The sequence below is a fragment of the Parafrankia sp. FMc2 genome (genome assembly GCF_041008525.1).
Taxonomy (GTDB): Bacteria; Actinomycetota; Actinomycetes; order Frankiales; family Frankiaceae; genus Parafrankia.
On record NZ_JBFLUG010000055.1, the window covers coordinates 1 to 50,763 of the forward strand.

General features: G+C 74.0%; 48 protein-coding genes. 29 read left to right on the forward strand and 19 right to left on the reverse strand.

Annotated elements, in window-relative coordinates:
* Nucleotides 1–1,529 precede the first annotated feature (1,529 nt).
* Together AB1460_RS19340 and AB1460_RS19345 are read left to right on the forward strand one after the other, a co-directional pair.
* Nucleotides 1,530–2,570 (forward strand): hypothetical protein, encoded by a 1,041-nt coding sequence (locus tag AB1460_RS19340; protein WP_368963043.1) that lies wholly within the window; start codon nucleotides 1,530–1,532, stop codon nucleotides 2,568–2,570.
* Between the two features lie 7 nt (nucleotides 2,571–2,577).
* Nucleotides 2,578–3,633 (forward strand): hypothetical protein, encoded by a 1,056-nt coding sequence (locus tag AB1460_RS19345; protein WP_368963044.1) that lies wholly within the window; start codon nucleotides 2,578–2,580, stop codon nucleotides 3,631–3,633.
* Nucleotides 3,634–4,122: 489 nt separating this feature from the next.
* On the opposite strand, the gene AB1460_RS19350 is transcribed toward AB1460_RS19345, so the two are convergent.
* Both AB1460_RS19350 and AB1460_RS19355 read right to left on the reverse strand, forming a co-directional pair.
* Entirely contained in the window at nucleotides 4,123–4,758 is a 636-nt protein-coding gene (locus tag AB1460_RS19350) for a response regulator (RefSeq protein WP_368963045.1), read from the reverse strand.
* 285 nt (nucleotides 4,759–5,043) lie between these two features.
* Nucleotides 5,044–6,387, reverse strand: coding sequence for an aminotransferase class V-fold PLP-dependent enzyme (locus AB1460_RS19355; RefSeq protein WP_368963046.1), 1,344 nt, complete (start codon nucleotides 6,385–6,387; stop codon nucleotides 5,044–5,046).
* A gap of 127 nt (nucleotides 6,388–6,514) precedes the next feature.
* On the opposite strand from AB1460_RS19355, the gene AB1460_RS19360 reads away from it, so the two are divergent.
* Nucleotides 6,515–7,510 (forward strand): 2-dehydropantoate 2-reductase, encoded by a 996-nt coding sequence (locus AB1460_RS19360; RefSeq protein ID WP_368963047.1) that lies wholly within the window; start codon nucleotides 6,515–6,517, stop codon nucleotides 7,508–7,510.
* Nucleotides 7,511–7,574: 64 nt separating this feature from the next.
* Here AB1460_RS19360 and AB1460_RS19365 read toward each other — a convergent pair whose 3' ends face one another.
* Together AB1460_RS19365 and AB1460_RS19370 are read right to left on the reverse strand one after the other, a co-directional pair.
* A complete protein-coding gene (locus AB1460_RS19365; RefSeq protein WP_368963048.1) occupies nucleotides 7,575–8,858 on the reverse strand; it encodes an L-2-hydroxyglutarate oxidase in 1,284 nt (427 codons plus the stop codon).
* A gap of 79 nt (nucleotides 8,859–8,937) precedes the next feature.
* A complete protein-coding gene (locus AB1460_RS19370; RefSeq protein WP_368963050.1) occupies nucleotides 8,938–10,827 on the reverse strand; it encodes a glycoside hydrolase family 15 protein in 1,890 nt (629 codons plus the stop codon).
* 216 nt (nucleotides 10,828–11,043) lie between these two features.
* On the opposite strand from AB1460_RS19370, the gene AB1460_RS19375 reads away from it, so the two are divergent.
* Complete coding sequence (locus AB1460_RS19375) at nucleotides 11,044–11,445, forward strand: hypothetical protein (RefSeq protein WP_018635516.1); 402 nt, start codon at nucleotides 11,044–11,046, stop codon at nucleotides 11,443–11,445.
* A 30-nt stretch (nucleotides 11,446–11,475) separates the two neighbouring features.
* On the opposite strand, the gene AB1460_RS19380 is transcribed toward AB1460_RS19375, so the two are convergent.
* Nucleotides 11,476–11,988 (reverse strand): PGPGW domain-containing protein, encoded by a 513-nt coding sequence (locus AB1460_RS19380; RefSeq protein WP_368963051.1) that lies wholly within the window; start codon nucleotides 11,986–11,988, stop codon nucleotides 11,476–11,478.
* A gap of 485 nt (nucleotides 11,989–12,473) precedes the next feature.
* Between AB1460_RS19380 and AB1460_RS19385 the strand changes: the two genes are divergently transcribed.
* The 3 genes from AB1460_RS19385 to fabI all read left to right on the forward strand — a co-directional run bounded on the left by AB1460_RS19385 (nucleotide 12,474) and on the right by fabI (nucleotide 15,043).
* A complete protein-coding gene (locus AB1460_RS19385; RefSeq protein WP_368963052.1) occupies nucleotides 12,474–12,956 on the forward strand; it encodes a cation:proton antiporter regulatory subunit in 483 nt (160 codons plus the stop codon).
* A 31-nt stretch (nucleotides 12,957–12,987) separates the two neighbouring features.
* Nucleotides 12,988–14,202: a cation:proton antiporter gene (locus AB1460_RS19390; protein ID WP_368963053.1), complete on the forward strand. Its 1,215-nt coding sequence runs from the start codon at nucleotides 12,988–12,990 to the stop codon at nucleotides 14,200–14,202.
* A gap of 67 nt (nucleotides 14,203–14,269) precedes the next feature.
* Nucleotides 14,270–15,043, forward strand: coding sequence for an enoyl-ACP reductase FabI (fabI, locus tag AB1460_RS19395; protein ID WP_368963054.1), 774 nt, complete (start codon nucleotides 14,270–14,272; stop codon nucleotides 15,041–15,043).
* An 82-nt stretch (nucleotides 15,044–15,125) separates the two neighbouring features.
* Here the strand turns inward: fabI and AB1460_RS19400 are convergent, their stop codons facing one another.
* The 3 genes from AB1460_RS19400 to AB1460_RS19410 all read right to left on the reverse strand — a co-directional run bounded on the left by AB1460_RS19400 (nucleotide 15,126) and on the right by AB1460_RS19410 (nucleotide 19,556).
* Nucleotides 15,126–15,851 (reverse strand): DUF5701 family protein, encoded by a 726-nt coding sequence (locus AB1460_RS19400; protein ID WP_368963055.1) that lies wholly within the window; start codon nucleotides 15,849–15,851, stop codon nucleotides 15,126–15,128.
* A 396-nt stretch (nucleotides 15,852–16,247) separates the two neighbouring features.
* Nucleotides 16,248–19,235 carry a pyruvate dehydrogenase gene (locus AB1460_RS19405; RefSeq protein WP_420497317.1) on the reverse strand — a complete coding sequence of 996 codons (2,988 nt, stop codon included), beginning with the start codon at nucleotides 19,233–19,235 and terminating at the stop codon, nucleotides 16,248–16,250.
* Between the two features lie 12 nt (nucleotides 19,236–19,247).
* Nucleotides 19,248–19,556 carry a DUF167 domain-containing protein gene (locus tag AB1460_RS19410; protein ID WP_368963057.1) on the reverse strand — a complete coding sequence of 103 codons (309 nt, stop codon included), beginning with the start codon at nucleotides 19,554–19,556 and terminating at the stop codon, nucleotides 19,248–19,250.
* Between the two features lie 95 nt (nucleotides 19,557–19,651).
* Between AB1460_RS19410 and fabG the strand changes: the two genes are divergently transcribed.
* From fabG to AB1460_RS19430, 4 genes are all read left to right on the forward strand, one after another.
* Nucleotides 19,652–20,368 carry a 3-oxoacyl-ACP reductase FabG gene (gene fabG / locus AB1460_RS19415; protein ID WP_368963058.1) on the forward strand — a complete coding sequence of 239 codons (717 nt, stop codon included), beginning with the start codon at nucleotides 19,652–19,654 and terminating at the stop codon, nucleotides 20,366–20,368.
* A 125-nt stretch (nucleotides 20,369–20,493) separates the two neighbouring features.
* Nucleotides 20,494–20,799, forward strand: coding sequence for a hypothetical protein (locus AB1460_RS19420; protein WP_071081731.1), 306 nt, complete (start codon nucleotides 20,494–20,496; stop codon nucleotides 20,797–20,799).
* Nucleotides 20,800–20,936: 137 nt separating this feature from the next.
* Nucleotides 20,937–22,130 (forward strand): ferrochelatase, encoded by a 1,194-nt coding sequence (locus AB1460_RS19425; RefSeq protein WP_368963059.1) that lies wholly within the window; start codon nucleotides 20,937–20,939, stop codon nucleotides 22,128–22,130.
* A 158-nt stretch (nucleotides 22,131–22,288) separates the two neighbouring features.
* Nucleotides 22,289–22,804 carry a DUF3090 family protein gene (locus tag AB1460_RS19430; RefSeq protein WP_026310709.1) on the forward strand — a complete coding sequence of 172 codons (516 nt, stop codon included), beginning with the start codon at nucleotides 22,289–22,291 and terminating at the stop codon, nucleotides 22,802–22,804.
* Between the two features lie 111 nt (nucleotides 22,805–22,915).
* Here the strand turns inward: AB1460_RS19430 and AB1460_RS19435 are convergent, their stop codons facing one another.
* Genes AB1460_RS19435 through AB1460_RS19450 form a run of 4 tightly spaced genes read right to left on the reverse strand, consistent with a single transcriptional unit; the run spans nucleotide 22,916 to nucleotide 26,961 of the window.
* Complete coding sequence (locus AB1460_RS19435; protein ID WP_368963060.1) at nucleotides 22,916–23,683, reverse strand: hypothetical protein; 768 nt, start codon at nucleotides 23,681–23,683, stop codon at nucleotides 22,916–22,918.
* A 30-nt stretch (nucleotides 23,684–23,713) separates the two neighbouring features.
* Nucleotides 23,714–24,529 carry an SGNH/GDSL hydrolase family protein gene (locus AB1460_RS19440; RefSeq protein ID WP_368963061.1) on the reverse strand — a complete coding sequence of 272 codons (816 nt, stop codon included), beginning with the start codon at nucleotides 24,527–24,529 and terminating at the stop codon, nucleotides 23,714–23,716.
* A gap of 12 nt (nucleotides 24,530–24,541) precedes the next feature.
* Nucleotides 24,542–25,711 (reverse strand): glycosyltransferase, encoded by a 1,170-nt coding sequence (locus AB1460_RS19445; RefSeq protein WP_368963062.1) that lies wholly within the window; start codon nucleotides 25,709–25,711, stop codon nucleotides 24,542–24,544.
* Nucleotides 25,708–26,961: a glycosyltransferase family 4 protein gene (locus AB1460_RS19450; protein ID WP_368963063.1), complete on the reverse strand. Its 1,254-nt coding sequence runs from the start codon at nucleotides 26,959–26,961 to the stop codon at nucleotides 25,708–25,710. Before AB1460_RS19450 ends, AB1460_RS19445 begins: the two co-directional genes overlap by 4 nt.
* A gap of 245 nt (nucleotides 26,962–27,206) precedes the next feature.
* On the opposite strand from AB1460_RS19450, the gene AB1460_RS19455 reads away from it, so the two are divergent.
* Nucleotides 27,207–27,815 (forward strand): DUF3099 domain-containing protein, encoded by a 609-nt coding sequence (locus AB1460_RS19455; RefSeq protein WP_368963064.1) that lies wholly within the window; start codon nucleotides 27,207–27,209, stop codon nucleotides 27,813–27,815.
* Between the two features lie 33 nt (nucleotides 27,816–27,848).
* On the opposite strand, the gene AB1460_RS19460 is transcribed toward AB1460_RS19455, so the two are convergent.
* Nucleotides 27,849–28,505 (reverse strand): NADPH-dependent FMN reductase, encoded by a 657-nt coding sequence (locus AB1460_RS19460; protein WP_368963065.1) that lies wholly within the window; start codon nucleotides 28,503–28,505, stop codon nucleotides 27,849–27,851.
* 116 nt (nucleotides 28,506–28,621) lie between these two features.
* Between AB1460_RS19460 and AB1460_RS19465 the strand changes: the two genes are divergently transcribed.
* From AB1460_RS19465 to AB1460_RS19475, 3 genes are read left to right on the forward strand one after another with little or no spacing between them, the layout of a single operon-like run.
* A complete protein-coding gene (locus tag AB1460_RS19465) occupies nucleotides 28,622–29,134 on the forward strand; it encodes a MarR family winged helix-turn-helix transcriptional regulator (RefSeq protein WP_368963066.1) in 513 nt (170 codons plus the stop codon).
* A 60-nt stretch (nucleotides 29,135–29,194) separates the two neighbouring features.
* Complete coding sequence (locus AB1460_RS19470; RefSeq protein ID WP_368963067.1) at nucleotides 29,195–30,376, forward strand: CaiB/BaiF CoA transferase family protein; 1,182 nt, start codon at nucleotides 29,195–29,197, stop codon at nucleotides 30,374–30,376.
* A 16-nt stretch (nucleotides 30,377–30,392) separates the two neighbouring features.
* Entirely contained in the window at nucleotides 30,393–31,247 is an 855-nt protein-coding gene (locus AB1460_RS19475; RefSeq protein WP_368963069.1) for an SAM hydrolase/SAM-dependent halogenase family protein, read from the forward strand.
* Nucleotides 31,248–31,280: 33 nt separating this feature from the next.
* Here the strand turns inward: AB1460_RS19475 and pucL are convergent, their stop codons facing one another.
* Nucleotides 31,281–32,189: a factor-independent urate hydroxylase gene (gene pucL, locus AB1460_RS19480; protein ID WP_368963071.1), complete on the reverse strand. Its 909-nt coding sequence runs from the start codon at nucleotides 32,187–32,189 to the stop codon at nucleotides 31,281–31,283.
* 638 nt (nucleotides 32,190–32,827) lie between these two features.
* Here pucL and AB1460_RS19485 point away from each other — a divergent pair.
* From AB1460_RS19485 to AB1460_RS19520, 8 genes are all read left to right on the forward strand, one after another.
* Nucleotides 32,828–34,219 carry an Ig-like domain-containing protein gene (locus tag AB1460_RS19485; RefSeq protein ID WP_420497318.1) on the forward strand — a complete coding sequence of 464 codons (1,392 nt, stop codon included), beginning with the start codon at nucleotides 32,828–32,830 and terminating at the stop codon, nucleotides 34,217–34,219.
* Nucleotides 34,220–34,394: 175 nt separating this feature from the next.
* The gene (locus tag AB1460_RS19490; protein ID WP_368963072.1) at nucleotides 34,395–35,609 is read left to right on the forward strand and encodes a phosphatase PAP2 family protein; all 1,215 of its coding nucleotides are present in this window, start codon (nucleotides 34,395–34,397) and stop codon (nucleotides 35,607–35,609) included.
* Between the two features lie 211 nt (nucleotides 35,610–35,820).
* Entirely contained in the window at nucleotides 35,821–37,032 is a 1,212-nt protein-coding gene (locus AB1460_RS19495; protein ID WP_368963073.1) for an OmpA family protein, read from the forward strand.
* A 191-nt stretch (nucleotides 37,033–37,223) separates the two neighbouring features.
* Nucleotides 37,224–37,625: an encapsulin-associated ferritin-like protein gene (locus tag AB1460_RS19500; protein ID WP_368963074.1), complete on the forward strand. Its 402-nt coding sequence runs from the start codon at nucleotides 37,224–37,226 to the stop codon at nucleotides 37,623–37,625.
* The gene (locus tag AB1460_RS19505) at nucleotides 37,622–38,452 is read left to right on the forward strand and encodes a family 1 encapsulin nanocompartment shell protein (protein ID WP_368963075.1); all 831 of its coding nucleotides are present in this window, start codon (nucleotides 37,622–37,624) and stop codon (nucleotides 38,450–38,452) included. The genes AB1460_RS19500 and AB1460_RS19505 overlap by 4 nt, the downstream gene beginning before the upstream one ends.
* A gap of 342 nt (nucleotides 38,453–38,794) precedes the next feature.
* Nucleotides 38,795–38,989, forward strand: a complete 195-nt coding sequence (locus tag AB1460_RS19510) for a (2Fe-2S)-binding protein (protein ID WP_084131146.1) — start codon at nucleotides 38,795–38,797, stop codon at nucleotides 38,987–38,989.
* 203 nt (nucleotides 38,990–39,192) lie between these two features.
* A complete protein-coding gene (gene bfr / locus AB1460_RS19515) occupies nucleotides 39,193–39,663 on the forward strand; it encodes a bacterioferritin (RefSeq protein ID WP_368963076.1) in 471 nt (156 codons plus the stop codon).
* Between the two features lie 101 nt (nucleotides 39,664–39,764).
* Complete coding sequence (locus tag AB1460_RS19520; RefSeq protein ID WP_071081715.1) at nucleotides 39,765–40,010, forward strand: DUF2630 family protein; 246 nt, start codon at nucleotides 39,765–39,767, stop codon at nucleotides 40,008–40,010.
* A gap of 82 nt (nucleotides 40,011–40,092) precedes the next feature.
* Here the strand turns inward: AB1460_RS19520 and AB1460_RS19525 are convergent, their stop codons facing one another.
* Complete coding sequence (locus AB1460_RS19525) at nucleotides 40,093–41,640, reverse strand: alpha/beta hydrolase domain-containing protein (RefSeq protein WP_368963078.1); 1,548 nt, start codon at nucleotides 41,638–41,640, stop codon at nucleotides 40,093–40,095.
* A 290-nt stretch (nucleotides 41,641–41,930) separates the two neighbouring features.
* Entirely contained in the window at nucleotides 41,931–42,089 is a 159-nt protein-coding gene (locus AB1460_RS19530) for a hypothetical protein (RefSeq protein WP_368963079.1), read from the reverse strand.
* A gap of 234 nt (nucleotides 42,090–42,323) precedes the next feature.
* Here AB1460_RS19530 and AB1460_RS19535 point away from each other — a divergent pair, with 234 nt between their 5' ends.
* From AB1460_RS19535 to AB1460_RS19545, 3 genes are all read left to right on the forward strand, one after another.
* Nucleotides 42,324–42,932, forward strand: coding sequence for an RNA polymerase sigma factor (locus AB1460_RS19535; protein WP_368963088.1), 609 nt, complete (start codon nucleotides 42,324–42,326; stop codon nucleotides 42,930–42,932).
* 57 nt (nucleotides 42,933–42,989) lie between these two features.
* On the forward strand, nucleotides 42,990–43,865 hold the full coding sequence (locus tag AB1460_RS19540; RefSeq protein WP_368963081.1) for a hypothetical protein: 876 nt from the start codon (nucleotides 42,990–42,992) through the stop codon (nucleotides 43,863–43,865).
* A gap of 373 nt (nucleotides 43,866–44,238) precedes the next feature.
* Complete coding sequence (locus AB1460_RS19545) at nucleotides 44,239–44,439, forward strand: hypothetical protein (protein ID WP_368963083.1); 201 nt, start codon at nucleotides 44,239–44,241, stop codon at nucleotides 44,437–44,439.
* A gap of 245 nt (nucleotides 44,440–44,684) precedes the next feature.
* On the opposite strand, the gene AB1460_RS19550 is transcribed toward AB1460_RS19545, so the two are convergent.
* The 3 genes from AB1460_RS19550 to AB1460_RS19560 all read right to left on the reverse strand — a co-directional run bounded on the left by AB1460_RS19550 (nucleotide 44,685) and on the right by AB1460_RS19560 (nucleotide 48,757).
* Nucleotides 44,685–46,196, reverse strand: coding sequence for an ATP-binding protein (locus AB1460_RS19550; protein WP_368963090.1), 1,512 nt, complete (start codon nucleotides 46,194–46,196; stop codon nucleotides 44,685–44,687).
* Nucleotides 46,197–46,298: 102 nt separating this feature from the next.
* On the reverse strand, nucleotides 46,299–47,945 hold the full coding sequence (locus tag AB1460_RS19555; RefSeq protein ID WP_368963091.1) for an FAD-dependent oxidoreductase: 1,647 nt from the start codon (nucleotides 47,943–47,945) through the stop codon (nucleotides 46,299–46,301).
* A gap of 251 nt (nucleotides 47,946–48,196) precedes the next feature.
* A complete protein-coding gene (locus AB1460_RS19560; protein WP_368963084.1) occupies nucleotides 48,197–48,757 on the reverse strand; it encodes a hypothetical protein in 561 nt (186 codons plus the stop codon).
* Nucleotides 48,758–49,016: 259 nt separating this feature from the next.
* On the opposite strand from AB1460_RS19560, the gene AB1460_RS19565 reads away from it, so the two are divergent.
* From AB1460_RS19565 to AB1460_RS19575, 3 genes are all read left to right on the forward strand, one after another.
* The gene (locus AB1460_RS19565; protein WP_368963085.1) at nucleotides 49,017–49,439 is read left to right on the forward strand and encodes a MerR family transcriptional regulator; all 423 of its coding nucleotides are present in this window, start codon (nucleotides 49,017–49,019) and stop codon (nucleotides 49,437–49,439) included.
* A gap of 122 nt (nucleotides 49,440–49,561) precedes the next feature.
* Nucleotides 49,562–49,936, forward strand: a complete 375-nt coding sequence (locus AB1460_RS19570; protein ID WP_368963086.1) for a thioredoxin family protein — start codon at nucleotides 49,562–49,564, stop codon at nucleotides 49,934–49,936.
* 71 nt (nucleotides 49,937–50,007) lie between these two features.
* The gene (locus tag AB1460_RS19575) at nucleotides 50,008–50,718 is read left to right on the forward strand and encodes an MBL fold metallo-hydrolase (protein ID WP_071081713.1); all 711 of its coding nucleotides are present in this window, start codon (nucleotides 50,008–50,010) and stop codon (nucleotides 50,716–50,718) included.
* Nucleotides 50,719–50,763 lie beyond the last annotated feature (45 nt).

The window sequence follows — 50,763 nt, forward strand, 5'->3', positions numbered from 1 at the left end:
TTGTTTCAACCACAAGACTGCATACGCTATCCGCTCTGGCCTCGTTGGCTCGGACATGTGCATAAGAGACAGCCGCCACCCCGTCCGCCGCCACCCCGTCCGCCGCGCCGCCGCCACCGTCCGGTAAGGCGTCACCTGTCGGGTCATCCCGCCCGGCGTCATCGACACCCGGCACCACCGGCGGACCGGCGCCCTCCGGCGCGTCGAGCGCTCGCACTCCTGGGGCACCCGGCGCGCCGACCCGCCCGGCGGCCCCCGTCCGTCCGGCTTCACCGACACCGGGAAGGCCCGGGGCCGCGGCGCGGGCGCAACCGGCCGCTCCTGCCGCCCCCGCCGCTCCTGGGCGGGCGTCCACGGCCACTCCGTCGCCGGCCTCCGGCGCACCCGCCTCGCCGGCCGCGGGAACCGGAGGGTCCGCGGGGCCGACGCCGCCGGCCGCGCCCCGGCCCGCATCCGGCCCGGCGGCCCGCAGCGGCCCGCCCCGAGGCGGGCCCGGCACCGCGACGACGGGCACCGGGGACAAGGCCGGCGTGACATCACCGCCAGCCGCGAGCACCCGTGGCGCGGCCAGGGCCGAGCCGGAGCAGACGGCCGGCGCGGGGAGACCGGACGCCGCCACCGCCAAGCCGGGGAGCAGCACTGGGCAGCCGGGAGGCGGCAGTAGGCCGGGCGGTCAGGCGGCCTCCCCGGGCACGGTGCGGCCGGGGTCCACCGCGAAGCCGGATGGTCCGGCCAGGCCGGCGTCACGCGGCGAACCGGCGCCTGCCGCCCCCGCTGCCAAGGCGCCGGGCGCAACGCCACTGCGGCCCGCCGGCCCGTCGGATGCCTCCGCCCGGCGGGACCCGTCACCGTGGCCCTCACCGCTGCGACCGCAGCAGGGGCAGGCGCCCGCGCCGGCCGGTGGATCCGCGGCGCCGCCGGCATTCCCCCCGCGGCCGGGTTCCTCGTCCGCCGGGGGGCAGCCCGCCGGGACCGCCGGTCGGTCCGGCGAGCGCGGCGACACCCAGCGGCCGCCAACGCTGTTCAACCCGCGCGGCGCCGCCTCCGCTCCACCCCAGTCCTCCCGGCCCGAGCAGTCCGGACAGCCGGCACCGTCCGCCCGTCCTGGCGGCCCGGCCAATCCTGGCGGTCCGGCCCGTCCTGGCGGCCCGGCCAACCCTGGCGGCCCGGCCAGTCCCGGCAGCGCCGCGGGCTCACCCGCGCCACGGCCGGGCCGGCCGCCGGCCGCCGATCGGGCGACCTGGTTCGAGCGGACCGCCGACGGTGCCCCCGGACCTGGCGCCAGCAAGGGGACGGACGCCGTCACTGGCAACCCTCCGGCCGTCTCCCGCACCCCGGCGAGCCCGTTGGCGCCGCTCGCTCCCTACACGCCGCTCCCGCCGCTCCCGCCCTACAGGCCGGCCGCGGCGCCGGGTACGGGCAGGGAAACCGGCCAGCCTGGCCCGTCCGCACCGGCGGCGCCGGTGCCTCCCGCTCGTCCACCAGCACAGAGTCGAAGTGCGCCTCGGCCGGACGGTCCGCCGCGCGGCGTGCCGCCGGAGCCGTTCACACCGTCGGAGTCGTTCACACCCCCCGAGCCGTTCACACCGTCCGCCGCAGTGGACCCGCCGACCATGCAGGTGGACCTGCGCCGGGCTGCGGCCCGCCGGGCACCAGCCGCCGTGTCGCCGGCCGGCGACGACGGTGCGCTCCCGTTGCCCGAGCAGAGCAGCCATCGCCCGTTCGTCACCGGCACCAGAGGCGAAGGTGGCGCCAAGGGTCCAGGTGGCGCCACGGGCCCGGGCGGCGCCAGGGGTCCGGGCGGCAACACGACCGCGGGAGGCAACGCAGGCGGCCCGACCGCGGGCGGCGGAGGTGGAGCCGCGACGGACGCGCCACCGACCACGGGGGTGCCGCGGCCGGCGGCCGGCAGGGAGGGCGAGAGGATCGCCCGCCCGCACCCGCACCCGGAGCCGTCCCCGGCCCCTGAGGAGGCCGCCCCGCAGCCCGCCTCGGCGGAACCGGCACAGCTGCCAGCTGCAGAGCTGGATCCGATACCGGCGCAGGGACCGGGCCCAGCCCTGCCCCCGGGACCGGGAGCGGCTCCCGATGCGGGCCCGGCCGCCGGGCCGCGGCAGCGTCGGCGTGACGCCGCCCTGCTGGCGCTGTCGGGAGGCGCAGCCGTGATCGCCGCCTTCCTGCCGTGGAGCACTCTGACCAGCGGCGACGAGACCCGTACGTTCAACGGTCTGACGGTGGGCGACGGGCGGTTGACGCTCGTGGCCGGTCTGGTCCTGCTCGCCGCCGGCCTGGCCGGGCTGCGCGGCTCGGCCGGCGGCGCTGCCCGGTGGCCGGGAGGTGGGGTACTGGCCGGGGGTACGGCGACCAGGCTGTCCGCCGTCCTGCTGGTCGTGCTGTCGGGTTTCGACCTGGCGTTCGGTCCACCGCCGCTGTCGTCCTTCCGTGCCATCTCGGCGGACGTCTTCGACCTCCGGCCCGAGGTGGGGGTCATGGTCACCCTGGCGGCCGGTGTCGTGGCGCTCTACGCGGCGAGCCAGGGCGGCCGCGGCGGGCGGGCGCGGCGCCACTGACGACCCGGTGGTCCGGCGCCGCCCGGACCACCTGCGCCTGGTCCGTGCGGGCGGTGAGCGGCATGCGGTCGGTGTCGGCGCGTGGTACGACCGTCACGGGACGTCCGAGGGACGGGGTTGGCTGGAGCCGGCGGCCCCCGGGATGCGGTGGCGGGAGGAACGGGTGGGGGAGCAGCGGAGCCCGTGGGCCCGGCCGGTCGGCGGGGAGGACGCCGCGCCGGTTGGTCCGGCCGGGAACACGGGTGACCTGAGCGCCTGGCGGGCAGCTGCCGCCGCCACCGCCGATCCCCGCTGGGCCCGGTCGCCGAGGGCGGCCGAGCACACCGGTGGCGCGTCACCGTGGGCCGCGGACGGGTCAGCCGACGGCGGCTGGGGCCGGGGACGGCACCAGCCCTGGGATCCCTGGGACGATCCGGGCGACGGGCCCGGCCCGGCCGCCGACGGGCAGCCCGGTTCCGGCCCGGTGGAGGTCGCGGTGGGCCCGCCCGCCGGGGACCAGCCGGGCGCGCAGACTCCGGCCCGCGGCGTGCGCCGGAGTCTGGCGGTGCTCGTCCCCCCGCTGGTCGTCCTGGCCGGCGGCGCGGCCGTCATCGGCTCGACGATGACGTGGGCCACGGTCCGCGCCTACGGCCTGATGGAGTTCGCCGTCCGGGGGACGGATCCGGACCAGCACGGCCATCTGACCATGGTCCTCGGCCTGCTCGCGATGGTGGCCGGCCTGCTGCTGGCCGGCCGGCGGGTCGACTGGGGGCGGATGCTCGCCGTGGTGGCGGGCCTGATGCTCGTTCTGACGGCGGTGGTGGATCTGGCCCGCCTGCACCGCGACGGCCTGCTGATCGGGTCGGGCCTCGATGCCACGACGGACATCGGCCCCGGACTGTGGGTCATCGGGGTCAGCGGCGCCGTCCTTCTCCTGGTGGGTGTCCTGGTGCGCTTCACCGCCCTGGTGGGGCCCGGGGCCCCGCCGAGCGGGCCCAGGCGGCGTTCCGGGGGAGGTCTCGGTATCCGCGGTGGCACCGAGGCAGAGGTGAATACGGCGGCGCCCTGGCGGGGACCCGGATAACGGGCCCGAGAACGGGAACGGAAAGCACCGGGGACGGAATGGCCGGGGCAACCGCCTTGAAGACCACAGCCGCGAGATGTCCGAGTAGTTACCCCTGCGGGTTCGCCCTTACCGGGATGACCCCCGAACAGGGGACCGCTGGTGGCTGTATCTGGGTCATGACGTACGGAGATGCACCGTGCAGACTGTGCTCATGGCACGCGGGTGACGGGGGATCGGGCGTTCGGACCGGGGGGATACCGGGCGGCCGATGACACTCGCGGGCCCCGGGCGCGCACTCTGTCGGGCACAGGGGGAGCGCGAGGCATGCGCCGGACGCGGGGATCCGGCGTGCGCCAGGTGGTGGGTACCGGCTGCCCGAGCTGGTACCCACCACGAAACCTGCCCGCCACGGTCCACCGGAGGCGGGCACACCGGCGAGCCGGGCCTCGTCCGGGTTCGAACCAAGGGGGGCGGCTGGCCAGACCACCCGATCAGCGGGTCGTGGGATCAGTCGAGGAGTCCGTCCTCGACCGCCCGCCGGTAAAGATCGATCTTGGTGTCGGCTTCCCGCCCGGCCCTGCGGTACTTCATCCGGACCCGCTCGATGTACTGCTTCGCGGTCTCCGGCGAGACCTCCATCTTCCGGGCGACGGTCTTGAGAGGCATGCCGGTGGCGTAGAGGCGCAGCGCCTCCATCTCCTGCGGCGAGAGCTGCGGGCGGTCCGGTGCCTTGTCGGTGAGCAGAACGAAGGCCAGGTGGGGGGAGACCCAGCCGTTGCCCGCGCTGGCCGCCCGGATCGCCGTCCCCAGCTCGTCCACGTCGTCGGTCTTGGTGACGAAACCGCATGCTCCCGCGCGCATCGCGCCGCGGACGGCCTCCGGTTCGCCGAGCGCGCTGAAGACGATCACGGAGGATCCGACCTCGGTCAGGGCCTGGATGTTGCCGGGTGCCTCCGATCCGTCGCCCAGATCGAGGTCGAGCAGGGTGACCTGGGCCTTCCGGCCCGGCCCGGCCAGCAGCGCGCGGATCGATGTGGCGGTCGCGACGAGCTCGATGCCGTCCAGGCCCGCGAGGACGTCGGCGAGCCCGCGCAGCACGATGGGGTGATCGTCGACCGCGGCGACCGAAATGATCGTTGTCACCGGCTCGTGGACTCCCGCTTTGCCGCTCTGTCGGTCACGGCTCTCCACCGTTTCTGCCCGCTCCCGGGCATAGGTATGACGTGTCCGCCCCCACCGGAACGCCACCGGGCACGATGCCCGTAAGGGAGTTATTTCAGCAGATCCACACCGGCGGTCACCAAGAGGCACCGGACGGACGTCGATAATCCCTCCCTTTTGTAGGCCTTGGTAGTAATTTATGACTATTTTCTGGTGCTGCTTGGTTCCGGTAAAGGCGGAGATCGGAGTCCGTCCCGTGCGGACGGATCAGGTGGGCCGGGCACCCGGCCGCCCCCACCGGTCGAGTGCCTCCGCGAGCAGGTCGAACTCGCCCGGGGTGGCGTAGACGTGCGGGCTGACCCGCAGCACCGGCCCGGTCAGCTCCGGTGCCCGACCGGCCGGGATCGGGCTGGTCAGGATTCCCGCCTCCTGGTAGAGCGCCCGGGAGACGGCGAGCGGGTCGACGTCACCGGGCGGGCACAGCGTCACGATCCCGCAGGGTGAGTCCGGCTCCTCGCCCAGCCGCCAGCCGGCGACGCCGCCGACGGCCCGGCGGGCGAGACGGGCGAGCGCGGTGATCCGGGCCCGCACCGCTCCGGCGTCCTCGGCCGCCAGCTCCGACAGCGCGGTGGCGAGCCCCACCCGGCTCGCCACCGAGGCCTCCCCGACCGACAGCCGGGCCGGCCCCGCCAGCGGCCGGACGGCGGCCCCGCCCCGTCCTGCCGTCCCGCCGGCCGGCGGATGCAGCGTGACCGGGTGCGCCGAGTGGAGGCTGGGTGCTCCGACCCCCAGGCGATCGATGACGTCGGGGCGCACCGCGACGAAGCCCGCGCCGCGCGGGCCGCACAGCCATTTGCGCGCGGTGCCGACCCAGGCGGACGCCGCGATCCCGCCGACGTCGACCTGGCCGAGGGCCTGGGCGACGTCGAGAACCAGATCAACCCCGGCCGCCGCACACCGGGCCGCCACCTCGGCCGCTGGCTGCACGACCCCCCGCTGGCTGGGCACGTGGGGGAAGGCCGCCAGCGCCAGGTCCTCCAGGCCGACACCACGAGCCGGTGCGGGCGTCCCGCGGTGACTGCCGAGTGGCAGCATCCCCTCGCGGTCGAGACGGACGATATCGATGCGCCCCAGCCGGTCGACCGGGAACTCGACGAGGTCGAGTTCGCTCCGGGACGCCAGCAGAAGCAGGTTGGCGCCGTAGTCGCCGGGCACGATGCCGACCCGGGCCCCCACCGGCAGGGGCCAGGCGGCCAGCAGGGCCGCGAACCCGGCGGTGGCCGAGTACTGGAACACCACGTCGTCTCCGGTCAGCTCCGGCCCGATGAGGGCCGCGAGGCGGGAACGTGCGCCCGCGATGACGTCGGCGGCCTCCAGCTCGGCGACGTAGGCCCCGGCACGAGCCTCCCGCCGGAGATGGTCGGCCTGCGCGGCGACCGTCGCGACCGTCGGGCGGCCCGCCGCCGCGGCGTCCAGATGGACGACGCCGTCGTCGATCCGGGCGGCACGCCAGCGCCGGCCGATCTCCCCCCCCGGAACCGCGGGGCGGCCGCCGGGTGGCGGGCCGGCGTCACCAGCCGCGTCACTGCGCTCGCCCGTGCCGTGGTCCACCGGCTCAGTCTCGCAGCGGGGCAGGCGGGCGCAAAGCTGATTCCCCGCCGGCGGCGGCGCCGCCGGCCGGCCGGCCGCCGGGGCTCGCCGGGGCTCGCCGGGCGGACCGTCCTGGCAGGCTTGGCACATGGCTGTGTCTCCCAGCGCCGTTCCGGACCACGACGCGGCGGTGTTCCGAGGGCGGGTGGCGGGGCCCGCGAACCCGGCCGAGCGCGTCCGGCCGGCCCGGGTCGCGGTCGTCGGCGCGGGAGCCGTCGGCGCCTACGTGGCCGCCCGGGCCGGGCAGGCGGGCGCCCAGGTGGTGCTGTGCGTGCGCCGCGGCGCCTACGACCGGGTCCGGGTGGTCAGGGACGAGTCGGCGGGCGGAAGTTTCGAGACGCCGTTGCGGGTGATCACCGACCCGGCCCGGCTGGACGCCCCGCTCGACTGGGTCGTGATGGCCACCAAGGCCCACCAGACCCCCGCCGCGAGGGACTGGCTGCACGCCGCCCTCGCCGCCTCGGCGGAGGGGCTGGGCGTGGTCGTCGCGCAGAACGGGGTGCGCCAGGTCGAGCGGGTCAGCCCACCGGTGCCGCCCGACGCCGTCCTGCCGGCGGTGGTGTACATCAACGCCGAGCTGCCTGAGCCCGGTGTCGTACGCCACCTGGCGTACGGCGTGCTGCAGATCCCGGACAGCCCGCTCGGCGAGCGGTTCGCCCGGGTGCTGCCGCCCGGAGACGTCCGCCTCGTGGACGACTTCGTGACGGCCGCCTGGTCGAAGCTGTTGAGCAACAGCGCGGCCAACTCGGTGACCGCGCTCACCGGGCGAGGCCTGGAGGTGCTGGGCCGTGCGGACGTCGCCGAGCTGGCACTGGCCGTCATGCGCGAGACCGCCGCGGTCGGCCGCGCGGACGGTGCCCGACTACCCGCCGACGCCCCGGAGCGCACCCTGGAACGGCTGCGCCGCCAGCCGCCCGGCGCCGGCACGTCGATGCTGCGAGACCGCCTCGCCGGCCGGCCGCTGGAACACGAGGCACTGATCGGCACGGTGGTCCGTCTCGGGCAGCGGGCCGGGGTGCCGACGCCGGCCAGCGCGGCGCTGCTGCCGCTGCTGGCCGCCCTCAACGACGACCACGCCGGATGAGGCCCGAGACCGGAGGGCGGGACGAGGGGTGGGCGGTGCGGGTGGTGAGGGTGCGCGGTGCGGGTCAGGAGGCGCGTTCGGGCACCACGTCGGCCACGATGTGCTCGGCGATCGCCAGGGAGGCGGTGGCGCCCGGTGACGGGGCGTTGCGCACGTGGACGACCCGTCCGCGCACGGCGAGCACGAAGTCGTCGACGAGGCTGCCGTCCCGCGCGACAGCCTGGGCACGGACGCCGGCCGGCCCCCGCACCACGTCGGCGGCGCGCAGCTCCGGGACATAGCGCCGGGCCTCGGCGACGAACGCCCGCTTGCTGGCGGTGCGCAGCATCTCCTTGGCGCCGGTGCGCCAGTGTGTCTTCGCCATCGAGCGGAACCCCGGCCAGGCCAGGGTCTGCCGCAGGTCGCCGCGGTCGAGGGTGCCCACCGTGTACCCCTCCCGCGCGGTGGCGAGCACGGCGTTCGGTCCGACCAGGATCTCCCCGTCCACCCGCTTGGTGAGGTGGATGCCCAGGAACGGGTAGCGCGGGTCCGGCACGGGATAGATGAGGCCGCGGACCAGGCTGCGGCGCTCGGGCCGCAGCAGCCAGTAGTCACCGCGGAACGGGATGATCCGCGGGGAGCTGTCCTCCCCGGTGAGCGCGGCGACCTGGTCCGAGTGCAGGCCGGCGCACGAGATCAGCAGGTCGAACGGGCCGACGGACTCGGAGACCGAGTGCACCAGCCCGCCGTCCACCGATGACGTCCGGTGCGAGCCGTTGGGCCGGACCGCAGCCTGGCCGCGGACCCGCACGCGCAGCCGGACGCCCTCCTTGTCGTCGTCGACGCCGATCACCTCGGCGCCGGTGCGGACGGCGCCGCCCGCGTCGAGGATGTCGGCGCGCATCGCCCGCGCGACAGCCGGGTAGTCGACGATCGCGGTGGTGGGGGAGTGCAGCGCGGCGACGCCACGGGCATGGGGCTCGATGGCGCGCAGCTCGGAGGCGTCGAGCATGCGGGTGTCGGGCACCCCGTTGGCCTCCGCCCGGCGGGCGATGTCGGCGAGGCGGTCAAGCTCGCTGTCGTCGACAGCGACGACGACCTTGCCGCACTCGTCGTAGCGGATGCCGCGCGCCTCGCAGTACTCGCGGAGCATGCCGACACCACGGCGGCACAGCGTCGCCTTCAGCGAGCCGGGCTTGTAGTACAGCCCGGCGTGTACGACGCCGCTGTTGCGCCCGGTCTGGTGCTGGGCGATGTCCGGTTCCTTCTCGAACACGGTGACCGTCGACCCGGGCATGACCTGCCCGAGCCGGCGGGCCACCGCCAGTCCCAGGATGCCGCCTCCGACGACCGCGATGCGCTCCGGCACCCGTGCCCCCTCCGCTAGTTCCGGACCGGGCACACAGACCGGTCCCCTGATCCGGGGACCAGTATCCCGGCGGTGCTGGTCAGCCGAAGAAGTGGCCCGGGGGGTGCGCCCGGTCCGCCCGGGAGCGGGGGCGTCCGCGCAGGGCCTCGGTGAGCGTGCGGGCGGTGTTGACGAGCGGGACGTGGCTGAACGCCTGCGGGAAGTTCCCGGTCATCCGGCCCAGCTTCGGGTCGTACTCCTCGGCGAGCAGCCCGACGTCGTTGCGCAGCGCGAGCAGGCGCTCGAACAGTTCCTGTGCCTCGTGCACCCGGCCGGACAGCGCGTAGTTGTCGGCCAGCCAGAAGGTGCAGGCCAGAAAGGCACCCTCACCAGCCGGCAGGCCGTCCACAGCGCCGTCCTCGGCGGTCGGGTAGCGCAGGACGAATCCGTCCTCCATCAGCTCCCGCTCGATCGCCGCGACGGTGCCGACCACCCGCGGGTCCGTCGCGGGGAGGAACCCGACCAGCGACATGTAGAGCAGCGCGGCGTCGAGCTCCTTCGAGCCGTAGTACTGGGTGAACGTGTTGCGCTCGCTGTCGAAGCCGCGGGCGCACACCTCGCGGTGGATCTCGTCGCGCAGCGCGGACCACCGCTCGACGGGGCCGGGCAGCCCGGACTCGACGATGCCGCGCACCGCCCGGTCGGCGGCGACCCAGGCCATCACCTTCGAGTGGACGAAGTGCCGGCGCGGGCCGCGGACCTCCCAGATGCCCTCGTCGGACTTGCGCCAGCCGGTCTCCAGGAAGTCCATCAGCTTGGTCTGCAGCGGCCACGAGTCGTCCCGGCCGTTGTCCTCGGGGGCGTGGATCCCGGCGCGGAACAGGTCGCGGGCCGCGCCGTTGCGGCGGTTGGCGACGGCCACCCGGGCCACGTGCAGGGCGTCCAGGACCTCACCGTAGACGTCCAGCTGGAACTGGTCGACGGCGGCGTTGCCCACCCGCACGGGGGAGGAGTTCTCGTAGCCCGGCAGCCACGGGACCTCGTACTCGGGCAGCCGGCGCTCACCCGCCACGCCGTACATGATCTGCACCCGGGACGGGTCACCCGCCACCGCCCGCAGCAGCCACTCCCGCCAGGCGGTCGCCTCGCTGGTGAAGCCCGCGTCGAGCAGGGCCAGCAGGGTGATGGTGGCGTCCCGCAGCCAGCAGTAGCGGTAGTCCCAGTTGCGGACGCCACCGATGTGCTCGGGCAGTGAGGTGGTGACCGCCGCGACGATGCCCCCGGTCGGGGCGTAGGTGAGCGCCTTGAGGGTGATCAGCGAGCGGCGCACCGCCGGCTGCCACTGGCCGTCGTAGGTGCAACCGGCCATCCAGTCCGACCACCAGGCCTCGGTCTGGCTGATCATCCGGCGGATGTCCTGCGGCGCGGGAGCCGGCTCGTGCGAGGGTCGCCAGGTCAGCGAGAACGGCACCGACTGCCCGGCGGACACGCTGAACTCGGCGTAGGTGGCCATGTCGTGCCCCTCCATCGGGGCGGTGGTCCACAGCGTCACCGAGTCGGGACCGGCGATCGCCGCGACGGAGTGCTCGTCGAGCCGGCGCACCCAGGGCACGATCGAGCCGTAGTCGAACCGGAACCGGGTCTCGGAGCGCATCCGGACCGCGCCCTGGAGGCACTCCACCAGCCGCAGCACGACATGGGCGCCGGCCCGGGGGAACATCGCGTCGACGATGCGTACGGTGCCCGAGGCCGTGGTCATGTCGGTCTCCAGCACCAGGGTGTCACCCCGGTAACGGCGGCTGACCCCGAGTACCGGCTCCACCGGCGCGATCTTCCAGTGGCCCGACTCGTCGTCCCCGAGCAGCGCGGCGAAGCAGGCCGGGGAGTCGAAGCGAGGCAGGCACAGCCAGTCGATCGAGCCGTTGCGCGAGACGAGCGCCGCAGAGTGGGTGTCGCCGATCAGCGCGTAGTCCTCGATCAGGGATGGCACGGCGTTCTGGTCTCCTCGCTCGAATCAGTACCATGTATCTCTGACAGTGATGCGCAGATCACACCGGGTGGTGCCGGCGGGCTCCTCGTGCTACGCCGCGCAAGGCCGTTCACCTTACGGACCCGCTGGACGGAATACGTTGACAGTGCCGGTGTCCGCCACGGCGAGACGCCTCCCGGACCAGATTTCGTGCCCCGCTGTGACAGGAATCGCCTGATGACGACGACCTCCCGTGCCCCCTGGCTGGGCCAGGCGCTGCGCTACCTGGCTGAACCGCGCCGTCGGGCGGCGGTGGTCCTGGGCGCGCTGGCAACCGTCGGCCTGGTCGTGTTCGGTGTCTACGCCGTCCTGGCGGGCCCGCCGCCGAAGATGGAGGCCGTCGTGGTCTTCGCTCCCGAGGCGACCACCGCGGAGAAGGAGGCCGTGCGCGCCGCCTGCCCGACCGTCGGGAACGCCCGGCAGGAGCCGCCCGACACCAGCGGCCTGGCCACCAGCCGTGCCTACCCGCTGCGTTACGACATCGCGCAGGCGTCGTCGGCGGACCGCGCGGCGATCTACCGCTGCGTGCAGGGCCAGCCGAAGGTGGTGGGCGTGAGCGAGTTCACGCAGGGCCAGTAGCCGGCCCGCCCGGGGAGCGGGCGCACCGCCTCAGCGCTGCCGCTCGTGCTCGTGCTCGCGCGCCCGCTCCTCCTGCTCCGCCTGGTGTTCCTGCTCCTCGCGCTGCTCCAGCAGCTCGGCCGGGGTCGGCAGGCCGGCCTCGCGGGCCTGCCTGGCCTGCCAGAGACTGACGAACATCGTCGCCAGCACCACCAGGCCGGAGAAGATCAGGCTGCCGCCCGACCAGGGGGACGAGGCGGGCAGCGTGTCGACCACGATCCAGGCGACCCCGGCCGCGATCATGCCGAGCCCGAAGACGATGGTGAACGCCGTGGAGAACGGGTTCGCGGCGGCCTGGTCCGCCAGATCGGCAGCCTTCTGACGGGCCTGTTCGAACCGGTGCCGGGCCCACTCGTACTCGAGGCTGAGAATGAAGAAGCCCAGCGCGATGATGAGGAACCCCGGCCCCGGCAGCGCCAGCATCGCGATGCCGAGCCCGAGCACGGCGAGCCCGAGCACGGTGAGAACGATCCGTCGGGCGAGCCGGGCGCTTCGATTCAGCACGGTGTCGTCTTCCCGGCCCTGCGCGGGCCTTTGCGTCTCGCGCCCGGCGTGCGGGCCGCTGTCGGTCGGCTGCCTCGGCGGGCCGGTGACTGCCGCGGGTGGCATGCGCCGTCTTCCGGCCGGCTCAACGCCCTGTGCTGCACGGGGCGTTCCCGCCTGGCCGGCGGGTGAACCGGCAGGTGGTGGACGTCCCCTCTGCAGTGTGCGGGATGTGTCCCCGGTCGGGAGGCGGAACGCCTGTCGCTCTCGCGTCAGCACTCGGCCCGACCCGGGCCTATCGGTCGACCGGGCTAGGGTGGCGGGAAGTGGAACCGAGCGGGCCGCGCCGACGTCACAATGGGCGGGCCACCCGGTATGCCGCTGGTGTCGTGGATGCGCCGGACATCGCGGATGCCCGGCGCCACGGGTGAGCCTCAGGGGTCGAATGCCGCCCTGGGTGCCGGGTTGTCCCGGAGCCCCGCGTCAGTGCTGACGGAGGATGTGAAGTGGACCTCGAGGAGACACCGCTGCCCGGAATCGGGCTGCGGCACGACTTCAGCACCCGTTCGGGGCGCCGGCTCGGTGTGGTGAGCCGGCACGACGGGCGCCGGGACCTGGTCATCTACGACGCGGAGGATCCGGACGCATCCCGCGAATCGATTACGCTGACCCCGGAGGAAGGGGACGTGCTCTCCGAACTGCTCGGCGCGCCGCACATCGTGCAGCGGCTCGCGGACATCTCGCGGGCCTTCGCCGGGCTTGTCGGGGAGCAGATCGAGATCGCCGCCGGGTCGCCGTACGCGGACCGGCTGCTGGCTGCCACCCAGGCGCGTACCCGTACGGGCGCGTCGATCGTGGCGGTCGTGCGGGACCACCAGGTGCTCGCCTCTCCCCGACCGGACTTCCGGTTCCGCGCCGGCGACGTCGTCGTCGTCGTGGGCGCCCCGGAGAACACCGCCGCGGTCAGCCGGCTGCTCCGCGACGGCTGACCGGCCTGACAGAAGGAGCGACCGGACACCGGTGCACGACACAGCGACGACCTTTCTGGAGCTTGGCGCCGTCCTGTTCGTGCTGGGGGTCCTCGGTCACCTGGCGTCACGGGTCGCCATCTCGCCGATCCCCCTGTATCTCCTGGCCGGCCTCGCCTTCGGGCATGGTGGCGTCATTCCACTCGGCGCGAGCGAGGAGTTCATCGAGATCGGCGCCGAGATCGGCGTCATCCTCCTGTTGCTCACGCTGGGGCTCGAGTACACCGCCGAGGAGCTCCTGCACGGCCTGCGCAGACAGGCGCCCGCCGGCGCGCTCGACCTGACGCTGAACGCCCTGCCCGGCGTGGTCGCCGCGCTCGTGCTCGGGTGGGGGCCGCTCGCCGCGGTGGTCATGGGCGGCGTGACGGCGATCTCCTCGTCCGGGATCATCGCCAAGGTGCTGGGGGATCTCGGCCGCCTCGGTAACCGCGAGACCCCCGTGGTGCTGTCGGTGCTGGTCCTCGAGGACCTCGCGATGGCCGTCTACCTGCCGGTGCTCACCGCGCTGCTGGCCCACCACACCATCGCGCGTGGGTCGCTGACCGTCGCGGTCGCGCTCGGCGCGCTCGTTCTTGTCCTCTACATCGCGCTGAAGCACAGCGAGAAGGTCACCCTCCTCGTCTACAGCGCCCGCTCGGACCGCAACGACGAGGTGCTGCTGCTGCGCTCGCTGGGCCTCACGCTCTTCGTGGCCGGCGTGGCGCAGCGGATGCAGGTCTCCGCCGCGGTCGGCGCGTTCCTCGTCGGTATCGCGCTGTCCGGGCCGGTCGCGGAGGGCGCCCGCGAGGTGCTGACCCCGCTGCGGGACCTGTTCGCCGCGGTCTTCTTCGTCTTCTTCGGGCTGCAGACCGACCCGGTCGACATCCCGCCGGCCCTGCTCACCGCCTCCCTGCTCGCGATCGCCGGCGTCATCACCAAGGTCGCCACCGGCTGGTGGGCGGCCCGCCGGGCGGGCATCGCGACGATGGGCCGCTTCCGGGCCGGCGCGGCGCTGGTCGCCCGCGGGGAGTTCTCCATCGTCATCGCCGGGCTCGCCGTCGCCGCGGGCGTCAACCCGCGGCTCGGCCCGCTGGCCGCCTGTTACGTCCTGCTGATGGCCGTGCTCGGCCCGCTCGCGGCGCGGTTCGTGGAACCGACGGTGCGGACGGTGCGCAACTGGTGGCGGTCCCGGCGGCCGCCGGAGGCCATGACTCCGCGGGACGCCTGAAAGTCGGGCCGCGAATCTGCGCCCCGGTGGCGGGAATCACCCGCGATGTTTGGCAGGATGACGCTCCATGAGCGGACTTCTCGAAGGCAAGCGCGTTCTCGTCACCGGCGTCCTGACCGAGGCGTCCATCGCGTTCAGCGTTGCCCGCATCGCGCAGGAGCAGGGCGCCTCGGTGGTCCTCACCGGGTTCGGGCGTGGCCTGTCGCTCACCCGCCGCATCGCCCGCCGCCTGCCGACGGAGGCCCCGGTCGTCGAGCTCGACGTGACCGACGAGGAGCACCTGGCCGGTCTGGCCGCCAAGGTCCTCGAGCACGTCGACGGGCTGGACGGGGTGCTGCACGCGATCGGTTTCGCGCCGGAGTCCGTGCTGGGCGGCAAGCCGTTCGTCGAGGCCGCGTGGTCCGAGGTCGGCACCGCGCTGCAGGTCTCCACCTGGTCGCTGGCGTCGCTGACCCGCGCCACCCTGCCGCTGTTCGGCGAGCGCGCCAGCGTCGTCGGGCTCGACTTCGACGCCACCGTCGCCTGGCCGTCCTACGACTGGATGGGCGTCGCCAAGGCCGGGCTGGCGTCGGCGGCCCGCTACCTGGCCCGCGACCTCGGCCCGCGCGGGGTCCGGGTCAACCTGGTCTCGGCCGGCCCGCTGCGGACCATGGCGGCCAAGTCGATCCCCGGTTTCGGGCAGTTCGAGGAGGTCTGGGGCACCCGCGCGCCGCTCGGCTGGGACATGCAGGACATGGCGCCGGCCGCGCAGGCCTGCGTCGCCCTGCTGTCGGAGTGGTTCCCCGCCACGACCGGCGAGATCGTGCACGTCGACGGCGGGTTCCACGCCATCGGGGTGTGAGCGCCGCCCGGGCGCGGACCGGGGCCTGACCCGGTCCGCGCCGGCCCGCGTGCGTGCGGGCGCACCGATCTCGGGCGTGCGGTCAGGCGTGACGGGCCGCGGCGGACGCGGTGCCGAGCCAGGTGTGCGGGTTGCCCTCCCAGCACCATCCCAGCTTCGGTGCCCGGCCGGAGATCCACATCGCCGGTACCCGGCGGTCACCCCGGCGTGATCCGGAGAGCATGAAGCAGTTGTTCTTCTCCAGCGCCTCAGGGAAGTGGGTGACCACGGCGATCCCCTCGTGGATCGTCAGCGGCGAGCGCCCCCGCTCGAGGATCGCGGGCAGCGCGTCCGCGGGACGGATCCCACGGAACTCCTCCCCGCGTTCGATGTCGGTCAGCAGATACACCCCGGAGTGGGGCAGGTTGAGAATCGGCAGCGGCTGGTACGGCCTGAGCCCGTCCTCACCGTGGTTGCGGTCGACGATCCCGGTGTCGGCCCGGCCGGCGAGGGTGAGCAGCGGGACGAGGTCCTCGGCCCGGACAAGCTCCCCCGACACGACCAGGACGAACGGCATCCAGGACCGGGTCGCGGGTCGGTAGGGGCCGGGCAGGGCGGAGTGGGCCACCGCGCGCAGCGGCTCGCAGAGCGCCTCGAACTGCGCGGCGTCCATACCCGCCAGCGCCGGGTACCCCAGTCGCACCAGGCCCGCGACCTGCCGGTCGAAGGCCAGATCGAGCGGATCGGCCCAGGCCGCGGGTTCCTGCCCGCCTGGCCCGAACTCGGTGCTTCGCGCGGCGGTGCCCAATGTCGCGGCGCGGCTCGGCATGCGGCATCCCCTCGGTTTCCTGGACGAAGTGTGGTTGTGCGACGTGTGACTGTGCGACGTGTGGCTGTGCGTGACCCCGGTCCTCGGCACAGGACCGCACCGTGGACCGGACGTCCCCACCTCAACCGGACGTCCCCACCTCAACGGCGCATGGTTCCGGTGGGTTCCGGCGACTGTCGGGTCGGGCAGCCACGGAAAGGGGTGGTGCCGCTTCAGCCAGTTGACGATTCCGGGAGGCGCCGCGTCGTCAGGTAGCTGTTCTGGCTGGTCACCGCTGCGCCTGGTAGCGATGGCCCGGCGGCCGCGGCCGCAGCCGGTGGCGGCGCCGGTGACTGCCGCTTCGGGCGGGGAGAGCCACCCGGCACAGGTGGCGGAGGTGGCGCTGTGGTGGCTGCCTCAGCTGCCGGCGGCCTCGTCGATCAGGTCGAGGGCCGCGCCGACGATGGTCGCCGTGTCCACCGGTACCCGCTCGCCCGCGGCCGGCGGCGGTGCCGGCACGGATGCCGGCACGGATCCCGGGACGGAACCCGGCCCCGGAGCGGCCGAACCGAGCGTGGTGATGTGCGCCCCGTGCACGCCCGCGAGGAAGCTCAGCGCGCGCGGGTCACCGTCCACCACCGTCAGCAGCGGTCCGCGCCGGCCGGGCGGGAACAGCTCGGTCAGGATGGCCTCGTCGGCGTCGGCCAGCCCTCGGCGGGCCTGCAGCGCGTCGAACAGCAGATCGGGGGACGTCACGCAGACCACGCCGATCTCCTGGCGCAGCCCCGCGCTGAGCTCGTCCGCGGCGCGCAGCACCTCCGGCATGACCGCGCCCATGCCGACCAGGGTCACAGGTGCCGTCGGCTCGCCGCCGCGCAGCCGGTAGCCGCCCGCCAGCACCGCGGCGCGGCGCCGCCACCACGCGGCCGTGTCGGTGGGCAGGGCTGCCAGCCGCTGGTCGACCGGCCGCGCACTCAGCCTGATCAGGCTGGACGCCCCGTCGACCCGGCCGAGCCGGTCCAGCGCCGCGAGCAGGCACCAGACGAGGTCCTGCGCGAAGGCCGGCTCCCAGCCGGTGATCCCGGGCACGCTGACCTGGCCGTGCCGCCAGCCGCCCGGGCGGGCCGGGTCGACCCCGGTGTCCGCGACGGCGAGCAGCGACCGCCCGTCGCCGGCGCCGCTGCTCGCCCAGCCGGGCAGCACCCGGGGGAGCGCCATCTCGTCGGCGACGCCGATCGGCAGCAGCGGCAGCCCGAGCCGGCTCCAGGCGACGCCGAGCGACGCCAGCACGCCACCGAACGCACTCGCCGACAGCCCGCCGGCGACGTGACGCCCGCCGTCGGCCGCCGCACCGTTCGGCCCCGGCGGGACCGCCTCCGCAGCGTCGTCGATCCAGCCGCGGAGGACCCGGTCGCAGTCCCGGGTGGAGATCGTCACGACCGCCGAGGCCGCCTCCGGGACGAGCGCGGGCAGCTCCCGCAACGCGGTGCCGAAGATCTCCTGGGTCGACCGGAACCCCTCGTAGGGATGCCCGGTGTGGGCCGGCAGGGGAGCGGGCGCGGCGAGGGCCAGTGGTGCCCGGTCGAGATAGGACGCCACATGCCGGGCGAGCCGCCCGCCGGGCGAGGCCACCGGCAGCGGCGCCGCGGAGCGGTCGCCGCTGCGCCGCACCAGTTCGTGCCCCCGGGCGACCACGGACTCCGTGGAGCCCGCGGGCGGTGCGGACGGAGCGGCCCGCCCGGGGCTGCCGGTGGGCGGCCCGGCGACGGCGGCGGGCGGCCCCGGGGCCGGGGCCGGGCCGGGGGTCTGTGCGGTCAGCGGGTGATCCCCGGAACGCGGCGCTGGTGGCCCGGGGAGCGGGCCGGTGTAGGCGAACAGCACCGTGGGGCGGTCCGCGGCCACCTCGTCGAACGCGTCGATGATCAGCGGCAGGTCGTGGCCGCCCAGGTCGCGCAGTGCCGCGTGGATCTCGTCGTCGGTCAGGCCGTCGAGCAGGCGGCTCACCCCGATGCCAGCGGCGCCCGGACCAGCGAGCCGGCGCCGCAGCTCTGGTCCGTCCAGGTGAAGCAGGGAGAGGTACTCGGCCGGGGCCATCGCGTCGAGCCGGGCGCGCAGCGCGGCGCCGCCCGGGACACCGAACAGGGCGCTGAGTCGCCGGCCGTACCGCAGGGTCAGCACCTGCCAGCCGGCGGCTTCGAACATCCGCGCCGCCCGCGCGGGCGACCCGACCCCGCCCGGTGGGATGCCGGCCGGTCCGGCCGCCTCGCCCGGCACGGCGCCGGTGACCAGGACCACCCAGAAGAGCTCGCCCAGATGCGAGACCCGCTCGTCGGTCACGGCCTCCCAGACGGTGGAGTCGCGCAGCTCGGCGAAGTCGATGAGGCAGATCTGCCGGCCGTGCGGCGCCCGGTCGAACCGCGTGCCGGCGAACCGGCCGGCCAGTGCCGACCAGATCGTCCCCGTCGGCCCGACGTTGCCCGCCCCGGTCGCCCGAGGGGCCCGCCGCCGCGCCGCGCCGGCCAGGTCGGCGGTGCCGCCGATGCCTGCGGCGCCGGCAGGGACGAGCGTCGTCGCCGCGCCGCCTGCCCACGTTCCTGTCCCAGCCGGCGGTGACGTGCCTGGCGCGGGCGTGCCCGGTGCGGATGTGTGCGGTGCGGGTGCGTGCGGTGCGGGTGTGTGCGGTGCGGGTGTGTGCGGTGCGGGTGTGTGCGGTGCGGGTGCGTGCGGCGCGCCGGGGGCCGGCGGAAGCCCCTCGCCGGCGGTGCGCAGCACCTGGTGCACGGCACCGAGCAGCGGGCCCGCGTGCGGCGTGACCAGAACCCTGTCCTCGACCCGCAGCGTGTCGAACCACAGCGCGGCGGCGATCGTCGAGGCCGCCGCGCACATCGCCCGGTCGGCGTCGGCGTTCCGCGGGGCGCGTGCCCCGGTGGACTCCGCGTGGTCGATACCGGCCGCGGCGATCGCCCGCAGCTGACCCTCGACCGCGGCGAGCGCACCCAGATCAAGCACGCCACCGGGGGGTCCCGGAACGATCTCGGCGGCAGGGGGATCGCCGAGGGGGCGATCGACGCTGTCGCCGGCGGGCGGCGTGAGCTCGCCCGCCAGGCGGTCCCCGCCCGCGCTCTCGGTCCCGCCGAGCTGCTCCGGGGCGCCGTCCGTGGCTGTCGGGCCGGCACTGCGGCTCGGGCCCGCGATGTTCGGGACGCCCGGGATGCCCGGGATGCCCGCGGGGCCGGCGGCGACGCCGGGCGCCACCTCGTCCACCGCGGGCCCCGGCTCCGGTCCGGGCCTGCCGGTGGCGCCTGGCGGGCCGGTCGTCAGTTCGTCACGTCGCCCATGAGCGCCCGGTACGTACTCCCCCCCGGCGCGAATGTCCGTCCTGCGCACTCCCCGTCTCCGTCCCATCGCGCCGCCGAACTACCGGGAGTCCAGACGTGCGGACGGGGCGGAATGTTGCGCGAGCGCCTCGAGTCGGGGTGCGAGGATGTCCGGCGGTGCGTCGACCTCCACGAACTTGACCTTTCCGATCGAGCGGCTGAGCGTGACGTCCGCCCGCCGCACTCCCAGCGCCGCCGCGAGCGCACGCAGCGCAGCCTCGTTGGCGCGCCCCGCGATCGCGGGCTCCCGCACGCGCACCACCAGCAGCTGACCGTGGGTGGGATCGGCCGTTGTCGGCCCCACCGCGGTCCGGTCGGACGCGGGACGCACCCGGATCGCAACGCGCATCCCACTATCGTCCCTGACGTGTCGAGGCGCCGGGCCGGCGAGTGTCACGGGTGCCTGCGTTCCTTGTGGTGCGTCCGGCCGCTACGATCCCGGCCATGGTCGAGAACGAGGGTCGAGTGGCACTGGTGACGGGTGGCAACCGAGGGATCGGGGCAGCCTGCGCGGCCGCGCTCGCCGCCTCGGGGGACCGGGTCGCCGTGGCCAGCCGCGGCGGCGAGGCGCCGGCCGGGATGCTCGGGGTGCGGCTCGACGTGACCAGCGCCGACAGTGTCGACAAGGCGTTCGCCGAGGTCGAGGCGGAGCTCGGGCCGGTCGAGATCCTTGTCTCCAACGCCGGGGTCGTCCGCGACACGCTGCTGCTCACGATGTCGGAGGACGCCTTCCAGGACGTCGTCGACACGAACCTGCTCGGCGCCTACCGGGTGGCCAAGCGTGCGTCCCGCTCGATGATCCGCCGCCGGACCGGTCGATTGATCTTCGTCTCGTCCGTGGTGGGGCTTTCCGGCGGGCCGGGGCAGTCGAACTACGCCGCGTCCAAGGCGGGTCTCGTGGGCTTCGCCCGGTCGCTGGCGCGCGAGCTCGGCGGGCGCGGGATCACCTCCAACGTGATCGCCCCGGGGCCCATCCGCACCGACATGACCGACGCGCTGACCGACGCGCAGCGGGAGTACCTGATCTCGCACGCCCCCGCGGGGCGGATGGGTGAGCCGGCCGAGGTCGCCGCCGCCGTGGTCTTCCTCGCTTCGCCCGGCGCCTCCTACGTCAACGGCGCGGTGCTCCCGGTCGACGGTGGCGCGGGCATGGGCCACTGACGGGGCGTGCCGCTCGCGGTCGACGCGGCAGGCGCGGTGGGCCACGGTAGAACTGGCGGGCAGCCAGGCGCCCGTCACCGGTGCGCCGTGCCTGGCGGCGTGCGGGCTGCTCGGAGGTGGCTGTGGTGAGCATGATCAGGGTTGAGCCACACGGAGGCCGCGACTTCGCGGTGGAGATCGCGGAGGAGACGGCACCGGGGGCGACCGCGCGCACGTTCTCCTACCGGGTGCGGGTGGACGACGCCGTGATCGCGGCCCTGGAGCTGGACCCCGACGACGACGCGGGCCTGAGCGCGCTGGTCCGGGAGTCGTTCGGCTACCTGCTCGCCCGCGAGCCGGCGAGTTCGATCCTGCCGGACTTCGATCTCTCCACGATCTCCCGGTACTTCCCGGGATACCTGGACGAGATCCGCTCCCGGGTGCCGCGCTGACCCGGCCCGTTCCACCCGTGCGCGGAGGTGCCACCGCGGCCGGGACGCCGGCCGGCCGCGGGGGACGCGGGAGACACGTCCGGCGATACCGCGGGGAGAATCAGGGCGAACCGGCACAACGAGGGGAGGGGGCGCTGGTGAACGCCGACTCCGCACCGGCCGGCCACGGGGTCGACGTGGACGCGCTGCTCCTGGTGTCGTTCGGCGGTCCCGAGGGCCCGCAGGACGTCCTGCCGTTCCTGCGCAACGTCACCCGCGGTCGCAACGTGCCCGACGAGCGCCTCGCCGAGGTCGCCGCGCACTACGACCACTTCGGTGGCCGAAGCCCGATCAACGACCAGAACCGGGCGCTGCTGCGCGCGCTGCGTGAGCGGCTCGCGCCGCTGCCCGTCTACTGGGGCAACCGCAACTGGGCGCCGTACCTGACCGACACGGTGGCCCGGATGCGGGCGGACGGAGTGCGCCGCGCCGCCTGCTTCGTCACGGCGGCGTTCGCCTCCTACTCGGGATGCCGGCAGTACCGCGAGGACCTCGCGGCCGCCCTGGGCGAGGCGGGGTCGGGTGCACCCGACCTCGTCAAGCTGCGGCTGTTCTTCGACCATCCCGGCTTCGTCGAGCCGATGGTCGACCACTGCGTGCGGGCGCTCGGCGAGCTGCCGGAGCCGGTCCGCGCCGGCGCGCCGCTGGTGTTCACCGCGCACGCGCTTCCGCTGGCGCAGGCAGTGGCGAGCGGGCCGGACGGCGGCGCCTACGAGCGTCAGCTGCGCGCCGCCGCCGCGGTGATCGCGGAACGGGTCGGGCAGCGGGTGGGCGGGCGGCATCCGTGGCAGCTCGCCTACTGCAGCCGCAGCGGCCCGCCGCACGTCCCCTGGCTCGAGCCCGACGTCAACGACGCCCTGGTGGCACTGGCCTCCGGCGGGGCCGGGTCCGCGGTGATCGTGCCGGTCGGTTTCGTCAGTGACCACATGGAGGTCGTCTATGACCTGGACGTCGAGGCGGCGGGAACCGCCCGGCGCCACGGCCTGGCGGTGGCCCGGGCAGGCACGGTCGGCACCGACCCCCGCTTCGTCGACATGGTGGCGGACCTGCTCGCCGAGCGCCGGTTCCCCGGCTGGGAACGGCCGGCGCTGAGCGCCGAGGGGCCTGCCCACGACGTCTGCCCGCTGCACTGCTGTGATCCCGAGCGCCCGGACCCGGGTACCGGCACGGCAGCCGCAGGCGGGATGGGGGCGGCCAGCACCCGCGGGCCCGGCCGGCCGGGCCGGCCGGGCGGGAGGCGCCCGGCCGCCGCCGGTGTGCCCGCCGACCTGCACGTGCACGGCCCGAGCTGACCAGGCATGCCGGGGTGGGGGACAGCCCCCTGGCAGCGGCTCCGCCAGTCCCGGGATGGTGAACCCGGTGACGAAGCGACGATACTGGTTGAGGAGCGGGCAAGCGTGTCGCGGCCCGTATCCCATCCGCAGGCGAATCAGACGGAGCGATCCGAGACATGCAGCGATTTGTGTTCGACCCGCCGGAGCGGTTCGTGGTCGGAACCGTCGGGCAGCCCGGGGACCGTTCGTTCTTCCTACAGGCCGCGGCCCGCGGCCAGCTCGTGACGGTCGGTCTGGAGAAGACCGAGGTGACCGCGCTCGCCGAGGGCCTCACGGCTCTGCTCGGCCAGGTCGGCCAGACCCAGGGGATCCCGCTTCCCACCGCCGGTGAGGTCGACGTCGACCTCGCCCCGCTCGACGCCCCGTTCGAGGAGGACTTCCACCTCGGTCAGCTCACTGTCTCCTGGGACGGCCAGCGCGTGTTCGTCGAGGCTGCCGGCCTGTCGCAGGGGGAGACCCGGGTCGCCGAGGGAGACAGCGAGGTCGACTCGCTGCGGGTCGGCCTGTCGATCGAGCAGACCAAGGCCTTCATCGAACGGGCCCGCAGCATCGTTGCCGCCGGCCGGCCGCCCTGTGTGCTGTGTGGGCGCCCAGACGACCCGGGCGGCCACTTCTGCCCACGCCTGAACTGACTGCCCGTCCCCCGTCCCCCGTCCCCCGTACGCCGGCCCGCTCGGCCCCACGTCCGCCTGCCCGCGCCCGCTCCCGCACCTCGCCGAGGCCTCCCAGGACCGCCCGGGCTCTCAGCGGGTGGCGTAGGCGGGGTCGAAGGCGTCGTAGGCGGCCTCGTAGGCGCGCCGAACCGCTGCCGACAGCCCGCGCAGCGCCGCGGTGCGGCGGCTGACCTCGCTCGCGGTGACCGCGGCCCCGTCGTCGAGCGCGGCGAGCTCGAGGAGCTTCGCGAGCCGCTCCGCGCGGGCGAGGAGGGCATGCGCGTTCGGCGGGTAGCCGGGGCCCAGGCCGGGGCCGGGCTCCGCCTCGCCCCGGTCGCGCAGCAGCGCCAGCACCTCCGGCCGCGCGCTGGCGATGTCGAGGTCGATCAGCGCGGCTGTTGTCTGGCGGATCGCGACGGACAGCTCGTGGTCGGCGGCCCGCAGCCCCGAGGGGGGCGGCGGCACCCGTGAAGCGCGCAGGACCTGCCAGTGGACGGACTCCAGCCCGCCCTCGACCGCAGGGCCGTGGACGACGAAGGACGGCACGAGAGCCAGCGGCGGGGTCGGCCCGATCACCACGAGTGCCTCACCCGCGGTGAGGGCGTCCTGGTTGACGTCGGCGGGACCCGGGAGGCCGCTGACGTCGCCGGGCACGGGAAGCACCAGGCGGAGCCGTTCCGCGCCGGCGCGGCGCAGCGCGCCGAGGCCGAGCACGAGCGGCTCGTCGCCGAGAGTATGAGGCGCGTTGCTGCCCAGGGCCTCGTGTACCTGGGTGATGACGTCGTCCAGGCCGACGAGTCCGGCCAGCCAGGCATTGCCCCAGCCGGCGACGACGCCGGAGCGAGGGGACGCGGGCATGTCGGCAAGCACATGCCTACGGTAGGGAATTCACCGGCCGGACGCGGTACCGAGTCGCCGGAAACCGGTGTTTCTTCGCGGCGGAGCCCCCCGGAGGGCCTGCGGGCGGCCCGCCAACCAGGGAACTCCGATCGTGGCGACCCATCTGAGGTGGTCGAAGGTCCCCGGCGGCGGGGGCTCGTGGCGCGGCTCCGGGATGTCGGCGAGCACCATCCCGCTCTCCCGCAGCCGGTCGGCGAACGCCCGCGCGATCAGGCGATGCCCGTGCGGTCCGGGGTGCACCCGGTCGACGTCGAAGGTGGAGCGCCGGCGCACGGCGGGATGGCGGCCCAGGTCGACCACGAGCACCCCCTCGTCGCGGGCGGCCGCGGCGTCCACCGCGGCGTTGAGGTGCCCGACACGTTCGGTGAGTAGTCGTCCGAGGGGGCCCGGAAGGGGGAGCAGCCCGCCCGGGTCGGGCAGCCTGGCGGTCAGGACGACGACTCCGTCGGCCCGGAGCCGGCCGATGCTCCACACCAGGTCCTGGCGCAGCCGCAGCGGGTCGAAGGCCGGTTTGAACACGTCGTTCATGCCCGCGACCACACAGGCCAGCGCCGGGCGCAGAGCCAGCGCGACGGGCAGCTGACGGACCCGGACCTCCCGGGCGGTGGCACCCGTCCGGGCCAGGTTCTCGTAGCGGACATGCCCCGGTGGGGCCAGGGTGGCGGCCAGCAGCGCGGCGAAGCCGCGGCCGGCGAGCGCCGCCGGGGTGCGGTCGCGGCCCATGCTCACCCCGTCACCAAGCCCGGCGGTGAGGCTGTCGCCGAGCGCGACGAACCGGATCACCTCCGGCGTGCCGTGGTCCACGTGCGACGGGAGTCAGGCGGCCACGGCCGGCGGTGCCGTGACCTCGGCTCCGTGGCAGTCCAGGAAGCCTTCCACGGTCGATGCCCACGGGAACTGCTCGGCCCGGGCCCGGGCGGTGGTGCGGCGCCGGTCCGGATCGATCTCCAGCAGCTCCATGGCCGCGTCGGCGAAGGTGAACCCGGTGCCCGCGGCGCTGAGGCCGCCGGCGATGTCGTCCCAGCCGTCCCCGGCGCCGGCGACCAGCTCGGCGAGCGCGCTCGCGTGGTGGACGACCGGCGAGGTGCCGCTCGCCATCGCCTCCAGTGCGGCCAGGCCGAACGTCTCCACCGGCCCGGGCGCGAACGCCAGGTCCGCGGTGGCGAGCAGGCCGGCCAGCCGGGACGGGTCCGCGACGAAACCGAGGAAGGTCACCGGCAGCCCGGCGGCCAGCCGCTCCAGCCGCCCGCGGCTCGCACCGTCACCGGCGACGACGAGGCGCACCGGTACCCGGCGGCGCACCAGCTCGGCGACGGCCGCCACCGCGATGTCGACCCGCTTCTCCGGCGAGAGCCTGGTGGCCGCGACGATCAGGATCTCCCGGTCGCGGGCGAACGCGCGGCGCAGGGTGCGGTCGTGGTTGACCGGGCGGAACCGGTCGAGCTCGACCCCCAGCGGCACCTGGCGCAGGTTGCCGGCACCGATGCGGACGAACTCGGCGCCGGCCCAGCGGGTCGTCGCCACCACGGTGTCGAAGGACGCGGCGAGGGCCCGGTTGGACCGGTCGGCCGCGGCCCCGACCGGGAGCACCCCGCGCAGCGGAGCGGGCGTCCACAGCCCCAGCAGCCGGTCGAGCCGCTCGTGGCTGACGACGAGCGAGCGGATGCCCTGACGGCGGGCCCACCGGCCCAGCGGGCGCAGGGTCGCGCGGTCATGGACCTCCAGCCGGTCCCCCCGCACCTGCTCGACGACGGCGGCGACCCGCCGCGGCTCGGCGAGGACCCGGTAGCCCGTGCGGGGGAGCGTCGGCGACCGCAGGGTGATGACCCTGGCGTGCGCCGTGCGCTCCTCGGCGTCGGCCGCGCCGGGGATGATCTGCACCACCTCGTGGCCGGCCCCGGCGTAGCCCGCGGCGAGGTGCCGCAGGGTCGTCCGGATGCCGCCGGACGCCGGGGCGACGAAACTCGCCGCCTGCACAATCCTCATGCTGGCCACCTGTCGGTCGTGACGGTCGTGGTACGCCCCCGGCCTCGCGCATCGCCCGGTCGGGCGGTGGTCACGGAGCGGCGGTTCCGGTGGACGCGGTTGCGCAGACGAGGCCGCCGCCCGGTCGTGAGCCCGGTGCCCAGGACGTCCCGGTAGTGGCCGAGAAGCTCCTCCCCGATCGTGTGCCAGTCGCAGCCCGCGACAGACGCCCGCGCAGCCGTCGCCAGCCGGTTCCGCAGCTCGGCGTCCGCCACCAGGCGCACCACCGCGCGGCGGAACGCGACCGGGTCACCGGGGGCGTAGTGCAGGCCGGTCCGTTCGTGCTCGATGACGTCGAGCAGGCCGCCGGCCGCCGGGCCGACCACCGCCAGGCCGCTCGCCTTCGCCTCCTGCGCCGCCTGGCAGAACGTCTCGTGGATCCCGGTGTGGACGAACACGTCCAGGCTGGCGATGGCGGTGGACAGCTCGAGGCCGGTGCGGAAGCCGAGGAAGGCGGCCCCCGGCAGCGCGCGGGTCAGCGCGGGCCGGCACGGCCCGTCCCCGACGACGACCAGCCGGGCCCCGGGCACGTCGGCGAGGGCGGAGAGCAGCTCCACCCGCTTCTCCCGGGCGAGCCGGCCGACATAGCCGACCAGGACCTCCCCGTTCGGCGCCAGCGTGGCGCGCAGGCGCTCGTCGCGGTGGTCGGGGTTGAAGCGCTCGAGATCGACCCCGCGGCTCCACCGGGCGACCCGCTGCACCCCCTCCGACAGGAGGGTGTCGACCGCGTCCCAGGACGGGGCGAGCGTGCGGCTGGCGACGCGGTGGACGGTCGCCAGCCAGCGCCAGATCGAACGCTCCGCCGCCGCGAGCCCGTAGCGGGTCGCGAACGCGGCGATGTCGGTCTGGTAGACGGCGATGCTCGGCACGCCGAGGCGCCGGGCGGCGTAGGCGGCCTGGGCGCCCAGGCCCGCCGGGGCGGCGAGATGGACGACGTCCGGGCCGAACTCGCGCAGCGCCGACACGAGGCCCGGCCAGGGGGTGGCGAAGCGGAACTCGGGGTAGCCCGGCATCGGTGCGGACGGGCTCCACAGCACCGGGGCGCCGGCATAGCTGCGTGGCGCGGTGCGGCGGGCCGCCGGAGCCGGCGCGGGCGCGACGACCAGCGCCTCGTGCCCGGTGTCGCGCAGGTGCTCCAGCACACGGCACACGGAGTTCGTCACGCCATCGACCTGAGGTAGAAAGGACTCACTTACCACCGCGACTCGCACACGAGCACGGTGGCAGCGACCGACGCCCACGTGAGGACTACAGTCCGTCCGTCGCGTAAACGTTCGGATACAGCTTGGTGCGACGGGAACCCGGGGCCGGGTGGCGGATCTCGCGACGGGGATCGTTGTCTCACTCCTGCCCCGCTGGGCAGGATGACAGGGGCCGGCTGCCGTGCCGGGCCGGCACCAGACCGGCTGGTACGGCCGGCCGGGGAAACGAGCGCCCACGTGAGCAGGCGGTAGATGTGAAGTGGCGACGGAACGAGCCAGTACTGATCACGTCGGCGGCTGAGTCCAGACCGGAGGAGATCCGTCGCCGGGAGCAGCGTTACATCGCGACGATGTTGTTCCGGGTGGTCTGTTTCGTGCTCGCCGTCGTCGCCTTCGACGGGTGGCTGCGCATCGTCGCGGTCGGTCTCGCGATCATTCTCCCCTGGGTCGCCGTCGTCGTCGCCAACGGCGGCCCGCCGCGCTCCGACCGTCGCCAGGCCGGCTTCGCCGAGAAGGAGTCGGCGCAGGCCGACCCGCACGCCCTCGCCGCCGGGCACGAGGTGGTCGACGCGGCCTTCACCGACGACGACGGCCGCGCGGAGACCGACAGCACCACCGGCGCCCCTGCCGGGCTGTCGTCCGGCCGGGTCGAACCGGCGGGGCCGGCTGGACCGGCTGGGCCGGCGGGGCCGGCGGGGCCGGCGAGGACCGCGGGACCGCAGGTGATCGACTCGGTGGTTCTGGCATCCGTCACGATGGAGCCGGGCCCCGGCGGGCCGGCTCCGGAGAGCGGCGCGGCACCGGTGCCCGCGGCGGCTGACAGCGACCCCGCGCGCCGAGACGGCGAGGTCACCCCGGCCTGACCTCGCCGCCCGGCACCGGCGCGGATGCCGGGGTCAGTCCGCCTGGGCGGACTCGGCCGCCGCGGCTGCCGCCGCCTGGGCGCGGAACACCCCGGGAGCCAGCTCGCCGCCGGCGCGGGCCTTCTCCAGGGCCGACGACCACCAGGCGACGTCGTCGAGCAGGATCTGCAGGCTGGCATCCGTGAACGGGTTGACCGGCTCGCCCTTCTCGTCGAACGTCCCGCCGACGAACGGCAGCACCACCGTGTTGCGCAGCGGCACCGCCTCCGCCTCGACGGCGATGTGGGCGAGGTGCTCGATCGCCCGGATCGCGCCGCTGATGCCGCCGCTGTAGCCGACGCTGGCGATCGGCTTGTTCCGGAAGCCGAACGACAGCCACACGGTGTCGATGGCGTTCTTCAGCACGCCCGGCACGCTGTGGTTGTACTCCGGTGTGATGACGATGAACGCGTCGGCGCTCTTCACCTTCGCGTTCCAGGCGCGGACCAACGGATCCGAGTAGGTCGGATCGTTGATGTCGCCGATCGTGCCGAAGTGCTCGGCGAAGATCGGCAGCGGCCAGTCCCGCAGGTCGGCGACCTCGACCTCGAAGGCGCCATGCGCCGAGGCGCGCGCCACGACCCAGGGGACGACGCTGTCGGCCGCCCGGCCGGGGCGGGTGCTCCCGACGATCACCAGAAGCTTGGACACCAGCACTCTCCACTCGGTGCGCAGGAAACCGCGATACGTTCGTCAGTATCGCCGATAGTTTGTGAAAGACAAACTATCGGTTCCTGACCGGTCGATGGTCAGGGTAGCCTCCAGAGATGGCAGAGCCTCCGCCGATCCTCGATCAGCAGGTGCTGCCCCTGATCGTCCAGCTCGCCCGGGTCGGCCAGCGTGCGGCCGGTGTTCACATGGCCGGCTGTGTCCGCCCCCGTCAGCACTTCGCGCTCGCGCTGCTCGAGGAGCGCGGCCCGCTCAGCCAGCACCTGCTGGGCCAGGCCCTGCGGCTCGACCCCAGCAACGTCGTGGGCCTGCTCAACGAGCTCGAGACGCTCGGGCTGATCGCCCGCCGCCGGGATCCCGCCGACCGCCGGCGCCACATCGTCGAGCTGACCGCCGCCGGCGGCACCGAGTTGACCCGTACGAACGCCCGACTCCGCCTCGTCGAGGACGAGCTCCTCGCGGCGCTGCGCCCCGAGGAGCGGGCGACGCTGCACAGCCTGCTCGTCCGCGTGGCCGGGGTGGGCGCCGCGGGCGGGGCCGCCGGGCCCGCCGGGGCGTGTGGGGCCGAGACCTCCCCATGCGGCGGCGAGGCCGAGCCGCCGCCCTGCTGATTCCCGCGCGGGTGCGGAACCCGCCCCGGCGGGCCCGGTCCGGGCACTAGCCTGGCCTGCGTGCTTCCGCTTGAGGGTGTGACCGTCGTCAGCCTGGAACATGCTGTCGCCCTGCCGTTCGCGACCCGGCACCTCGCCGAGCTCGGGGCACGGGTGATCAAGGTCGAGCGGCCGGGTCGCGGTGACTTCGCCCGTGACTACGACCGCGCGGTGCGCGACGGTATGTCCGCACACTTCTCCTGGCTGAACCGCTCGAAGGAGTCGCTCACCCTGGACCTGAAGGTCCCCGGGGCCCGGGCCGCGCTCGACCGGCTGATCGCGGGCGCCGACGTCGTCGCCCAGAACCTCGGGCCCGGCGCGGCCGCGCGGCTGGGGCTCGACGCGGCGACCCTGGTCGGGCGCCAGCCCAGGCTGGTCGCGGTGGATGTCTCCGGCTACGGGCCGACCGGCCCCTACCGGGCGCGGAAGGCCTACGACATGCTCGTGCAGGCCGAGTCGGGGCTGATCGCCGTCACCGGCAGCCCGGGGCAGCCGGCGAAGGCGGGGTTCGCCGCCGGTGACGTCGCCGCCGGCAGCTACGTCATCGAGGCGGTGCTCGCGGCCCTGCTGCGCCAGGCGCGCTCCGGTGCCGGGGCGGCCCTGCAGATCGCCATGCTCGACGCCCTCACGGAGTGGATGGGCTACCCGGTCCAGACGGTGGAGCACACCGGCACGGAGATGGCCCGGTCGGGGATCAGCCACCCCTCGATCGCCCCCTACGACGCCTACCGGACCGCTGACGGCGACGAGGTGCTGATCGGGGTCCAGAACGACGGGGAGTGGCAGCGCCTCGTCGAGGGCCCGCTGGCCCGCCCTGATCTCGTGGCGGACCCCGCCTTCGCGACGAACCAGGCCCGGGTGCGCAACCGGGCCCGGACGGATGCCGCGGTGGCCGGCGCCGTCGGCGGGCTGCGCACGGCCGAGCTGGAGGCGGGCCTGGAGGCCGCGGGCATCGCCTACGCCCGGGTCAACTCCGTCGCGGACCTGCTCGCCCACCCGCAGCTGGCCGCCCGCGGCCGTTGGGTCGAGGTGGGCTCGCCGGTCGGGCCGGTGCGTCAGTCCCGCCCGGTGGTCGAGTTCCCCGGGGAGCCGGCCCGGCTGGACCCGGTTCCCGCGCTGGGGGAGCACACCGAGCGCATCCTGGGCGAGGTGGGCCTCTCCGCGGGAGAGATCGCCGAGCTGCGTGCCGCCGGCGCGATCTGACCTTCCCGGGGATGCGATGAGCTGTGTCAGCCTGACGACCGACTACGGCCTGGTGGACGGGTTCGTCGCCGCCTGCCACGGCGTGCTGCTGCGCCTGGCCCCGGGAGTACCGATCGTCGACGTGACGCATCTGGTGCCGCGCGGCGACGTCCGGCGCGGGTCCGCCGTGCTCGCGTCGACGGTGCCACACCTGCCGTCCGGGGCGGCCCACGTCGCCGTGGTCGACCCCGGTGTGGGAACGGCGCGGCGGGCGCTCGCCGTCCGCGCCCCGGGTGGGTTCCTGGTGGGCCCGGACAACGGGCTGCTGCTCCCGGGCGCCGAGGTGCTCGGCGGCGTCCTGGCGGCGGTGGATCTGACCGTCCCGGCGGGCACCCCCGCGACCTTCCACGGCCGGGACGTCTTCGTGCCGGCAGCCGCGGCCCTGCTGGCCGGGCGCCCGCTCGACACGCTGGGCACCCCGGCCGACCCGGAGTCGCTGGTGCGGCTGCCGGCGCTGCTGGCACGGGTGTCCACCGGCCCGGGCGGGACCCGGCTGGAGTCGGAGGTCCTGCTGGTCGACACGTTCGGCAACGTGGCCCTCGCCGCGCCCGCCGAGCTGCTCGCCGAGGCCGGGCTGCGCCCGGGCGCCCGGGCCCGCCTCACCCGTCCGCCTCCCAGCCGCGCGCTCGGCGCTGACGGCGCTGACGGCGCGGTCGGCCCTCTCGGCTCGGTCGAGCTCGCGGTCGGGGTCACCTTCGGCTCGGTGCGGCCCGGTGAGCTGGTGCTCCACGCCGACTCGTCGGGGCTGGCGGCGGTGGCCCGGCGGGACGGGGACGCGGCCCGGGCCCTCGGCCTCGCGCCCGGCGACCGGGTGGTCGTGACCCCGCTCTGACCGCCCGGGGCGCCCTCGTCTGGAGAAACCGGATCAGCAGAAGCCCGGCGTCCCGTACCACGCCGCGGGGGCGGCCGGGACGTCGTCGCGTAGCACCGTGCCCTCGATGAGCCCGTACGGGCGGTCGGCCGCGAGGTAGACCGAGTCGGGATTGTCCAGGCCGAACGGTGCCAGGTCGACGAGGAAATGATGCTTGTTCGGCATCGAGAGCCGTATCTCGGCGACCTCCGGGAATCTGACCAGAACTGCTTCTCCCATGCGGTGCAGGGTCTGCTGGAGGGCCAGGCTGTGTACCTGCGCGAAGGTTTCCAGCAGCGTGCGTGGTATCTCGGCGGCGAGTCGCCCGAAATCCGGGCCGCCGGTCGCCTGCCCGGTTCCCAGGTAGCGCCAACGTGCCGTCACCTCGGTGGCGAGGATCCGGTCCGACGTCTCCGCGAGGGTCGTGTACCGGTCACGGGGGAATCCGCGGAACTCGGACCCGGTTGTTTTGAGCACCACCACTCCGGCAAGTCCGGAGACGACATGCACGGTGTCCGCCTCGACGGTCACCACGGTCGTCCGCCGGCCCCCGCCGGACCGGAGGAAGGAGTGGTCATGCGCGTGCCCGCCCGCGGTGATCCGGTCCCAGCCGGACTGCTCGATCTCGATGCGTGCCGCAGTGACCCACTCGTGACCGGACGTGAAATGACGGCCGAGCCGGGTCGCGAACTGTTCGATCTCGCCGATGCCGCCTTCGCGGGCGAAGGCGTAGACGACGTTCTTCTGGGTGTCGGTGGTGAGCACGTGGCTGTTGTCCCCCGCGGTGTGGGCGGCGACGAAGTCGCCGCGCAGCGCGGTGGACACGGTCAGGTCACAGATCCGGTGGACCGGGGTGGAGCGGTCGACGTGGACGAGGCGGACCTCGGCCTTGCCGTACTGGTTGGGCCCGGGAACGATGGCCATGGGCACCTTTCGTGGGTCGGCGCGGCGGGCCCGGGCCGGCGCGGCGGGAGTGCGACGGGCAGGAGGCCCGCGGAGCCCGACGGGCTCGTCTCATTGTGGCGCCGTTTCGCCCGCGTTCCCGGTCCGGCCGCACTGGCCTGTTCCGGCCAGGGGCCACCGAAGTCGGGCCGCCCAGCGCGATTCAACCGGCACTTCCGGGGGCGGTGATTGTCCGGCTGCCGACACATTCAGCTCCGGATACCGGCAGCGCGGGCCCGGTGTCCGGCCGGCGCGCAACGTCGGATATGAGTTGTGCGTCGGACGTACCGGCGCTGGGAGGGGTTCATGTCGGTCAACCGGAGAGTGTCACTCTCCGAGTTCGTAATCTTGGTGAAACGTAGTTGTCTCGTCGGTGTGGCGAGGTTTTCCCGTGATCGACGGGACGTGGTTCGTGGTTGTGGGTACCGTCCGTTCGTGGGCGGTCGAGCAAGTGCACATTCTGTTTCCGGGCGGTCTCCCGCGGTGATGGGATCGCTTGTTGTCGCCGCTCCGTTCCGCCCGGTGTCCGCTGGTCCTGGCGGCGTGTTGTCAGGCCGGTCGCGATCGCACGGGAAAGCCCGCCCGACCCGGCCGCACCGGTTTTCGGAAGAAGGCATCGCATGTCTCGCTCGATGATGAGCTCGGCGCGCGCCCGTCGCGGCGCGGCGCCAGCTGTTCCCGGTCCCGTTCGCGGCTCCGCGCCGGCCACCCACGGATCCGGAGGCGGCCGCGGGTGGGCCGCCCCGGCCCGGCGCGGGATGGCCGGGCTCGCCGCGGTGCTTGCCGCCGTCCTGCTGGCCTCCTGCTCGACGGGCGGCGGGGGCGGTGACACCGCCGCCGCACCGACCCCCCCGCCGCCTCCCGCGGCTTCGGTGAAGGTGACGCCGGCCGACGGTGCCACCGGCATCGCGCTCACCGAGTCGGTTGTGGTGACCAGCAACGCTCCGCTGGAGGCGGTCACCGTCAACCGGGGCGCCAGCGCGACCGAGAAGACCGAGCCCGGCACGCTCGCGGGCACGTTCTCCACGGACCGCCGGACGTGGACGTCCTCGGGCGGCCTGTTCTCCGACAGCCGCTACGACATCCAGGCCACGACGACGGCAGCCGCCGGCATCGCGGGCACGGCGGACATCGCCTCGAGCTTCACGACGGGCATCCCGGACAATCCGTTCAAGGTGTCGTGGGAGCCGGTGGCGGGCCAGACCGTCGGGGTGGGCGCCCCGATCAGCCTGACCTTCAGCGCGCCGGTGACCGACCGCGCCGAGGTACAGCGCCGGCTGTCGGTCAGTGCTGACCCGCCCGTGCTCGGCGCCTGGAACTGGATGTCGAACCGCCTGGTCACCTGGCGCCCGCAGCAGTACTGGACGCCCGGCACCCGGGTGCACGTGGAGGCCGACCTCGCCGGTTACGACTCCGGGTCGGGGTGGATCGGGGTCAAGGACCGGACGATGGACTTCACCATCGGCTCCGCCCAGATCAGCAAGGTCGACGCGGCGACGCACACGATGCAGGTCTTCAAGGACGGCCAGCTGGTGCGGACCATGCCGATCAGCGGTGGCAAGGCCGGCTACCTCACCATGGAGGGCCCGCACAACGTCCTCGGCAAGGCGCCCATGGTGATCATGGACTCGGCCACCGTCGGCGTGCCGAAGGGCCACCCGGAGTACTACTACGAGGAGGTCCAGTGGGCCGTCCACTACACCAGTGGCGGCCAGTACGTGCACTCCGCTCCGTGGTCGGTCGCCTCGCAGGGGCGGGCGAACGTCTCCCACGGATGCGTGAACGCCGCACCCGCTGACGCCGAGTGGTTCTACAACTTCAGTCGGTTCGGCGACATCATCGACATCAGCAACACCGGGCGGCCGGCGGAGACCTCGCAGCTCGGGAACGAGTGGTCCGTCCCGTGGGAGACCTGGAAGGCGGGCAGCGCGCTGCCCGTCGAGGAGTCCCCGGCCGGCGGGCCGCTGGCCGGCAGTGTCCCCGGGGCCGCCACCTCGGCCGGCGGGAACTGACCACGGCACCACCTGCATGGCCTGAGGTTCCCGGGCGGGTGGCCACGGAGTTGTTCCTCCGTGGCCACCCGCCCTTGCGTTCGTGATCGGCTGCCCGTGATTGGCTTGACGGCGCAGGCTGGACGAAGCGAGTCGGACATGGCGAGCTGGAAGTCGGACCGGAAGTCGAGGCGCGGTGGATCGGACGAGCCGCAAGGACCAGTTGGACCCGGCCGCGGACCCGGGCGGCGAGTCAGGCCACGGCATCGCGCCAGGCCACGGCGACGCGCCGGGCCGGACGGGCCAGCAGGGTGACAGTGGGGGGCCGGCGGGCGACCAGGTGCGGGGCCGGTGGCGAAGGCGCCTGATCAGCCCGACGACCGGGCTGCCCCACCTGTGGGTCGAGGCCGTCATGCTGGTGACGCTCTACTACACCTACACGGCGACCCGGGGCGCGGCCGACTCGTCCGAGGCCGGTGCGACCCAGCTGGGCTGGGACATCCTGCACCTGCAGGAACGCCTGGGCCTCGACATCGAGCTCGGCCTCAACCGCTGGCTGCAGGGCGTCCCGGCGCTGGCGGTCCTGTGCTGCTACTACTACGCCACGCTGCACTTCGTGGTCACCCCGGCGCTGCTCGTCCGGATGTACCGGCGCCATCCCGGCCGCTACGTCCGCGCCCGGTGGACCCTGGTCTTCACCACGCTGATCTCGCTGTGCGGGTTCTTCCTGTTCCCCACCGCGCCGCCGCGGCTGCTGCCCGGGACGTCCTATGTCGACACGATGTCCCACTTCGAGGCCTGGGGATGGTGGAGTGGCGGCGCCAGCGCCGCGCCGGACGGCCTGGAGGGCCTCGCCAACCAGTACGCCGCCATGCCCTCCCTGCACTGCGCGTGGGCGCTGTGGTGCGGTGTCCTGCTGGCCCGGTACGCCCGCACGCCGGCCGTGCGGGTGCTGGGCTGCCTGTACCCGGCCGCGACGGTGTTCATCGTCATGGCCACCTCGAACCACTACATCCTGGACGCCGTCGCCGGCTGGGCTGTGCTCGGAGTGAGCGCGCTGCTCGCCCTGGCCGTCACGGCGCGGCGCGGAGCCCGGCGGCCGGGCAGCCCCCCGCCGCCCCCGGCCGACGGCTCCCGGACTCCGGCGGCTGGAGTGCCACCGGCCGCGGCGGAAGCCGCGGAGCCGGAGCGGGTGGCCCTGACGGCGGCCGAGCCCGGTGGGAGAGCAGGCACGGAGGTGGAGGCGGAGACGGGCACCAGGCCGCCCGGCGGGGAGCCGGCGGACGGCGGGGCCGCGACCGCGCACTCCGGGGAGCTCCCGACGGCCCGCCTTCCGGCGGCCCCTCTTCCGGCGGCCCAGCACCCGGCCGGGCGGCCGGCGCCCACCCGGACGCGGCTCGGCGAGGCCTGAGCGGGCCGGCACCCACACTTTTTCCGCCACCTTCACCCGGTGCGTTCCCGATGTCGGGGATGTGCGAAAGTTGCGGAGCGATGTGATGATCTGCGTCGCGGCCCAGGGGCCTCGCGCCCGCCGCGCAAGCGGCGGCGCACCCGTCGGTTCACCGGCCCCGGGCAGGTCAGCCTGACCTCCGTCCCGTCCCACATCGAGCCCGGAGCACCTCATGTCCTCGCCCTCGGTGGCGCTCCTCCGGCGCCCCCGTCCGGTCGCGTTTGTCGTCGCGTTGGTTCTCGCGGGGCTGCTGCTCGCCCTGGTCGCCCTCTGGCTGCGCCGCGGCCCGATCGAGGACGACCTGGCCGATCGGGCGGCCGAGGCCGTCCGGGCGAGTGGCGCGGCCCGGGCCTGGATCAGCGTCGACGGGCGGGACGTCGTGCTCCACGGCCGCTTCGACAGCACCGAGGAGGCGCGCCAGGCCCAGGCGGCGGCCGCCGTCTTCGGTGCCGGCTCCGTCCGGCTGGCCGGTGACGCGGTCGTCGCGGCCGAGCCCTCCCGCCCGCTGGTCATCGGGGTGAGCGGGGACGGTGGGGCCCCGTCCGGGCTGGCCCTGAGCGCCACCGTTCCGGACAGCGCGACCCGGGCCGACCTGCTCGGTTCCGCCGCGGACGCGTCCGGCGGGGCCGTGTCGGCCACCGTCACCGTCGATCCGCAGGTGGCCACTCCGGTCCTGGAGGCTCTCGGCGAGGTGGCCACGGCGCTGGGCCGGCAGGCCGGCGCGCGGTCGGTGACCATCGACGGCTCCTCGCTGGTCCTGCAGGGCGGGGCGCCCGACGCGGCCGCTCGCGCGACGATCGGTGCCGAGGTGCTGGCCGCGGTGCAGCCGTGGCTCCCGGGGGCCTCGCTGGACAACCGGCTGGCGGTCGGGGCCGGCGCCACTGTCGTGCTGGACCCGAAGACAGGCGTCGCCAGGCCGGCTGGCCAGGCGACTGCCCCCGCCACCGGAGGCAGCGCGACCGGCAGTGCGACAGGTAGTGCGACAGGTAGCACGGCCGGCAGCGCGGCCGGCGGGACCGCTGACGGCACCCGGGCCGCACTGCGGGCGGCGCTGGAGGACGCGCGCCTGACCTTCGCCATCGATGACGCGACCCTGGACGCCGCCGTGCGCGCCGGACTCGACAAGGTGGCCCGCGCGTTGCTTCCCGGTGATCTCACCGTTCTCGTCGGGGGCCACACCGACAGCACCGGTCCGCTCGCGCTCAACCAGGCGCTCTCGGTCGACCGGGCCAGCGCGGCCCGCGAGTACCTGGTGCTGCGGGGCGTGCCCGCGGAGCGGGTCCGGGCCGCCGGCTTCGGCCCGGCCCGGCCCGTCGCCGACAACACCACGGTCTCCGGCCGGGCCGAGAACCGGCGGGTGGACGTCACCCCGCTCGCGGACTGAGCGGCCCCGTCCCGGCGTGCTGTTCTGAGCCCGTCCTGAGGCCGCTCCGACCGGGGCCGCGCTGGTGCTGGTGACGGGCCGATCACGCAGCGGTCATGGGCAGGCCGGGTCGCGCCGATCGGCGGTGTGCCCCGGTGAACAGCGGGCGATGATCGGGGATGGATCGGGCCTGGCGTGGTAGGTAGTGCGCTATGGGCGAGAACAGTATGGGGCTGCATGAGCAGTCCGGAGCCCTCTCACCAGGAACGATCGACCGCCACCGGGCGATCGCGTCGCTGATGGAGGAGCTGGAGGCCGTCGACTGGTACGACCAGCGGGTCGAGGCGGCCACGGACCCGGAGCTGGCCGCGCTGCTGGCGCACAACCGGGACGAGGAGAAGGAACACGCGGCGATGACGCTGGAGTGGCTGCGTCGCCGTGACCCGGTGCTGGACGCGCAACTGCGTACGTATCTGTTCACCTCGGTTCCGGTCACGGAGGTCGAGGATGCGGCGATGAGCGACGAGAGCGTTGACGGAGACGCCTCGGCACGGGCCGCGGAGCCGTCGGACGGCTCGCTGGGGATCGGAAGCCTGAGAGGTGTGAGCGAGTGAACCATCTACTGCGTGGCTATGCACCCGTGACCGAAGCGGGCTGGAAGGCCATCGACGACGAGGCCCGGGGGCGGCTGACGACGAACCTCGCCGCCCGCAAGCTGGTCGACTTCGCCGGTCCCCACGGCTGGTCCTATTCGGCCACCCCGCTCGGGCGGGTCGCTCCGCTGCAGTCGCAGCCCGGTGACGGTGTGCGCGCCCGGCTACGCAAGGTGCTTCCCGTCATGGAGCTGCGGGCGTCGTTCACGGTCGACCGCGGGGAGCTGGAGGCGATCGACCGGGGCGCCGACGACATCGACCTCTCCGGTCTGGAGGAGGCGGCCCGGCGGGTGGCGGTGACCGAGAACTCGGTCGTCTTCCACGGCAATGCCGAGGCCGGCATCGTCGGCATCGTCGAGGCGTCCTCCCATCCCCCGCTGGAGCTGGGGGCGGACACCGACACCTACCCGCGCACAGTCGCCAAGGCGGTCGCCCTGCTGCGCCGGGCCGGTATCGGCGGGCCGTACGGGCTGGCCGTCGACCCCGATGGCTACACCGCGATCCTGGAGGCCACCGAGCACGGCGGATACCTGCTGATCAGCCACCTCAAGCAGATTCTCGACGGCCCGGTGGTGCGGGCGCCGGGGATCCACGGCGCGGTGGTGCTGAGCCAGCGGGGCGGGGACTTCATCTTCGAGTCCGGCCAGGACCTCTCCGCCGGCTACTCGTCCCACACCCTGGACGAGGTGGAGCTGTACCTGGAGGAGAGCTTCACCTTCCGGGTGACCGAACCGGACGCCGCGGTCGCGCTGGTGCCCGGCGCCGACCGCCCGGCCAGCCAGGCCTGAGGGCCAGCCAGGCCTGAGGGCCCGGCCCGGCATCGCCCGCGGACCGGATCCCGGCCCAGCCGGGATCCGGACTGCCCGCCCCACCCCGGTAGCCGTGCGCGGACACCTTGTTCGCGTCACCACGGAATAGGGCTCACCCCGTTGCTCTGCGCATCAGGTCATCGCGGTCCGTGTGTGAGGTAGGTAAGGCTCTCTTGCGCCCACCGTCCGTTCCGTGGCACTCTATCGATAAGGGAAGCCTTAGCTAAGCCTGAACCTCGGTGCGAAGGGGTCCCCCGGAACGGTAACGGTCCACTCTCTCGGTGGTTTCGGCCCCGACGACTCCGGGCGTGGTGAGGTGCGGTGCTCGTCTGTTCATGCTTTGCTGTCTCCGACCGGACGCTACGTAGCGTGATTGCTTCGGGCGCCTGTGACACGGAGGAGATCGGTGCGAGGTGTGACGCCGGCACAGGGTGCGGCGGCTGCCTCGAGGAGATCGACGGCCTGCTCGATGAGGCGATGCCGCGTCGGCGTCGTCCGGTCGCCAGATCAGCCTAGAGACCCACCGGGGCCTCCTGGGACGTGATCTCGGTGGGGTCGGTGCGGGTACCCGCGGCCGTCTGCGGGATCCGCCGCATGTTCGCCATGCGGCCTTCCGGCACGCCGGTCGAGGGTCTGCCTAGTCTGAAGGTGCTGCCACCGCATATCCGCCGGGACGTTTCATGGGGGTCGCCGGGTGATATTGCTGGAGGTTACCGGCGGTGCGTGGCGACGAACAGATCGTCGAGAGACTGAACGCGGTTCTGACGAATGAGCTGACCGCCGTCAACCAGTATTTCCTGCATTCGAGAATGCAGCGGAACTGGGGATACAAGCATATTTCCGAGCACTACTACCATGAGTCGATCGACGAGATGAAGCACGCCGATCGAATCATCCACCGCGTGCTCTACCTCGGTGGTCTGCCGAACCTCCAGCGACTGCACACCCTGCGCATCGGGGAAACGGTTCCCGAGCAGCTCGGTCTCGACCGTACGCACGAGACCGAGGCGGTGGACCTGCTCCGAGAGTCGATCGCACTGTTCCGGACAAAGGGCGACGTCGGATCGGCCGTGCTCCTCGAGGACATCCTGACGTCCGAGGAGGAGCACATCGACTGGCTCGACGCCCAGCTCGAACTGATCTCCCAGCTCGGCGCCACGGAGTACCTGTCCCAGCAGATCCGCGACTGACCGACGGCGCGCTGGCCGTCGACCTCGGCCGCCGACCCAGCCGCCGGCCGCGGCCCGGAACCGACTGGTGCCCCGGACCGCGGCGTGGTTGGCTGAGGCCGGTGGACGACAAAGCGATCTTCGCGCGCATCGACTCCCTGGTGGCGGAGGAGCACGAGCTGCGCTCCCGGCGCAGCAGCGGCCAGATCGACTCCGACGCGGAGACCGACCGCCTCACCGAACTCGAGGAGACCCTCGACCAGTGCTGGGATCTGCTGCGCCGCCGCCGCGCGGCCCGCGGAGCCGGCGAGGACCCGGACGAGGCCCGCGCCGGCTCCAGCACCCAGGTCGAGGGCTACCTGCAGTAACGCTGGGTCGAGCCGCCCGGCCGCCCTGGCCCGGCGGCCGGTGGTCAGGAGGCCGGTGGCCAGGCGGCGGAGGGCCGTGGGCTCAGTGCCCGAGCAGGGCGGCGGCATCCTCCGGGAGGAGGAAGCCGCTGTCGACGCCGGCCTGGGTCGCCTCCGCCAGCCGCTGCTCGTAGCTGCCCAGATCGGGGTAGAGCTGGGCCAGCCGCTCGCCGTCCAACGGCGTGGTCGACCCGAACAGGACGCACAGCCCCTCACCCTCCCCTGACAGCGTCGCGGTGGGCACGTCCAGCGCAGGCAGGCGCACACCGCCGAGCGCGTTGCCGTCCTCGTCGCGGGCGATGCGGCCGTCCGGCGTGGTGGTGATCCTCGGTGCCTGCGGCGGGGGAGTGCCGTCCCGTGCCCACCGGGCCAGGAGCCGCACGGCGCTGTTCATCACCAGGTACTGGGGAGCGTCGTTGACCGGCCTGGCACAGTCCTTCTCACCGGACGAGTCGAGCTCCCGCGCCATCAGCGGGTCGACGAAGTCCATGACGAAGCGGTCCAGGTGGGCGGTACCGGCCACCTCCCATGTCCGCAGGTACGCGGTGTCGGGCTGGCGGGCGTCCAGGTACGTGAACGGGCCCGCCCGCACGTCACTCTCCGCCTCCACGACCAGCACCGGGACGTCCAGATCGGTGCGGATCAGGGTCGGGCGCAGCGAGTCCTGGGCGTCCGCCGACGAGTCACCGAGGGGCGCCGCGTACGGGCCCCGGCTGTGCACCAGGAACCCGTCGAACCGGTCGGCCGGCGGGACCAGCGGATGCACGGCGTTGAGGTAGGCGAGGAGCCGGGCCGCCGACTGGGACTCGCCGTCCGCCAGCACCGTCGCGACCGGGAGGCCGCGCAGCGGTCCGTCCGGGTTCCGCACCGCCCGCGCGGCATCGGTGAAGATGTCGTACGAATAGGCGTCGCCGGGATGGCTCAGCGACCCGTAACGCCCCCGGTCCCAGGCCCGCAGGCCGAGGACGCCGTTCACGCCGACGGACTGTGCGGACACCCCGACCCAGGCATAGCCGCCGCGGACCAGCTCCTGGTGGGCATACCCGAAGTCGGTCGGGGTCTCCGTGCTGGCGGTGACGTTGAGCCATTCGACGACGACGGTGCCGTTGAACCGCGCCGGGTCGCGCGGCCGCTCGACGAGCAGCCTCGTCCGGTACGGGGTGGGCTCGCCGGACGCGGCCTGCCAGTAGCCGTCGGCGGAGCGGGCGCCGGCGGTCCGGTAGGGGCGGGCCTCGCCTTCTAGCTGGTACTCGCTCTCCTCGTAGCCGGCCGCGGCCACGGCGGTGACCGGCGGGATGACGAGAGACAGGAAGGGATGTCCCCGCAGACCGCCGGTGATCGGGGTCGTCACCGGCGCGGCCCGCTCCGCGGCCGAAGGCTCCGCGGCCGCCAGCATGGCCGCGGGCGGGTCGCCGGGGGAGGCCGGTGGGGGCGCCGCGGGCGTCGCGGGCAGGCAGAAGGCGGCGGCGAGCGCCGCTGTGGTCAGGGTCGCGGTGGCCAGGAATCCGACGAACCGGCGCCCGGTAGCAGAGGGGCGGCCGGCTGCGCGGCGGAGCCGACGGGTGCCGACGGGGGTCCGGGTCGGACGCACGGGAGCTCCTCGACTCGTCTGGGTGGTCGCCGTTGGCGCGCGCAGCGTAACGGGCGACCACCCGCAAATCGGGCTGCCGTTCTCCGGTCGGGGCGTGGCGTTCCTACGGGTTTGCCCGAACGGTCAGTCGTCGTTCCGCCGTGCCTCCCGCCCTCGTCTCGGTCGTCGCTGTCCGTGTCGGAGATCCAGCGCGAACGCGATCCTGAAGACCGTCATGCCGGCCCCCGGAGCCCGGCCTCCGAATCCGCGACGCCGCGCCAGCGCAGCGCGCCTGCCGACGGCGTGGCCAGCTACGCGAGTTTGAGCAGCGCACGCTCCCGATGGGCCGGGTTGGCGTCAATCACGGCCTGGAGCTGCCGGGCGTGCTCGCGGCGCTCCTCGGGAAACGCGGTCGCCACGGCGTCGAGAGCCGCGCCGACCGCGTCCCTCGGGTCCACCGAAGCGGACATGGTCCACTGACCGTATCGGCTCATTCTCTGTGTGTCACTAGCAAGCCCCTGCTGTCGTTCTGTTCTGACCGGGGCCGCATCATCTGCGCGGTGAGCGAGAGCGCGAAGATGAGCGGAGACGCGACCGCCACCGGTGGCACCCCGCGACGATCATCTAGCTTGGCTGGGTCGGCATCTGTCAGCACGGCAGCCTCGCTGACATCGGCGCCACCGGTTCCACGCGACGGTCCACCGATCGAGGAGCCGAATCTCTCCTCGGCAGTGATCGAAGCGCAGCGCGGTGACGAGGCGGCCTTCAGGCTGATCTACCGGACGATCCAGCCGGGTCTGCTGCGGTACCTGCGGGTACTCGTCGGGAACGACGCCGAGGATGTGGCCTCCGAGGCGTGGCTGCAGATTGCCCGGGATCTGGCATCGTTCCGCGGGGACTTCGACGGGTTTCGTGGTTGGGCAGCCACGATCGCACGTCACCGCGCGCTCGACCACCTGCGCCGACGCACTCGCCGTCAGCGGGACGACATACCGGTCGAGATGGTGACGACAGAACTGGCCGCGCCCGACGACACCGCCGGAGGGGCGTTGGAGGCACTGTCCACCGAGGCTGCCATGCACCTGATCGCGGGCCTGCCGTTGGACCAGGCGGAGGCGGTGCTCCTGCGGGTGGTCATGGGGCTGGACGCGAAAACCGCGGGGCGGGTCCTGGGCAAGCGCGCCGGCGCAGTCCGCACCGCGGCGCATAGAGGGTTGCGCCGGCTTGCCGAACAGCTCGCCGAGCGGGGGATCACCGAAGCCGGTCGACCGGAGGCAGGTGAACATGCTCGGAGTGACAGCACGCGACGATGACCGTCGGATGCGGTCAGGTGTAACACCGGCGAGAGCTTCGACGCTGAAGGACGTGAGATGAGCACACACCGACCCCGTCGGATCGACCGGGGCGAGGCAGAGCGGATGCTTCGCGGCGCCCCGGTCAATGACGGGGTCGGTGCGGATCCCCTTGCCGACCTGCTCGCCGCCGTGGCCGCTCCGGCCCGCGGTGGCGAACTTGACGGTGAGGAAGCGGCCGTGGCCGCTTTCCGGGAGGTGCGTCTCACCCACGTCACCCAGCCGCGGAGAAAACCCATGATCAATCTGATGTTCGCGAAGCTCCTGACCGTGAAGGTCGCCGCCATGGCGGCCGGGGCCACGGCTGTCGGTGGTGTCGCCGTCGCTGCCGGCACAGGAGTACTCCCCATTGCCGGTGGTGGTGGCAGCGTCGCCGTGTCCCCGACGGCCACGCCCTCCGCCGAGGTGAGTATCCCGGCGATCCCCGTGCCGAGCGCCGGCGCGTCCGTCTCGGTGTCACTGCTCGACCTGTGTCACACCTACACAGCCGCCGCAGCGACCGACGCCCGCACGACTCTCGATTCCCCGAACATGCGCGCGCTGGTCACCGCCGCCGGCAGCGCTGACAAGGTCGACGCCTTCTGCGCGAAGGCACTACAGGCGGAGACCGGCACCGCCGCGACACCGGGCACCACCGCCGGTGCGAGTGGAAGTGCGGGGCCGGGCGGTGCTGGTGTCGGCGCGCAGGTCCCGGGCGCGGGGGCGGGCGCGAGCGCCGGACCGGATGGTGCGGGTCCTGGCGTCCGTGTGGCGCCGAGCGCAGGAGTGGGTGCGAGTGCGGGGCCGGGCGGTGCTGGTGTCGGCGCGCAGGTCCCGGGCGCGGGGGTGGGCGCAAGCGTCGGCCAGGGCGGCGCCGGACTTGGTGCCAGCGCGGCCCCGTCGGTGCCTCGCTGACCGGTAGGCCTCACACGGTGTCTGGTAGATCACTGCAGCCGTGCCGAGTGATCTACCAGACATCGTTCCGCCTGCTGAGAGCTCCGCGCGTTTCCCGCTCATCGCCCGTGACCGTCCTTCACCCACGGTGTCGACAGAACGGGACACCCCTTCACCCAGTACTGCGCGGGCTTGGGATCCACGCCGGGCGGCCCGACCAGCCGCCGGTTGTCGCCGCCGCTTACGCGGCCATCAGTTGTCGGTGTAACACTGGCGAACGTTTCGACGCTGCAAAGGATGGGGCTGGCTACGTGCGGTCCCGGTGTCTACCTGACGGATCCCCCACTCCGGTAGCGAGGCACACCAGACCCGCGCAGGGAAGGGAACACTGGCCATGGCAGACGTGTCGATCTGGTTCGTAACGCAGGACGCCGAGGTCGGCGTGACCCTATCTGCTGTCCAGGCGTTGCGGTTGGCCGAGGCCATCACGCGCAACATCGCGGATGCAGTGTCCGAAGCAGGACGGAACGGGGCCGAGTCACCCTGGCCGGATGCCCGGCCCAGCGGGCAGACGCTGGCCGCACCGCAATACTGACCGTCCGGGTAGGGCCGGGGTAGGGCCCCTGCGTGGCTGATGGATGTCCTGAAGCGGAGATCACCGAGAGTGTGCCGGGATCAGCGAAAGACGTGCCGCCGCCACCGTGCCCGGTCCGCGTGTGCCCATGGCGCTTCAGCGACCCGGGCCCGCGCAACGTACTGGCTGCGGGGCTCCTGCTGGCGGCGAACGGGGTTTTGAACGCGGTCCTGGCGGCGTTGCTCTGGGTTCGCGACGGCGCTCGGTCAGCCTCGCCCGGCCCCTGGACTGGTGCCGGAGCCAGGTCCCCCGGCGGCGGCTGCTTCGACGGCCTCTGCGGGCTCGAGATCCGGGCGGGTCGGCAGCGAGACGCGGAAGCGGGTGTCGCCGGGTACCGAGGCGACGGTCAGGTTGCCGTGGTGGCGGCCGACGACGATACGCCAGGAGATGTCGAGGCCCAGGCCGGTGCCCTCGCCGACGGGCTTCGTCGTGAAGAACGGCTCGAAGATCCGTTCCTGGATGTCGGAGGCGACCCCGGTGCCGGTGTCGCGGATCTCCACGACCAGGTCGTCGTGGTCCGCCGAGGTGGCGATCGTGAGGGTTCCGGAGCCGCCCATCGCCGCCGTGGCGTTGTCGACGAGGTTCGTCCAGACCTGGTTGAGCTCGGCGGCGTGGACGGGGATCTCCGGCAGGGTCCGGTCGTACTCGCGGACGATCCGGATCCCGGCGAGCTTGCCGCCGAGCATGGTGAGGGTGCTGTCGAGCAGTTCGTGCACGTCGACCTGGCGGTAGGGCGCCCGGTCGAGCTGGGAGTACTGCTTGGTCGCCGCGAGCAGGCCGGAGATCCGGTTCGTGGACTCCTCGATCTCCTTCATGAGCAGTTCGCTCTCGACCGTGTAGGTCAGCCAGCGGACGGCGCCTTCGAGGATCTCCGGGGAGACGGTGATGGCGACCCGTTCCAGCCAGTCGACATCGATGCCGCCCTGGACGAACGTCGGCGCCAGCTCCCAGCCGCCGGTGACGCCGTGGTCGTCGAGCCAGTCCGCGACGGCGTCCTCGCGGTCGCTGGTCTCCATCGGCGTCAGGGCGGGTGCCTTCCCGACCCGTTCGGCGGCGTCCTCCTGCAGGCCGATCAGGGCCTCCAGCGCGGGGCGGTCGTAGGGTCCGGCAGCGATCATTCCCAGTTTGTGCCGCATGCCGGCGACCCGTTCCCGCAGCGAGACGGTGGCGCGCACCGCGGCGGCGGCCGGGTTGTTGAGCTCGTGGGTCAGCCCGGCGGACAGCGACCCGAGCGCGAGGAGCCGCTCGCGCTGCCCGGTCAGCTGCTGCAGGTTCTTCTGCCCGAAGAACAGCCCCTCCAGCATGTGGACGGCCATCGGGAACCAGTCGCGCATGAGCCGCGACAGCGCCGTGCCGTCCAGCACGACGAACCGGGACGGGGCGGTGACCCGCAGGGAGTTGGTGTAGACCTGCGGGACCCGGTCCTCGAGGTAGGCGAACCAGGCCCCGGAGTAGGCACCGCGCTGGCTGGTCCTGGTGACCTCGACGTCGTCGTCGCCGACCCGCCGGGTGAGGACGAGCGTGCCTTCGACCAGCACGTAGAAGCAGGTGGCCGGCTCGCCTTCCAGGAAGACCGGGCCGGGTTCGATCAGCTCGACGTGGCCGTTGCGGCAGATCCACGCGAGCTGGTCGTCGGTGAGCTTCTCGAAGAGGAACAGGCTGCGCAGCTCGTCGATGTCGCAGGGCAGCGCGGTGCCCTTGACGCACGCCTGGCCCATGACCTGGGCGCCGGCGGCCGTGCCGTCTGCCGTGCCGGCCTGGGCGCCGCCCGCCGACTCACCTGCCGTCTCGCCCGCCATGTGGCCTCCTCTCAGCGCATTTCAGCGTTTCGCCAGGTAGCGGTGCACGAGGGCGACGGCCATCGCGCCCTCGCCGACGGCCGAGGCGACTCGCTTGACCGACTCGGCCCGGGCGTCGCCGGCCACGAACACCCCGGGCAGACTGCTTTCCAGGTGGTAGGGGTCCCGCTCGGCGGCCCAGCCCGCCGGCCGCCGCCCGTCGACGACGAGATCCGGGCCGGCCAGGACGAAGCCGTGCTCGTCCCGGGCGACGACCCCGTCCAGCCAGTCGGTGCGGGGCGCGGCGCCGATGAAGATGAACAGCCACTGGGTGTCGACCCGCTCGGTCTCGCCGGTCGCGTTGTCCCGCAGGACCAGGCCTTCCAGATGGTCGGTGCCGTGCCCGGAGATGACCTCCGTGCAGGCGCGGACGTGGATGTTCGGCACGGCCGCGATCTGCTCGATGAGGTAGTGGGACATGGACGCCTCCAGCCCCCGGCCCCGGACGAGCATCGTCACCGACTTCGCGTGCCGGGCGAAGTACATCGCCGCCTGGCCGGCCGAGTTCGCGCCGCCGACGATGTAGACGTTCTCGCCGCTGCAGCCCGGGGCCTCGGTGAGCGCCGAACCGTAGAACACCCCCTGGCCGGTCAGGTCGTGCAGGCCGGGAGCGTCGAGCTGCCGGTAGGAGACGCCGGTGGCGAGGATGATCGCGTGCGCGTCGATGCTGGCCCCGTCGCCGAGGACCAGCCGCCGGGCGGGGCCCGCGGCTTCCAGGGCCACCACGTCGGCGGTGGTCAGCAGCTCCGCGCCGAACTTGACCGCCTGCCGGCGGGCCCGGTCGGTGAGCTGGGAGCCGGAGACGCCGTCGGGGAAGCCGAGGTAGTTCTCGATCCGTGAGCTCTGGCCGGCCTGGCCGCCGGTCGCGTGCCGTTCGACGAGCAGCGTCCGCAGCCCCTCGGAGGCCCCGTACACCGCCGCGCCGAGGCCTGCCGGGCCACCGCCGACGACGACGAGATCGTAGAAGTCGCCGGCGGGCGCGGTCGCCAGCCCGACCTGGCTCGCGAGCTCGCCGTCGCTCGGGTTGACCAGCGCGGTGCCGTCGGTGGTGATGACACAGGGGATCGCGTCCGGCGACGCGCCGGCGGCGGTCAGCAGCCGCTCGCCCTCCGGCTCGTCCGCCAGGTACCACCGGTAGGGAACGTGGTTGCGGGCCAGGAAGTCGCGCACCTCGTAGGACCGTGCCGACCAGCGGTGCCCGACCACCCGGGTCTCGGCGACGGGCCGGCGGTCCGTGGCGAGCCAGGCGTCGAGCAGGGCGTCCAGGACCGGGTAGAGCTTCTCCTCCGGCGGATCCCACGGCTTGAGCAGGTAGTGGTCGAGATCGATGACGTTGATCGCGTCGATCGCGGCGCTGGTGTCCGCGTAGGCGGTGAGCAGCACCCGGCGGGCGGTGGGGAACAGGTCCATCGCCTGCTCGAGGAACTCGATGCCGTTCATGCCCGGCATGCGGTAGTCGGCGAGGAGGATGGCGACCTCGTCCCCGCGCAGCTTGATCTCGCCCAGCGCCTCCAGCGCCTGCGCGCCCGACTCGGCGCGCACGACGCGGTAGTCGCCGCCGTACCGGCGCCGCAGGTCACGGGCGACCGCCCGGGAGACGTTCACGTCGTCATCGACGGTCAGCAGCACCGGGCGGGGAGCCCCGCGCCCGGCCCGGCCGCCGGTGGAGGCGGAGCCGGTGCCGGCGACGGCGGGCTCCGGCGGGTGCGGGCTGGGTGTCGTCACCGTGCCGAGAGCTCCGCTGGACGGGCTGGCCGGCAGGCTGCGGGACGTCGACTGCGATCGGTCACGCGCTCAGTCTAGGGCGCCTGGCCTGGTCATCCCGGTATTCAGGGCCATTCACCCGGTAGCGGAACGTATGCGTGGGATGCCCGGTGCGGTCAGTGCTCGGGTCGGTCGAGATCCCGCTGGCCGTCCAGGAACAGACGGATCTGGTCGCGGCCGGAGACGCCGGCGGGGCCGGCCCGCAGCGGTGTGCGGGGCGGCGCCGCCGCGGAGCCGGAGCGCGGCGCTGTGGCACTCGGCGGGATCCCGCCCGGCAGCGGTCCGACCGCCACCCCGTCGACCATGACCAGCGGCACGACGCCGTCCAGGATCAGCTGGCCCGGAGCGCGGTCCCCCTCCCAGGCCCCGCCGGCGCGCTGGACGAAGAGCTCCTGGCTGTACACGGCGAAGCGCACCGTTCCCGGCCTGCCCGATCCGGTCAGCAGGCGCAGGCGCTCCGCCGCCCGGCGGATCTGACGCGGGCTCAGGCCGGCACGACGCAGCGCGGCGACCGCACGCGCCTGGGTCAGCTCGCCGCGCCCCGGGCGAACCAGGCCGGAGCGCCGCCAGTAGGCAAGCTGCCGCGGGGTGACAGGCGAGGCGGGCGGGCGAAGGGCCGCGCCGACGACGGCGGGCGCGGAAGCAGGCCGGCCCGTGCGGCGCGTACCCTCCGTCACCGTACGAATGTAACCGTCCGGTCTGTGCCGGGTAGGCCCGAGGTCGCCCTGGTCGTCCAGCCGCACCGACCCGGCCCGCTCCGACGCCTGCCCCGACGCGGCCCGCGCGGACGCCGATCTGTTCGACGGCGGACAGCCCCTGGCGCGGGCTTGCCCTGACGTGCGCGTGAACCTCTAGCGTCGAGGACGACGACGAGACCGGGCCGGGCGGCACCGCACGGCACGGCTCGGCCACGGGCGGAGGGCGGAGGTCACCGGAATGCGCATCGGTGAGCTGGCGCGGCTCGCGGGGACGAGTACCCGCGCGCTGCGGCACTACGAGGAGCGCGGGCTGCTCGCCGCCCGTCGGCTCGCCAACGGCTACCGCGACTACAGCGCCGCGGACCTGCGCGCGGTCGAGGAGATCCGCGCACGGGTCGCGGACGGGTTCGCGCTCGCCGAGACCCGTCCCTTCGTCGAGTGCCTGCGGGCGGGGGAGGGGACCAGCGACGCCTGCGTGGACTCGATCGAGGGCTACCGCCGCCGGATCGCGCAGGTCGACGCCGAGATCGCCCGGCTGCTGCACTCGCGGGAGCGGCTGGCCGCCCAGCTCGACACGGCGTGCCGTGGTGCCCGCGGCCAGGGGGATGTCCCGCCCGCGCTGCCGGGGTGCGTGCTCTTCCCGGCCGCGCCCGGTACCTGACCGCCGCGTTTCCGTTCTGTCGTCTGTCGTCATGTCTGTCATCTGTTGTCTGTTGTCTCTGTCGTCGCACCGGCCCGCCGCTGCGGGCGGGCGGACCGCCCATGCTCTGAGGGAGCTGTCTCATGCCTGTTCACGAACTGTCCGTGCCCGGATCCGCCGCCGACAGCGCGGAGTGGGAGGTCGACGACGGCACCTTCGCGGACGCCGTGCTGCGGTCCCCGATCCCGGTGCTGATCGACTTCCAGGCCGACTGGTGCCCGCCCTGCCGGATGATGCGACCGATCCTGCGCCAGGTCGCGTCCGAGCTGGCCGGCCGGCTGCGCGTCGTCGAGGTGGACGTCGACGCCAGCCCGCGCACCGCGCTCGCCTACGGCGTGCTCGCCATGCCGACCATGGTCGTCGTCCGTGACGGCGAGGCGGTGGCGACGCTGGTGGGCGCCCGCAGCCGCCGGCGCCTGCTGGACGACCTCGCGGACCACCTGGCGGACCAGCCGTAGGACCGCGCCGGGCCACGGGTGGGTGGTCGGGGGTTCTGGAGCGGCGGGGCGGGGCTCCGTAGGCTCACGGTGTGAGCGAGCGCCTGTACTTCCGTCAGCTTCTGTCCGGTCGTGACTTCGCGGTCGGTGACCCCGCGGCGACGCAGATGGTCAACTTCGTCTACCTGATCGGTGACCGGGAGACCGGGGAGGCCGTCGTGGTCGACCCCGCCTACCGGGTGGGGGACCTGCTCGACGTGCTCGCCGCCGACGACATGCGGCTGACCGGGGCGCTGGTCACCCACCACCATGCCGACCATGTGGGCGGCACCGCCTTCGGCATCGAGCTGGAGGGCATCCGCGAGCTGCTGGAACGCACCTCCGTCCCGATCCACCTGCAGCGGGACGAGGCGGAGTGGGTGCGGCGCGGGACGGGGGTGGGCGCGGCCGAGCTCGTCGAGCACGACGATGACGACGTGGTCACCGTCGGCTCGGTGGACATCCGGCTGCTGCACACGCCGGGGCACACCCCGGGCAGCCAGTGCTTCCTCGTCGACGGCCGCCTCGTCGCCGGGGACACGCTGTTCCTCGAGGGCTGCGGGCGGATGGACTTCCCCGGCGGCGACGCCGCGAAGATGTACGACAGCCTGCGGCGCCTCGGTACGCTGCCGGACGACGTGACCGTCTACCCGGGCCACCGGTACTCGGCGGAGTCCTCGGCCGAGCTCAGCGTGGTGCGCAAGATGAACTACGTCTTCCGGCCGACGAGCTCCAAGCAGTGGCTCGCCATGCTCGGCGCCTGACCGCTCGCGGTGGCGACGTACGGGGTGGCGATGCACGGGGTGGGC

What these genes read in the sequence shown, in the direction of transcription:
- AB1460_RS19360 (WP_368963047.1), top strand. Translation starts at nt 6,515, where the DNA reads ATGGCTGTGTCTCCCAGCGCCGTTCCGGACCACGACGCGGCGGTGTTC.
- AB1460_RS19375 (WP_018635516.1), top strand. Translation starts at nt 11,044, where the DNA reads ATGACGACGACCTCCCGTGCCCCCTGGCTGGGCCAGGCGCTGCGCTAC.
- fabI (WP_368963054.1), top strand. Translation starts at nt 14,270, where the DNA reads ATGAGCGGACTTCTCGAAGGCAAGCGCGTTCTCGTCACCGGCGTCCTG.
- AB1460_RS19400 (WP_368963055.1), bottom strand. Translation starts at nt 15,851, where the DNA reads ATGCCGAGCCGCGCCGCGACATTGGGCACCGCCGCGCGAAGCACCGAG.
- AB1460_RS19405 (WP_420497317.1), bottom strand. Translation starts at nt 19,235, where the DNA reads ATGGGACGGAGACGGGGAGTGCGCAGGACGGACATTCGCGCCGGGGGG.
- AB1460_RS19410 (WP_368963057.1), bottom strand. Translation starts at nt 19,556, where the DNA reads ATGCGCGTTGCGATCCGGGTGCGTCCCGCGTCCGACCGGACCGCGGTG.
- fabG (WP_368963058.1), top strand. Translation starts at nt 19,652, where the DNA reads ATGGTCGAGAACGAGGGTCGAGTGGCACTGGTGACGGGTGGCAACCGA.
- AB1460_RS19430 (WP_026310709.1), top strand. Translation starts at nt 22,289, where the DNA reads ATGCAGCGATTTGTGTTCGACCCGCCGGAGCGGTTCGTGGTCGGAACC.
- AB1460_RS19435 (WP_368963060.1), bottom strand. Translation starts at nt 23,683, where the DNA reads ATGCCCGCGTCCCCTCGCTCCGGCGTCGTCGCCGGCTGGGGCAATGCC.
- AB1460_RS19445 (WP_368963062.1), bottom strand. Translation starts at nt 25,711, where the DNA reads ATGAGGATTGTGCAGGCGGCGAGTTTCGTCGCCCCGGCGTCCGGCGGC.
- AB1460_RS19465 (WP_368963066.1), top strand. Translation starts at nt 28,622, where the DNA reads ATGGCAGAGCCTCCGCCGATCCTCGATCAGCAGGTGCTGCCCCTGATC.
- AB1460_RS19475 (WP_368963069.1), top strand. Translation starts at nt 30,393, where the DNA reads ATGAGCTGTGTCAGCCTGACGACCGACTACGGCCTGGTGGACGGGTTC.
- pucL (WP_368963071.1), bottom strand. Translation starts at nt 32,189, where the DNA reads ATGGCCATCGTTCCCGGGCCCAACCAGTACGGCAAGGCCGAGGTCCGC.
- AB1460_RS19485 (WP_420497318.1), top strand. Translation starts at nt 32,828, where the DNA reads ATGTCTCGCTCGATGATGAGCTCGGCGCGCGCCCGTCGCGGCGCGGCG.
- AB1460_RS19495 (WP_368963073.1), top strand. Translation starts at nt 35,821, where the DNA reads ATGTCCTCGCCCTCGGTGGCGCTCCTCCGGCGCCCCCGTCCGGTCGCG.
- AB1460_RS19500 (WP_368963074.1), top strand. Translation starts at nt 37,224, where the DNA reads ATGGGCGAGAACAGTATGGGGCTGCATGAGCAGTCCGGAGCCCTCTCA.
- AB1460_RS19530 (WP_368963079.1), bottom strand. Translation starts at nt 42,089, where the DNA reads ATGTCCGCTTCGGTGGACCCGAGGGACGCGGTCGGCGCGGCTCTCGAC.
- AB1460_RS19540 (WP_368963081.1), top strand. Translation starts at nt 42,990, where the DNA reads ATGAGCACACACCGACCCCGTCGGATCGACCGGGGCGAGGCAGAGCGG.
- AB1460_RS19545 (WP_368963083.1), top strand. Translation starts at nt 44,239, where the DNA reads ATGGCAGACGTGTCGATCTGGTTCGTAACGCAGGACGCCGAGGTCGGC.
- AB1460_RS19550 (WP_368963090.1), bottom strand. Translation starts at nt 46,196, where the DNA reads ATGGGCCAGGCGTGCGTCAAGGGCACCGCGCTGCCCTGCGACATCGAC.
- AB1460_RS19565 (WP_368963085.1), top strand. Translation starts at nt 49,017, where the DNA reads ATGCGCATCGGTGAGCTGGCGCGGCTCGCGGGGACGAGTACCCGCGCG.
- AB1460_RS19570 (WP_368963086.1), top strand. Translation starts at nt 49,562, where the DNA reads ATGCCTGTTCACGAACTGTCCGTGCCCGGATCCGCCGCCGACAGCGCG.